Raw genomic sequence first — 56,482 nt, 5'->3', positions numbered from 1 at the left:
AACGGCGGCCGCAACACCTGATCGCTGAACACGCAGAGCCCCAAGGAGATTGATGTACGAGAGGGACCAACTCTTCATCGATGGGGAATGGACGGCACCAGCCTCTGGACACGACACCGTCATCTCGGTGGTTTCGCCGCACAGCGAGGCGGTGATCGGCCATGCGGTCGCCGCGGGACCCGAGGATGTGAACCGCGCCGTCGGCGCGGCGCGCGGGGCATTCGACACCGGGCCGTGGCCCCGCATGCAGCCGGCGGAGCGGATCGATGCGCTCGCCCGCCTGGCCGGCATCTACAAGAAGCGGCGGGCTGACATGGCCGCGCTGATCTCGGCCGAGATCGGCGCGCCCATCACCTTCGCGAAGATGGCGCAGGTCCGTTTACCGCTGACCATGATCTCGGCGTTCTGCGGCATGGCGGCGAATTACCAGTGGCGACAGGATCGTCCGGGCCTGTACGGCAAGGACATTCGCATCGTCAAGCGACCGGTCGGCGTGGTGGCCGCGGTGGTGCCGTGGAACATGCCGCAGTTCCTCACCATGTGCAAGATCGTGCCGGCGCTGTTGGCCGGGTGCTCGGTGGTACTCAAGCCCGCCCCCGAGTCCGTGCTCGACGCGCAGCTGCTCGCCGAACTCGTTGCGGCAGCGGACTTTCCGCCGGGCGTGCTGAACGTGGTACCCGGCGGCCGCGACGTTGGTGAACTGCTGGTGGGCCACGCGGGCGTGGACAAGGTCTCGTTCACCGGGTCCACCGCCGCCGGGCGGCAGGTCGCGCTGGCGTGCGCCCAGCGGCTGACACAGGTGAGCCTGGAATTGGGCGGCAAGTCGGCCGCCGTGGTGCTCGACGACGCCGACCCGGCCGCGACCGCCAACGCGATTCAGATGGCCAGCCTCGCCAACAGCGGTCAGGTGTGCAATGCGCTGAGCCGAATCCTGGTGCCGCAGGCCCGCAAGGACGAGTTCGTCGACGCGCTGGCGGCGGGCATGCAGTCGATGACGGTAGGCGACCCGGCCGACCCCGACACCCAGATCGGGCCGCTGGTGGCGCAGCGCCAGCAGGCGCGGGTCCGTGGCTACATCGAATCGGGTAGAAGCGAGGGCGCGCGCCTGGTCACCGGCGGCAGCGAGATGCCCGACGGCCTCGAAACCGGTTGGTACGTAAGGCCGACGCTGTTCAGCGATGCCACCAATGACATGCGGATCGCCCGCGAGGAGATCTTCGGTCCGGTGCTGACCGTAATCTCCTATGAGCACGAGGACGAGGCGGTTCGGATCGCCAATGACTCCGAATACGGGCTGGCCGGCTCGGTGTTCACCGCCGACGTCGAGCGCGGTTACGGCGTGGCGGCCAGGGTGCGGTCGGGCACCTTCGGCGTCAACGAGGGCTACATCATGGATCCGGCGGCACCGTTCGGCGGGGTCAAGAACAGCGGGTACGGCCGCGAACTCGGCACCGAGGGGATCGACGGTTACACGGTGAGCCAATCCATTTCGGCCGCGACGTCGTGACTGCACGGTTGCCCGCCGCGTTTAAGTTTCTTAACTACCGGGGATAGGGATGGGGCAATCCCTGCACAGGTAAGGAACACGCGTGGCCCCCAGCTTCAAGGACGTTATCCAGTCCAAGTACGTGCTGTTGACGACATTCACCAAGGACGGCCGCCCGAAACCGACACCGATCTGGGGCGTGCCCGACGGCGACGACACGCTGTTGGTGATCACCGACGACGGGTCGTGGAAAACCAAGCGCATCAACAACACTCCCAGGGTGACGATCGCCAAGAGCGGGGCGCTGGGCAAGCCCAAGAGCGAAGAGGTCGAAGCCGTCGCCCGGGTGCTTCCGAAGTCGGAGACGCGACGCGTCTACAACGCCGTCCTCAAGCGGTACTGGTACCACGCGCCGTGGTTCTACGTGCACTCGATCGTCCGCGGCGGCATCGACAAGGTGCACGTCGGCCTGGAGATCAAGCCCGCCGGCTGAGGCACCCCACGGTCAGCCGCCTGCGGCGCGAATGGCCTCGAAGGTGTCCGCCACGGTCTCTTTGGGGTCCCGATAGGTGATGCCGAGGTCTCGTTCGCTCGGAGAATCGTCGGACGCCGGCATCTGCGTGTAGTACTGCATGCCCGCCCAGGTGAACGGCGTCTCGAAGGGCAGGAAACGGTTCGCCCGGTCCAGCACCGCGCCCGCAACCCGCAGTGCGGTGTCCGGGATCGGGACGGCGACCATCGGCGTCCCGGCGACCTCGCCGAGCAGGTTGGCGAGGTCGGCCGCGGGCACCCGATGACCGCCGGCGGTGTAGCGGCGTGGTCCGCGTCCGGGCTCGAGCAACGCCGCGTGCAACGCGGCCAGGTCGCGGACGTCGACGATGAGCCATGCCGCGCTGCGGCCGGGGATCGCGTGCATCTGCACGGCCGCCCGCACCCCCTCGCCGGCCTCACCGAACTGGTCGCCGACCGGCGGGCCGAGCACCATGCCCGGATAGCTGATGTTGACCGGCGCTCCCGCATCCTGCAGGCCCCGGGCATAGATCTCGACCTGCGCCTTGGACGTTCCGTATCCGTCCGCGCCGCCCACCACCGGCAGGTCCGCGGTCAGCGTCTCCAGGTCCGGATGGAACAGCGCGGTGAAGCTGGACACGTGGACGATGGGATCCAGGCCGAGTTCGACGGACTGACCCAGAACGTTCTGGGCGCCCTGCATGTTGGTGGCGAGCATCTCGGGCGTCTGGCGCGGGTCGGTGGCGACCAGCGCGGCGCTGTGCACGACGGCGTCGCATCCCTGCAACGCCTCGCGCACCGTGACCCGGTCGACGATGTCCGCGACGACGAAGTCCGAGACATCGACGCCCAGCTTGGCGACGGTGGTCTGCAGCTTGTCGGGGTTTCGGACCAGGAACCTGACGGAGTGCCCGGCATCGGAAATGGCCTTGGCGGTCCACCCGCCGACAAACCCGGTACCGCCCGTGATCAGAACCCGCATCGGCTCATTCTGCAAGACCGCAAAAACCTACAGGTGGCTGGAGGCGAAGTTGGCGGCTTGGCTTGTCATGCCGTTAACCGGATAAGACGTGTGCGCGGCGAAACCGGAGTCGTCGCCGTTGCCGCAGACCGGGTCGCCCTGCGCGCACAACTCGAGCGTCTTGGGCTGATACAGCGGCCCGATGGTCAGCGGGGGTGCGTTGTACTTCTGCAGGAACTGGCCCGACGGCGTCCCGAACAGCGCCACGGCAGCCACGTGCTTGGCGATGTCCGGCGGCATCGGCGGGGGTACCGCGGATGCGGGGACACCCGGGGGCACGGCGGCCGATGTGGTGTAGCCCGCCACCGCCGCGCCCTGCGAGTAGCCGCCGAGCACCTCTTTGGTGTTGGGGCAATTCGCCGCCATCGACTCGATGTGCGAACTGGCGTCCCGGATTCCGTCGATGACGGTCACGGGGAAGTCGGGGCTCGAAAAGTCGGTGCTGGCAGGGTAATTCACCGGATAGACGGTCAGTGACCTGCCGCCGATCTGTGAGCGCAACGCGTCGATGAACGGCTGACCGATCCCGCCGACGCCGGGCCGTTCGCCGGATCCCCGGGCAAAGACGACCTCGACGTCGGGACACGGCTCGGCCGCCGCGGACGGAACGGGCGCGCTCGCTAGCATCAAACCGCCGCCCACCGCCGCCGCGGACAGCATGCAAACCGACAGCCGGCGCACGGGCGTGGCGGCCGATACCTTGCGAATGCTCATTACTTTTTGAAGGCGTCCTTCACCTTCTCGCCGGCATCCTTCAGGCTGGACTTCGCTTGGTCCGCCCTGCCCTCGTTCTTGGTGTCGTCGTCTCCGGTCGCCTTGCCGGCGGCCTCCTTGGCGCGCCCGCCCAGGTCCTCGATCTTGTTCTTCAGCTTGTCTTCGTTACTCATGCCGCTGTGGCTACCCAGCAATGGGAGATATCAAAACCCCAGCCCTGTCATCATGGACTCGTGAGCACCGCAATCGTGGTGGCAGTAGTGGTGGGGTTGATGCTGCTCGGCATCGGCATCGTGGTCAATCAGCTACTGCGGCTGAGGCGCTATTTGAACGACTCGCCCACCGAACAAGCCCCCGGTGCAAATCCGGAGCCACCCGAGGGCTGATAGCTTCAAGCTCGTGAACGCTCGAGGCGCCGGGACGCGGTGACGCCGTCGACTCTGCTGGTCAGCGACGCTGGCTTGCCGCGCGGTGTGTCCGGTGCCGCCGACCCGCGTTTCGCGAGCGCCATCAGGGTGTTCTCCCAGCTGTTTCCCGGGCGCCGGTTCGGCGGGGGAGCGCTGAGCGTCTACGTCGACGGGGTGGCCGTCGTGGACGTCTGGACCGGGTGGTCGGACCGGGCCGGCACCCAGCGCTGGACCGCGGACACCGGCGCCATGGTGTTCTCGGCGACCAAGGGCGTCGCGTCGACCGTGATTCACCGGCTCGCCGACCGCGGCCTGCTGTCCTACGACGCGCCGGTCGCCGATTACTGGCCGGAGTTCGCCGCCAACGGGAAGGCCGAGATCACGGTCCGCGACGTCCTGCGGCACCGATCCGGGCTGTCACACCTGCGGGGCGTCACCAAGGCGGAGTTGATGGACCACCTGCTGATGGAGGAGCGACTCGCGGCGGCGCCGGTCGATCACCTGCGCGGCGTGCAGGCCTACCACGCGCTCACCTATGGATGGCTGCTCTCCGGTCTGGCCAGGGCGGTGACCGGCAAAGGCATGCGCGAACTGATCCGCCAGGAGGTGGCCCGACCGCTCAACACCGACGGGCTGCATCTGGGCCGCCCACCGGAAGGCTCACCGACCACGCCGGCCCAAATCCTGATACCGCAGGGCAGGCTGCGCGCACCGGTGATCAACTTCATCGCACCGAGGGTGGCCGGTCTGCCGTTTTCCGGTGCGCTGGGCGCGATGTACTTCCCCGGCGTCATCTCCCTGATCAAGGGTGACACCCCGTTTTTGGACGGCGAGGTGCCCGCCGCCAACGGCGTGGTGACCGCGCGGGCGCTGGCCAAGATGTTCGGCGTGCTGGCCAACGACGGCCGCATCGACGGAAAGAAGTTCCTCTCCGAGGACCTGGCGCATGGACTGGCCGGTCACGCGCGGCGCAAGTGGCCCGATGCGAACATGGTGGTGCCCATGCCATTTCACCTCGGCTACCACGAGTCGCCGGTGCCCGGTTTACTGCACGGTTTCGGTCACGTCGGGCTGGGCGGAACGCTCGGCTGGGCCGACCCCGAGACCGGCAGCTCCTTCGGCTTCGTCCACAACCGGCTGCTGACCCCGCTGCTGTTCGACATGGGATCCTTTGCGGGCCTTGCCCGTCCGCTGCGCAATGCCATCGAGGCGGTTCGCGACCAGGGCCCGATCGCGGTTCCGGCGCTGGGCGCCCGCTACGCCAAACCCGTTCGGCGACGGGCGAATGTTCCCGAAACGGCGGTGTCCGGGCAGGGCTGAGTGTCCTGCTACAGCTGCCCAGCGACGAGGGTGGCGGCCTGCGCCGTCATCCCGGACTGGACGTACGAGCCGTGCGCCATCAGGTTGCCGCCGGCGGGGGAGCATACCGGGTCGCCGTCGGCGCACATGTCAATGGTTTTGGCGGCATACGGCGGGCCGATCGACGAAAAGGTGACGCCCGTGAAATTGCCTGCGCGCTCGCTGGTGGGATTGCCGAAGATGGCGATCGCCGCCACATGATCGATGGCCTGGGGCGGCAGGGCCCTGGTCGCCAGATCCATGACGCCGGCGCCCTGGGAGAAGCCGCCGAGCACCAGCCGCGTGCCGGGGCAACGCCCGATCATGTCGTTGACGTGAGCGACCACGTCGTCGGCGCCGGTTTGCGCGCTCGCCGCGAAATCCGCTGTCGCCGGGTAATTCACGGGATAGACGCCCATCGAACGCCCGTTGATCTGCGATCCGAGGGAGTCGACGAAGGCCTGACCCACCTCGCCAACGCCGGCGTCCTGGCCGGTGCCGCGGGCGAACGCCACCTCGACGTCCGGGCACGGATCGGCATGCGCCGCAGGGATGTCGAGGGGCCCGCTCAAGGTCCCCGATGCCGTCGCGGCGGCAACGCTGAGGCTGCGAATGATGCGGCGCGCACTCACCGATCAATGCTGACATACGCGTTGCCGCGTGGCAGTGTCAGCGGAAGGTCGGCGTAGGTGGCGATTCCCGGTGCCGCGGCGACCACGGCGGCGATCCCGTTGATGGCGGGCACCGCCGTCATGATGTGACCGAGGTCCATGAATTCCTCGAGCGTCGTGGCCTCGAAGTACGGCGGCGGCAGGAAGCCGACCTTGGTGGTGACCGTCGGCTGCCCGTCGACCTGGATGACCCAGCCGTCCTGCTCGATCTGCCAATCGGGTTCGAGCGTCTGGCCCTTTTTCCACCGGACGTTGAGGTCGATCAGGACTTTGCCGTTGACGATGCCCTGCCAGCTGATGTAGGTGCCTGCGACGTGCCCTGCGGGGATGGTCCAGGAGGCCATGACGAGATCTTCGGTGGTCTGGGCGAACTCGGCGACGCACTTCACCTCGTCGAGCTCGACCCCCAACGCGTCGCCCACCAGCCGGACGGCCTCGCCGAAAATGGCGGTGCCCTTCGCGGCCATCGCCGGCAGGTCGGGGTGGTCGATCGGCTGGCCGAAGCCGACCGGCTTCTCGGTCTCCGGGGAATCGTAGAACGTGGTATCGGCGGCCTCGTTGACGGTGACCTTGTCGATCCGGTTGCACACCATGGCCGACACGATGGCCAGCAGTTCGGCGAAGCCCGGGCTGACGCCGGACCCGAAGATCGTGGAGCCGCCCTTCTCGCAGGCCTCCAGGATCCGGTCGCGGCCCTCGCCCAGGTTGTGTCCGGTGATGAACGACGCGGTGGTCACCACGTTGACGCCCGCGGACAGGATGCGGACCAGTTCGTCGACGTTGATCCACATCGGGTTGTAGACCACGCAGTCCGGCTTCAGCGCCAGCAGCTCGTCGATGTCGTTGGTGGCCGCGATACCGAGCGGCGGGAGCCCCACGAGTTCGCCGGCGTCGCGCCCGGCCTTCTCCGGCGACCAGGCGTAGCAGCCCACCAACTCGAGGGTGGGGTTGGTGACGATCGATTTCAGTGAGCTCTTGCCGACGTTTCCGGTGTTCCACTGAACGACGCGATAGGTGTTTGGCACTCGCTCAGCATAGGGAATGACCGGGGTTCTTAGTAGGCCTAATAGGCAGATTCTGAGGCCAATATTTCGGCGAGGAAGGCGTCCCGCGGCGGCAGGTCCAGCCGCGCCCGCGCCCACGCTCGCACGCGTTCCCGGGTCTCGGCGGATTCGGGCGTATCGGTGCCCACGACCACCGACGTCACCGACCAGTCGTGGTCCCACGCCGCCGACTCGGTGAGGGCGCGTCCCTGGCCGTCCTGCAGCGCAAGGGTCGCGCGTCCGGCCGCGTCCAGGGTGCCGGTGCCGTGGATGGCCGCGGAACGCAGTCGCACCGCGATGCCGGTAGCCGGGTCCGGGCCGGTGACGGCCGCCTGCACCACCGCGACGACCGTCGCCCCGCCGGTCTCGATGCGCCACTCGACGGTGTTCTCGCCGGCATCGAAGATCGCGGGCGGAACCCCGCCCCAGGCGATGGACGCGACGCCCCGGGCTATCGCGCCCGCACCGCGCGGCCCCGCGTCCGCGCCGGCGGCCAGCGCGTAGTCATCGCGCCGATCGCTCGGCAACGTCGGGATCAGGCTCGAATCATCCACGGCCGCAATCAGTTCGGACCAGTCGTCGCCGCGCGTGCCGATCTCGTCGGCGAGTCCGGCGCCCGCCCGCACCAGGTCGACCACCCGCGAATCATCGCTGCGGACATGGCTTATCAGCGCGGCGGCGTGTGGCTCCAGCAGCTGCGTCACGTCGGAATCCAGCGTGTCGTCGGGGAAGAAGCTCTGCGCCCCGGCGGTCAGCAACGCGACCTCGACGTCGAGCAGCGCACGGTCCAGGCCGGCGATACCGTCCTGCCTGCTGGCCGGCCACCACCTGCGCAGCCAGTGCCCGGTGGCCAGCCTGCGCAGCGGGGCGACCGAGCCCGGCACCGGCTCGACGCCGGTGAGCTCTGTGCTGTGCGGCCGGCCCGCCGCGCCGCCTACGGCGGACACCACCGCGACATGTCCGGCCTCGCCGAGGACCCGCCACAACCAGTCCGCGCGCGACACATCGGTGAACGTGATGTGCGGCGCCGCATCGTCGGGATCGTCGAGCGTCCAGGACAGCACCGCACCGCTGACTTCCAGCAGTGCGACCAGCGGCGTCGCGACCGCCGTGTCGACGGGGCCGGTGCTCCAAAGTCCGGAATCGGCAACCAGTCTCACCCGGCCACCTGCAATTCCAGCATCGCCTTGATCCGTTGCCGGTGGTCGAGGCTCACCGACCGCGCCACACCGTCGAGCAGCGCGCGGACATCGTCGACGTCGGCACAGGGTTCCTGCCAGACGTCGCGCCCATGCAGCCGGGCCCACAGCCGGCTCAGGTAGGGCTGCGCGTAGGCGGCGAGGTCGTCGACCACCTGCCGTTGACGAGGATGAATCGGGCCGTTCTCGGCCAGGTAGCGCCGGGCGTGCAACACATAGGCTTCCTTGCGAAGCCGCGCCTGGATCTGGGTGGCCAAGTCGTAGCGGCAGGAGGCGGACGGATCCAGCGGGGCCAGCTGGACCGCGACCTCGATGCCGGCCACCAGCGTGGCCTGTTTGTCTTCGGCCAACAGCCCCCACGGCGCGCAGGCCCGGTCGACTTCTTCCTCACAGAGCAAAGGGATTTCGGGCAACGCGTCGCGATCCAAGGCGCGTCGCAGGGTGGCGCGCACCCGGTCCACCACGCTGCGATCCAGCGGGCGGTCGCCGTCCACGCTCTGTGAGATCGCCGGGGGGCGTTGCGGCGCAATCGAACTCAAACCCAACCCGACGAGCGACCATGGCAGGTGGGCGGTGTCGGTGCGGGCCAGCGCACCCAAGTTGTACGGGGTGGGGCCGGTGATCATCGCAGTCCAGACCCGTTGACGGGCCGCCGCCGCGCCGTGGCTGCCGGCCGTGCCCAAGACGGTGCCAAGCTCGGCCCGGAACGGATCGATGGCGGCCTCGCCCGCCCGCACGTCGCGCCAACTGCGCTCCAGCTGCTCGGCCAGCGTGGCAACGACATCGGGGTCCGCGACGTATCGATGCAGGACCTCGATCGCGGTGCGATCGCGATCCCGGTGGATCTCGCCGAGCACCGCCGCCGCCGTCTCGTAATCCTGCGGCGTGGGTGGACCTTTCGTGACGGCGAGCTCGAAGCACACCGGAAAGTACAGTTCCTGCGCGTTCCCGGTGCGAATCCGCTGCCGGCGTCGCTCCAGTTTGAGGGCCTCGAACCAGGCTGCGGCCGAGCGCAATTCGGAACCACTGCCAACGATGAGGTCATGCATCTTCGCGGCCGTCTCGGGCGTCACGACCGGCGCCGAATGCGCGGGGTTGGACCGGAGGCGCAGCACCAACGGGTCGATGATGCGTTTGACGGTGCGGCTCAGCGGGCCGCCATCGTCACCGCTGAGCACCTCCACGCCCGGACCGATGGCCCGCCACGCCGCCTCGATGACCAGACGCCGCGGATGTCCCGACGCCTCGCCTTCCGCGGCGGTCGCTACCTGCGGGTCGGCGCTCATCTGCACAGAATAGGGCCATTGCAAAGTTTGCGGCAGCCAAAAGTTGGGTTCGGTAGCCGGTGCGCAGCCGGACGCTGATCGGATGAACAAGCTGTTGCTGCTGGCCGATTGGTTGAGGTCCCGCCGCCGCCGGGATGCCGGGAACCGCACCGTCGGGGTCGGCACCGTGCGCAAGGTCAGGCGTCAGGTCTTCATCGAGGTGGTGGCCGTCTCGGGGGAGACGTTTATCGGCAAGCTGGCGCGATACGACGGTGGTCTGGACCTGTCCGTGCTGCGGCCGGGCCTGGTCGTGCTGGTGGCCTTCGATCCGACCGCCCGCGAGGAGCTTTCGCTGCCCGACGATGTGCTGGCCGTGCACGCGGCCTGGGTGGCGTCGCTGTGAGCGCTATCGTTCGCCGTCCACGGCGAACGTGACCAGGGCGGCCCAATACAGCGGACTGGCGCTGACATCCCCGTCGCGCCAGCGCCGCATCTGTTCGCGCTGCCAACGATTCACCGCGCATCCGGCCTCCCGCGCGGCGTCGTGCGCGCCGTCCACGGCGGCCACCAGCTCGGCCATCGGATCGGCCGGTTCCGGGCCCGGCGCTCCGGACAACCCGGCGAATTGCCGGTACGCCGCCGTCGTCGGCAGCGACCACAAGGTGGCGGTCACCAACTGCGCGCCGTTCAGGATCATCGCCGCCACCAAGCCGGTTGCCTCGTCGAATTGATAGTCGCCACCCGAGCCGCACGCCAGCAGCGCCACGCGTGGCGGCATCGGCAACCGGAGGGCCATCAGGTCCGAGGCGGTCAATGGGCGGTGATCGCCGATCGCGTTGGCATCGCCGGGGATATCCGCCGTGTCGGCCAGGTGCAGGGCCGCCCGGTCCGCCCGAGTTCCCTGGTCGTGTTGGTCGTCCGCCGAACTCGCGTGGCCGACGTAGAGCAGCCGGCACGGGGTTTGCGCCAGCAGCTCGCCCAGCCACGCACGGCCGGCGTCTTGCCGGCGGAACAGGTCGAGCACGGTGCCGGCGCGCGGCAGCACGGGTCGCCGTTCGATGAGTGCGGCGAAATGCCGTGCCAGGGGCGTGTGCGGCGAGGGCCTGCCCAGCACCGATCCGAGCGTGGAATCCGGTCGCTGTCCCGGCACACGAGGATCGAGAACCAGCAGCGGCGGAGCCTCTCGCCGGGCGTCCCAGCCGGCGGGCGTTCGCGGCGAGTGCACGATGTTGGGTGGCACCGCCATCAGCACGTCGACCAGCCCCATCAGGCGATGGCCGTCGGTGAGATCGTCGATATTGGCCAGCTGCCAAGGGATTTGGGCCGCGGCGCGGCCGCTGGCGGTAATCGCGTCCTGGCGCGAACGCACCAGTTCCTCTTTGCTGGGGCCCGATTTCGGGATCGCCAGCAGCCCCCAGGGCACCCGGGCCAACCGTGCGCTCGGCGAGACGAACAGCACCGCCCGCGGCGAGGCCACGCATTCGGCCAACAGCCGCCACCCGGGCATACCGATCAGCAGCACTCCGAGGATATAGGCGACCGTGAGTTCGGTGCCCGGCTTGGCGAATGGTCCCGTCGCCAGGGCACGCTCGATGGCGTCGCGCCGCGTTTCGTCGCCGTGCGGTTCGGGCAGGGCGGCGGTGAGCTCCCGCAGCGCGGCCAGCAGCAGCGGCTCTTCCAGCACCCAGGTGACGGTTCTTGACGGCTGCCCGACGATTTGCAGGCTGGCGTAGGTCGCGATCCCGAGGTCGGCGTACCGCAGCACCAGGGTCAGCCGGTCGGGCCCACTCATGGCCACGTCGACCAGGCAGGCTCGGCCGCGGTGACATCGCGCCCGTAGCGCTGCAAAGCCAGCGCACGATAGTGACTCAGGATCGGCCCCGCCCCGGGTTGCATCTGCAAGGGCGGCAACGGCCCCAGCCTGGTCAGCGACGCGCCGCCCGCGACCGGCGGGCCCGCGGCGGCCAGGGCGGCGGGCTCCGCGTCGGCGTCGATGGGCACCGACGCGATGGCCGTCGACGCCCATTCGCCGAGCCGCGGTCGCTGCAAGCCCTCGAAAGTCCCTCGCGCGCTGTGGTATTCGACGAGCTCACTGATCAGCGCGGCGTTCTCCCACTCCCAGGCCACAGCGAAGGCGCCGGCCAGGATGGGCGCCGCAATGCCGGTGGCCCAGCGGGCCCTGGCGTCGGCGTCGGCGATCGAATATCGCACCGAGTCGACCGCAAGGGCGGCCGGCACCTTGAGCTCGGCGGCCTGTTCGAGCTTGCTCATTCCGCGCCAGTACTCCGGCGTGCCGACCGCGCCGCGCAGAATGCCGAGCCCCTCCGCCTGGCGCGCCTCGGTTTCCTCCAGCGTCTCGTCGGGATCGCCCGAGCTGTCGAACCCGAGGTCCGCCAAGGCGTCCGCGCGCCAGACGGTTCCGAGATGATTGTCGAGCTGGGCGTACTGCAGCCAGCTGCTGCGCGGCGAGGAGTCCAGCAGTTCCCGGGCCTGCGCGATCAGCTCGACCGCGTCGGAGAAGTGGCTCCAGAAGATGGCGATCCAGCTGCGCTGCAACAGGATACGGTGCAAATGCAGTGGCTTTCCCAATTCCCGCCAGTGCCGTTCGGCGTGCCCCCAGCATTCGTCGGCGGCCTCCAGGGCGCCGGCCCCCAGCCGGGTGAGTCCCATGTACAGCCAGCACCGGGCGACGTCGTGGGCCCGGTGGTGGCGGGCGATGACGGGATAGGCCTGCCCGATCAGTTCCTCGGTGCCGGCGTGGTCGTTGGCTGCCCACCGCGCCGCGGCCCGCTCCAATTGTGCTCTGGCTGCGGCCAGTTCCCACCCGTTGGCTTGGGCCCGCGCTTCGGCGCGGCGCAGCCACGGCTCGGCTTCCGGCAACCGCCCGGTCTCCACGCAGAACCTGCCGTACCCGGTCGCAGCGGTGACCCAAAGGTGGTCGGCACGCTCACCGCTGTCGCCGGCATGCCCGATGCTCTCAAGAACCTTCTCCCACAACGGGACCGATCGCACGTGCAGATCGTCGTCGCACAGCGCGGTGGCGCACAGGACGCGGGCGTGGGCGCACAGGTACCGGTGCTCGTCGGCGAGATCGCCGGGACCGGAGTCGTTGTCGCACAACGACGTCAGCTCCGCCGCCGCGCCTTCGTGATCACCCAGCGCCGCTGCCAATCCCGTCTGCAGGAACTGGGCGCGCCGCGAGTATCGGCAGATCATGTGTGCGATCTCGTTGTCGGACAGCCGCACCCGTTCGGCGGCCGCGCCGGCGGAGATGTCGGCGTAGACCGCCACGCAGTCCTGGATGCGCCGGATGGATTCACGGATCCCGTCGTAGGCCCCGCGTGCGAGGTAGATCTCGCCAAGCTGCCCAAGGGCTTCCAGCATGAGGTCGTCTCGGTCGTCGCGCTCGATCCGCGGAATCAACGAGAGCAGCAGATCGCGTGCCCCGGCCTCATCGGCGGCGAGCGCCATACGACGCGCCTTCTCCAGTTCGTCCGGGATCGACACGGCTGCATCATAAGTCCGTGGGCGGTGTCTGGTTGGCCAAACCGCGAGCAGCGGACGCGTGAGTGAGGCACGTCCGCCGCTCGAGGGCCGCAACCGATCAGCCGCAGGACACCTTGATGGTGAAGTCCTTGGTGATCATTCCCGCCATCGGGTTCTTCATGTCGGCGCCTTGCGCCTGACCGGTGATGGTGTAGGTCTTGCCATCGACCGCGACGCTGGCCGAACCCACCTTCGCGCCCATGTTGTCGCTGACCGCCAGGGCGTTGCCGTCGACAACGAGGGCCACCGACTGGACCTTCGGGTTGGCTTCGTCGGTCATCACGACGGCCAGCGCCTGCTGGGCGCCGCCCGTGGAGCCGCTGCCGATGTCGATCTTGCCGCCGGTCCGCACACAGGTCACGGAGGCGGGGTTCACGCCGGACAGATCCGTACCGCCGACCTTGACCTGCGCGTTGGTGCCCGTGGAGGCGCTGGGCGTGGTGCTCGACGCCGGTGCGGCCGTGTGGCCGCCGCCCGAGCATCCCACCAGGGCTACTGAGGCCGCGGCGCAGCCCAGTGTCCCAATCGCAGCTGCGAGAAGACGTTTCACTTGTGGTTCCTTCCTTCGTGCGCCGCCCCGATGGCGTCGTCCTGGCGCAAGTACAGACCGCCCCGGTTGCTACCGATCCCAATTTTCGCGGGGCCGAGCCGGTAGGCTGCGTCGATGTCGGAGCCGGCACAGGGAGGAACACGATGCTCAGCGTGAAATGGCTGGAAAAGCCTGAGGCCCATGACTTTCCGGCGGCGGCGGACTATCTCACCATGCTCGCGGACGGACAGACGGTGAAGAAGGTGGTCAAGAAGCTGAAGTCCGGCACCGTGACGCACAAAAAGGCCAAAGACATCCTGCGGGCGGCGCGGCTGGGCCTGCTGCCGGTGGACAACCCGCACGTCGCGGCGGACCTGACCAAGATCGAGAAGGGCCTGCCCCTGTCGCCCATCCTGCTGGTGCGCGGCGACTTCATGACCGGGGTTTCGTTGCAGATCGCCGACGGCTACCACCGGGTCTGCGCGAGCTATCACACCGACGAGAACACGGACATCCCAGTCGTCCTCGCGGCCGTCAGCCGCTGATCGGAGGAATGATCATGATCGACATCAGTCCCGTGGGGACCGTGCGGGTGCTGACCCTGTCGTCGGGTGCAGTCAACGCGCAGGATGTCGAGCTGCTCGAAGAACTGGCTTCGGCCGTGCGCGACCTGGCACGTTCGGACGCCGGCGCGTTGGTTGTCACCGGTGCCGGTCGCGCCTTCAGCGCCGGCGTCGACCTCAACCGCGTGGTGCAGGGCGGCACCGGCTACACCGATCGACTGGTCCCCGCGCTGTCCGCGGCGTTCGAGGCGATGTTCAGTTATCCCGGGCCGACCGTCGCCGCGATCAACGGCGCCGCCATCGCGGGCGGCTGCGTGCTCGCGTGCTCCTGCGACCGCCGCTTGATCAGCCCCGAGGCGCAGATCGGCGCGGCCGAGGTGCGCGTCGGGGTACCGTTCCCGGTCGCCGCGCTGGAGATCATGCGCTACGCCTGCGGGATGCACGCCGATGAGGTGCTGCTGGGCGGCGGCAACTATCGCGGCGCGGAGGCCGTGGCCCGAGGACTGGCCCACCGCGTCGTCGCCGACGAGCTCATGGAGGTGGCCGTGACCGAGGCGTCGGACCTGGGCAGCATCCCGGCCGACGCCTACCGGCAGACCAAAGCCCAGTTGCACGGCCCGACGATGGCGCGCATCCACGAGGCTCGCAGCGTCGATGACGAGGTTCGCCGGATGTGGGGCACCGACGAGACGCTGCGACGCATCGCGGTCTACGTGGAGCGGCTGCGGCGCCGCTGACTAGTCCTCGTCGGCGTTTTCGTCCAGGGCCACGCCGGCCCGAGTGCGCCTGCGCCGCATCCGGTGCGATCCCTTGCCGGTCGGGCGCCGGTTGCGCAGCTTGGCCTTCGACTCGTCGCCCTCGTCGCCGGCTTCCGCGGTGTCGTCGGCGGGCACCGCCTCGGTCGTCGGCTCCGGTTTGGGCTCAGCTTCGGCGGTTTCGGCGGTTTCGGCGGTGACTTCGCCGGGGGTCACCGTCGGCTCGGCTTCCTCAGCAGGCTCGGTTTCTGCGGCTTCTGCCTCGGCGGTCTCCGCCTCGTCTTCGTCAGCTTCGGCTTCTTCGGCTTCTTCGGCTTCTTCCGTTTCTTCGGCTTCGGCCTCGGCGCCCTTCTTGCGCCGCACGCGACGCTCCTTGGGCTTCTTCGCCTTGATCGGCTTGGGCGGCGGCGGGGGCAGCTCGGCGACGAAGGAGAGGTAGAAGGCGAAAATGCCGAGCAACGCGATCGCGGCGGCGGCGCCGTAGATCCCGAACAACCATCGTCCGGCGGCGTCCAGGCTCAACCAGATCTCGCTGACCGCCGTCCCGATGATCAGCACCCCGGCCAGCACGTGGGCCACGATCGACCAGATCCTGAGGGACAGGGCGAGCTGCGGCGTCCCCAACTCGGGCTTGCGGGTACGCAGCAGGGTGAACACCACGGGCAGCGCCGCGAGAGCGACGAGCGCACCCGTCACGATCCGCAGCGTCGTCCCCAACGTGTGCGCGGTGTCGCCCATCAGCTCGGGCCAGCGGGGCAGCACGAAGAAGAAGTAGAGGAAGCCGGCAGCGATCGAAAATGACGCGTGCCACGGGATGGCGACCTTGCGCCCCATACCCCTCCTCGTCCTGGTGATTTCACGCCAGCCTAAAGGCGGCCGACCCGAATCCATATCAATTCGTACGTGTCCGCTTGGCGGACCAATGGCGGAGGATGCGGGATTTGAACCCGCGAGGGCTGTTAACCCAACCCGCGTTCCAGGCGAGCGCCATAGGCCACTAGGCGAATCCTCCGTGGCCATGGTAACCGAGGCCCCGATGGCCCCAGCCAGTTGCTCGTCGTCGACTCCGGGGCAGGTACTAGACTCGTCGCTGGACCCCGCGCGGCGTCTATCCTGTGAACTCCCCCAGGGCCGGAAGGCAGCAAGGGTCAATGGGCTCTGTCGGGTGCGCGGGGTCCCCTATATCCACATGAGTGTCGACCCGCTTCGCCCGGCTCCGCCGCGCTTGCGATCGCCACCGGTTTCCCGCCTTCGACAGCGAAAGGTCCATGGTGTCGCTGGAGTCCCTCAGCCCGGAAGAACTTGCCGGTGCACACGCTCGTCACCAGCAGGATTACGCCGATCTGCAGGCCAAGAAGCTCGCGCTCGACCTGACCCGCGGCAAACCCGCTCCCGCCCAGCTGGACCTTTCCAACCAGCTGCTGAGCCTGCCCGGCGACGACTACCGCGACAGCGAGGGCACCGACACCCGCAACTACGGCGGCCTGCACGGCCTGCCCGAGCTGCGGGCCATCTTCGGGGAGCTGCTCGGCATCCCGGTGCAGAACCTGATCGCGGGTAACAACTCCAGCCTGGAACTGATGCACGACCTGGTCGCCTTCTCGATGTTGTACGGCGGCGTGGACTCGCAGCGGCCCTGGAAGGACGAACCGAGCGTCAAGTTCCTGTGCCCGGCCCCCGGCTACGACCGCCACTTCGCCATCACCGAGACGATGGGCATCGAGATGATCCCCGTCCCGATGCTGTCCGACGGGCCGGACGTCGACCTGATCGAAGAGCTGGTCGCCGCCGACCCGGCCATCAAGGGCATGTGGACGGTGCCGGTCTTCGGCAACCCCACCGGGGTCACCTACTCCTGGGACAATGTCCTGCGGCTCGTTCAGATGCGGACCGCGGCGCCCGACTTCCGGCTGTTCTGGGACAACGCGTACGCGGTGCACACGCTGACGCATGACTTCATCCGGCAGGTCGACGTGCTCGGCCTGGCCTCCGCGGCCGGCAATCCACATCGGCCCTACGTGTTCGCGTCCACCTCGAAGATCACCTTCGCCGGCGCCGGCGTGAGCTTCCTGGGCGGATCGCTGGGCAACATCGCCTGGTACCTGCAGTACGCGGGGAAGAAATCGATCGGACCCGACAAGATCAACCAGCTGCGGCACCTGCGCTTCTTCCGCGACGCCGACGGGGTGCGGCTGCACATGCTGAAGCACCAACAGATCCTGGCGCCCAAGTTCGCGCTGGCCGCCGAGATCCTCGATCAGCGGCTCAGCGAGTCCAAGATCGCGTCGTGGACCGACCCCAAGGGCGGTTACTTCATCAGCCTCGACGTGCTGCCCGGCACGGCGAAGCGGACGGTCGCGCTGGCAAAGGACGCCGGTATCGCGGTGACCGAGGCGGGTGCGTCGTTCCCGTACCGGAAGGATCCGAGGGACACCAACATCCGGATCGCGCCGACGTTCCCATCGCTGCCGGACCTGCGCGACGCCGTCGACGGGCTGGCCACCTGCGCGCTGCTGGCGGCGTCCGAATCGCTGCTCGCGTCGTCCGCGTCGAGTGTGAGCTGACGACCCTGCCGGGTCCGCATCGTCAGCGCGCGCCGGTAGCCTGCTGACCGTGGCCCTCTACCGCAAGTACCGTCCGGCAACCTTCGCCGAAGTGGTGGGGCAGGAGCATGTCACCGAACCACTCTCGATCGCCCTGGAAGCCGGACGGATCAACCACGCGTATTTGTTCTCGGGTCCGCGCGGCTGCGGGAAGACCTCCTCGGCGCGCATCCTGGCCCGCTCGCTGAACTGCGCTCAGGGCCCGACGGCCACCCCGTGCGGGGTCTGCGACTCGTGCCAGGCGCTGGCGCCCAACGCGCCCGGCAGCATCGACGTGGTCGAGCTCGACGCCGCCAGCCACGGCGGGGTGGACGACACCCGCGAGCTGCGCGACCGCGCGTTCTACGCGCCCGCCCAGTCGCGCTACCGCGTGTTCATCGTCGACGAGGCGCACATGGTGACGACGGCGGGGTTCAACGCGCTGCTCAAGATAGTCGAGGAGCCCCCCGAACACCTCATCTTCATCTTCGCGACCACCGAACCGGAGAAGGTGCTGCCGACGATCCGGTCGCGCACGCACCACTACCCGTTCCGGTTGTTGCCGCCGAAGACCATGCGGTCGTTGATCGGGCGGATCTGCGAGCAGGAGGGCGTCGCCGTCGACGACGCCGTCTACCCGCTGGTGATCCGCGCCGGCGGCGGCTCCCCCCGCGACACCCTGTCGGTGCTGGATCAGCTGGTGGCCGGGGCCGAGGGCGCGCATGTGACCTATCAGCGGGCGCTGGGCCTGCTGGGGGCCACCGACATGGCGCTGATCGACGACGCCGTGGACGCCCTCGCCGCCGCCGATGCCGCGGCGCTGTTCGGTGCGGTGGAGTCGGTGATCGATGCCGGGCATGACCCGCGGCGCTTCGCCACCGATCTGCTGGAGCGGTTCCGCGACCTGATCCTGCTGCAGGCCGTTCCGGACGCGGCCAGCCGCGGTGTGGTGGACGCGCCGGAGGACGTGCTGGAGCGGATGCGAGATCAAGCGACCCGGATCGGACCGGCGTCCCTGACCCGCTACGCCGAGGTGGTGCAGGCCGGGCTGGGGGAGATGCGCGGTGCGACGGCGCCGCGCCTGCTGCTCGAGGTCGTGTGTGCGCGACTGCTGCTGCCCTCGGCCAGCGACAGCGAATCGGCGCTGCTGCAACGCGTCGAGCGGATCGAGACCCGGCTGGACATGTCCATCCCCGGCTCCGAGGCCCCCGCCGGGGCGCCGCGCAGCGCGCCCGCGTCGGCCGAACCCGAGCCGCCCGTGCGGTTCACCCGGCCCTCCGCGGCGGCGGCCGCCAAGCCCGAATCGAAACCCGAGCCGAAACCCGAATCGAAGCCCGAGCCGGCCCCCGTGCCCGAACCTCCTCCGGCCGCGCAGGCCGCACCCGAACCCGCCGCGGCGCCGGCGGTCGAAACAGCCTCTGCGCCAGGTGAACTCAACACCGCCGCGGTGCGCAGCATGTGGCCGACGGTGCGTGAAAAGGTCCGTCAGCGCAGCCGCACCACCGAGGTGATGCTGGCCGGGGCGACCGTGCGGGCGATCGAGGGCAACACGTTGGTGCTGAGCCATGAATCGGCGCCGCTGGCCAAGCGGCTCTGCGAACAGCGCAACGCCGACGTCATCGCCGAAGCGCTCAAAGACGCGCTGGGCGTCAACTGGCGGGTGCGGTGTGAGGCCGGTGCACCGGCGTCGGCCGCGCCACCCCCTCCCGCCGGTGGGGGAGCCGGCCCGGCGGCGACGAACGTGACCGAGCCCGCGCCCGACGTGGATTCGGCGCGCCGCGACGAAGAGGAACACATGCTCGCCGAGGCCGTCCGCGACGAGCCGTCGGCGCCGCGCCGCGACCCCGAAGAGGTCGCGCTCGAATTGCTGCAGAGTGAGCTGGGCGCCCGCCCCATCGACAACGGCTAGCGGGTCAGGCCGTCCACCACGGCCGCAGCGGCAGGTCGTCGTCGCCTCGCACGTCGGTGTTGGCCGCCAGCACGTGATGGAGCTGAAGGTTGTTCTGCTCGAAGGCGACCCGCGACGCCGCCATGTACAGGCCCCACACCTTGGCGGTTGGCAGGCCGACCTCGGCGACCGCCACGTCCCAATGCTCGACCAGGTTGTGGCACCAGTCGCGCAGCGTCATCGCGTAGTGATGGCGGAAGTTCTCCGCGTGCAGCACCTCGAAGCCCGCATCCTGGATCGCGCAGGTGATGCGGCCCGAGCCGGTCAGCTCGCCGTCCGGGAAGACGTAGCGGTCGGTGAACCCCCCGGCGAACGACGTCGAGGTGTTGTCATGACGGGTGATGCAGTGGTTGAGCAGCAGGCCGCCGGTGCGCAGCTTCGACTTCAAGAACCCGAAGTAGGCCGGGTAGTTCTTGACGCCGATGTGCTCGGTCAGCCCGATCGAGGAGACGGCGTCGAACTGCGCCTCGCCCACGTCGCGGTAGTCGGAGTGCCGCACCTCGGCCAGCTCCGCCAGCCCCTCCTCGGCGATCGCCCGCTGCGCCCACTTCGCCTGTTCGGCCGACAGCGTGGCGCCGATGGCCCGGACACCGCGGTGCGCGGCGTAGCGCACCATGCCGCCCCAGCCGCAGCCGACGTCGAGCAGCCGGTCGCCCGGCTGTAGCCGCAACTTCTCGAAGATCAGCCGGTACTTGTTCTGCTGGGCGTCTTCCAGCGTCGCGTCGGCGTCGGGGTACACCGCGCACGTGTAGGTCATCGAGGGGCCCAACACCAGCTCGTAGAAGGTGTTGGAGACGTCGTAATGGTGATGGATGGCCTCAGCGTCGCGGGCCTTGGTGTGCATCAGCCCCTCGGTGACCCGGCGCCACCGCGGCGGCGTCTCCTGCGGCGGCGGTGCGACCGGCAACAACCGTTCGAAACCCATCGAACGGACGATGTTGGCCAGTACCCGGGCCGGCGGCCGCTTGAATTCCACCCGGTCGGTCAGCGTCTTGAGCAGTTCGTACGGATCACCGGGATGGACGCCATAGGCCTGCAGGTCACCGGCCACGTAGGCGCGGGCCAGGCCGAGCTCGCCGGGCGCGGTGGCCAGGTACGTGGCGCCGCGGGGGCTGCGAAGATCCAGACCCAGTTCGGCGTCCTCGCTTCCGGCGGTGCTGCCGTCATAGGCGGTGAACTTCAGCGGATGTCGCCCGGTCGCGGCGAAGATCTCCAGGATCTCGGCCATGCTGAGTTTGCCGGTCCGCGAGCGGTGGGGTTCTTTTGTCGTCGTCATCGCCGTTGCACCGCCTTCGCGTAGAGGTCGAGTAAACGAGAGTCGGGGTCGTAGGTCTTCTTGACGGTGTTGTAGGCCTCGCCGCCGTACAGCTCGTCGAAGTCCTCGCGGGAGTAGAAGGAGTCCGAATACAGCGACTTGTGGCCGTCGAGCTCGTCCACCTTGGCCTCGATCATCCGGTTGGTGGCGCCCTCGGTGGCGCCGGCCGGCACCGACGACCAGAAGCCGATGTTGACGTAGGTGTGATCCGGGCGAATCGGGTACAGCGGCCAGCCGTGGTGGTCGCGTAGCCGCAACGGGCACAACCAGATTGGCGTGATGGGCACGCTGTCCAGGAACCACTCCAGGAAGTCGCAGGTCCGTTCGACCGGCACCTCGACGTCCTGCACCACCCGCTCGCGCGCCGGCCGGCCCTTGCGCGTCTCGATCCGGTCGGACAGTCCGAAGCGGCGGTCCATGGAGATCAGCTTCGAATAGACGCTGCTGCGCCGGTAGCGGCGCGGCCACCAGCGCCGCAGCCGCGGGTTCTGCACGCCGAATGCGCGTGAGCACCAGAACCAGTCGGTGTCCCAGCGCCAGAAATAGTCGTTCATGGTCAGCCGGTCATCCTTGGTGGCTTCCAGGCCCGGGCCGTCGTGCCGGATGGACTGGTAGTAGATGTTGCGGCCGGTGTAGTCGCTGACCGGGCCGGGCGTGGTGGTCCGCCGGCCCACGCACAGGTAGCTTTCGTCGGCGCTGAAGACCACCCCGTCGAGATAGTCGACCGGTGTCCCGCCCTGCCCGCCGGTGTCGATGATGCGTTCCATGGCCGCGATCAGATCGGGCAGCGAGCGGAATCGGACGTGCCGCAGCGCCACGAACGGCGCGACGGATTCCAGCTCGATCCGGATCCGGGTCGAATACCCAAGCGTCCCATAGGAATTCGGGAAGGCGCGGAACAGGTCGGGATGCTGGGTGCGAGAGGCGGTGAGCAAATCGCCAGCGCCGGTGAGGATGTCCATCTCCAGCACCGACTCATGCGGCAGGCCGTTGCGGAACGACGCCGACTCGATGCCCAGTCCGCTGACCGCGCCGCCCAGGGTGATGGTCTTCAGCTGCGGGACGACCAGCGGCGAAAGACCGTACGGCAGCGTCGCGGCGACCAGGTCCGCATAGGTGCACATGCCCGCCACGTCGGCGGTGCGGGTTTCGGGATCCACGCTCAGGACGCCGGTCAGCCCGGACGTGTCCAGACCGGGGGCATCGCGTTTGGTGCGGGCGCGGAACAGATTTGACGTCGGCTTGGCCAGCCGGACGGCGGACGTCGCGGGAATGGATCGATAACTTGCCAGCATCCGGTCAACGCCGGACTTGTGGGCTGAGAGTGCAGATCCAAGGACTGGCACCAGATATACCCTAGTCTTCGACAACAGCCCGTGCACCCGTCGCAAGGGCCGGCACCGGGGAAAATCTTATGAGGAGGGGTCGCCTTGGGACAGGTGAACGCAGAGAGCACCATCTTGATCAACGCGGAGCCTGCGGCAACCCTTGCCGCCGTCGCGGACTATCAGACCGTCCGCCCGAAAATTCTCTCCCCGCAGTACAGCGAGTACGAGGTGCTGCAGGGTGGGCAGGGGCCGGGCACGGTCGCCAAGTGGAAGCTGCAGGCCACCAAATCACGCGTGCGCGACGTGCAGGTCAACGTCGACCTCGCCGGGCACACCGTCATCGAGAAGGACGCGAACTCGTCCATGGTGATCAACTGGACGGTGGCTCCCGCCGGACCCGGCTCCAGCGTCACCGTCAAGACCACCTGGACCGGCGCCGGCGGTGTGAAGGGCTTCTTCGAGAAGACCTTTGCGCCCTTGGGGCTCAAGAGGATTCAGGGCGAGGTGCTGGCCAACCTGAAGAAGGAACTGGAGAGCTGAGCTAGCGCGCCTGGCCCTGCGAGGCGAGGAAGCCCGCGACCCCCCGGACCAGTGCGTCGGCGTATTTCTGCCGGCCCTCGGCCGACTCCATCAGCGCCGAATCGGCGGGGTTCTTCATGTTCCCGCACTCGACCAGGATCGACGGGTACTGCGCCAGGTTCAGGCCGGTCAGGTCCGAGCGGCCGTACAGGCCGTTCTGGCCGATGTAGTTGGCCGGCGGGATTCCCGAGCCCTGCATCTGGTCGCGCATGATCCGCGCGTACTGCACCGACGGACCCGCCTGCACCTGGTTGAGGGGCGGGGCCGAATAGTTGACGTGGAATCCCCGGCCGGACGGCGGCCCGCCGTCGGCGTGGATGGACAGGACCGCGTTGGGGTGCAGCGCGTTGGCCGCGTTCGCGCGTTCGTCGACACACGGGCCCAGGGCGCTGTCGTTGGCGCGGGACAGCGCGGTCCGCACTCCCAGGGCGCTCAACTCGGCGCGCACCCGCAGCGCGGTGTCCCAGGTGAAGGTGTGTTCCATGTAGCCGGTGTTGGTCGCCGTGCCGCTGGTCTGGCAGTCCTTGGTGCCGCCGCGGCCGGTGGGCACCTGACGGTTGATGGAGCCGTCATTGGAGCCGTTGTGGCCCGGATCGATGAAAACCACCATGCCGGCGATGTTGGATGGGGCTGCCATGGCGTTAGGGATGATGATGGCCGACGCAGCAACAATCATGCAGATGATCGTCCGGAAGCCGACACGCCTGCTCAGTCGTAGGTCCACGGCGCAAAGCTAACGCCGCGCGGTCTACGCTGGGGGTTTCGAATCGCCGGAGACTCACGAGCGAAACCAACTCGAGACCAAGATGCGAGGGGATTGTCATGCAACCCGGAGGCGATATGTCGGCGCTGCTGGCCCAGGCGCAGCAGATGCAGCAGAAGCTCATGGAGGCCCAGCAACAACTGGCGAACGCCGAGGTGCATGGTCAGGCCGGTGGGGGCTTGGTCAGCGTTGTCGTGAAGGGCAGCGGCGAGGTGGTCGGCGTGAAGATCGATCCCTCCGTCGTCAACCCGTCGGACGTCGAGACCTTGCAGGACCTGATCGTCGGCGCCATGGGTGACGCGTCCAAGCAGGTCACCCGGATGGCTCAGGAGCGGCTGGGGTCGCTGGCCGGCGGCTTCGGCCCGCCGCCGGGGCAACCACCCGCGCCGGCGCAGGGGCTTTAGGCTCCGCGACCAACATGTTCGAAGGACCCGTCCAAGATCTGATCGACGAGCTCGGCAAGCTGCCGGGCATCGGGCCCAAAAGCGCCCAGCGCATCGCCTTCCACCTGTTGTCGGTGGAACCGTCGGATATCGACCGGCTGACCGCGGTGCTGGCGAAGGTCCGCGACGGGGTGCGGTTCTGTGCGGTGTGCGGCAACGTCTCCGACAACGAGCGGTGCCGGATCTGCGCGGATCCCCGCCGGGACGGCTCGCAGGTGTGCGTCGTCGAGGAGCCCAAGGACGTCCAGGCCGTCGAGCGCACCCGCGAGTTCCGCGGCCGCTACCACGTGCTGGGCGGTGCGCTCGATCCGTTGTCCGGGGTGGGGCCCGATCAGCTGCGGATCCGCGAGCTGCTGAGCCGGATCGGGGAGCGGGTCGACGACGTCGACATCACCGAGGTGATCATCGCCACCGACCCGAACACCGAGGGCGAGGCGACGGCCACCTACCTGGTGCGGATGCTGCGCGACATCCCCGGCCTGACCGTGACGCGGATCGCGTCGGGTCTGCCGATGGGTGGTGACCTGGAGTTCGCCGACGAACTGACGCTCGGTCGCGCTCTCGCCGGCCGCCGGGCCATGGTCTGAGCCGCCGGTCGCGAGCTTTCACGCTCCGGTCAGTTCGCCGGCCTCGCTGTCGACCGAAGGCCCAGATCCCGGCAGCGGCTTGCCGGCGACTTCCGGCATGAATCGAAGGGCGACCGTCCCCACCAAGCCCGCGAAGATCAGCATGTATGCCGGCACCATGGCGCTGCCGGTGCCGGAGATCAGCGCTTGAGCGATCACCGGAGTGGTTCCGCCGACGGTCGATAGCGCGATGTTGTACGAGATGGCCAGCGCTCCGTTGCGCACCCTGGTCGGGAACAGCGCCGGCAGGGCTTGGGGGGTGGTGCTGTCGAAACACAGTTCCATCAGTCCGACCAGCAGCACACCGATGAAGACCAACGCCAGGATGCCGCCGAAGCGCATCAGCAGGAATGCGGGGACCGACGCCAGGACGAGCAATCCGCAGCCCGTCCACATGATCGGTTTGACGCCGACACGGTCGGACAGCATGGCGACGAACACCACCGCGGCCATCAGGATCGCCAACGTCGCCACGATGATCACCAGCCCGGCCGTGTTACCCACGCGCACAACCACTTTGAGGTATGTCGGCAAGTATCCGGTGAGCATGAAGTCGGGGACCTGTGAGGTCACCACGATGGCCGCGCAGAGCACCATCGGCTTCCACTGCTCCACCACCGTGCGCCGAAATTGCTGCCAGCCGCGATCAGCCGGCGTATCCGGGTTGCTGCTCACCTGTTTGTAGGCGGGTGACTCCTCGATCCGCAGCCGCAAATAGAGGGCGATGACGCCGAACGGCGCTCCCAGCAACAGCGGAATCCGCCAGCCCCACGCCAGCATGTCGCGGCTTGGTAGCCAGGCCTGTAATGCGGTCACCAGCAACCCGGCGAGCACGAACCCGACCAGGTTGCCCAGCGGCAGGAACCCGACCATCTTGCCGCGTTTGCGGTCCGGGGCCCGCTCAACGAGATACGTCATCGCGCCGACAAACTCGCCGCCGGTCGACAAGCCTTGAAAGACCCGGGCGACCAGAAGCAGGATGGGCGCCCAGATGCCGATGGTGGCGTAGCCGGGCAGTAAGCCGGTCATGGTGGTCCCGACTGCCATCAGCATTATCGTGATCAACAAAACCCGTTTGCGCCCGACGCGGTCACCGAGCGGGCCGAGGACGAACCCGCCGAGCGGCCGCACCACGTAGGCCGCCGCCAGCGTGCTGAAAGTGGCGATGAGATGGACCGCGCTGACGCTGTTACCCGGATAGAACACCTGCGCGATGATGGTCGCGATGTAGCCGTAGACGCCGAAGTCGTACCACTCCATGAAGTTGCCGATGGCCGTAGCAAGAGTGTCCCGGCGCATCGCCGAATCGGTGTCGTGGGTGTCGTTGCCTGTACTGCGCTGCCGGTGCCGTCGGATGCTCATTGATATCACGTCACGTACCCAAAACTTTGCTGCGTGGAACTACTAGCGTGCCGCCAGCCGCTCGCGGCGCAGCAGGTCCACCTCCGGCATCGGCAGCGGCGCCAGCTCACCGACCACCGTGCCCAGCAGCAGGTCGGCCAGTTGCGGATTGCGGGCCAGGCACGGCCCGTGCATGTAGGTCGCGATCACGCTGCCCTGCACCACGCCGTCGAAGCCGTCGCCGGACCGGTTGCCCGCGCCCTTGACCACCGCGCCCAGCGGCGACGCCGCCGCTCCCAGCACGGTGCCGCCGCGGTGGTTCTCGAAACCGGTGAGACGCTCGGTCAGGCCGGCCAGCAGCGGCTTGGTCGCCAGCTCGCCGATGGTGCGCGCCTGTTGCGGCGACGTCGTCGCGTCCAGCATGCCCACGCCGTCGACGCGTTCCCCGGCCGACGTCTCGTACCAGTGCCCGAGCACCTGCACGGCCGCGCAGATCGCCAGTACCGGGGCGCCCCGTTCCGCGGCGCGCTGCAAGCCCGGGTGCTTGATCAGGTGCCGGGTGGCCAGCCGCTGCGCGTAGTCCTCGGCCCCGCCCAGCGTGTACAGGTCCAACGACTCGGGCACCGGCTCGGCCAGCGTGATCTCGACGATCTCGGCGGCGATGCCGCGCAACCGGAGTCGCTGCCGCAGCACCAGGGCGTTGCCGCCGTCGCCGTAGGTCCCCATCACGTCGGGCAGCACCAGCCCGATCCGCACCACAGAGTCAGCCATGCCGCGCCAACGCTCGTTGCAGCTGGAGGAACGCGGTGTAGTTGGCGACGACCTCCACCCGGCCGGGCGGGCATGACGCGATCGCGGCGACGGTGTCGTGCACCAGGGTGTGCCCGACGCCCGCATAGCCCAGCCGCACCGCCAGGTCGGTCCCGCGCTCCCCGGCGGCCACCACTTCGGTCTCCTCGAAGTGCTCGAACCGCACATCCCACAGCCACGACAGGTCCTCCCCGTCGGGCACCTGGCCGTTGACCGAGATGACCACCCCGGCGGCGTGCTTGTCGACCATCGACAGCGCCTCCTGCCAGCCGGCGGGGTTCTTGGCCAGCAGGATGCGCACCTCGTGCGCGCCGACGCGGACGGTCCGATAACGCCCCGCGACCTCGTCGACCGTCGAGACGGCCGCGACCGCCGACGCCGGATCCGCGCCCAGCGCGACCGCGGCCGCGACGGCCTGGGCGGCGTTGCCCCGGTTGACCGCGCCGGGCAGCGCCAGCCGCATCGGCAGGGCCAGGCCGTCGGGCCCGTAGAGGGCGTCGTCATCGAACCACCATTGCGGGCTGGGCCGTTTGAAGTCCGCGCCCGTGGAATACCAGTGCCCCCGGTCGCGGACGATGATCTCGCCGCTGCGCGGGCAGCTGACCGAGTCGTTCGACCACGAACCGCCCGCGGCCACCCACACCACGTTCGGGCTGTCGTAGGCCGCCGACGTCATCAGGACGTCGTCGCAGTTGGCCACGACGACCGCCTTCGGGTGCCGGGCCAGGCCGGCGCGCAGGGTCCGTTCGATGACGTTGATCTCGCCGACCCGGTCCAGCTGGTCGCGCGACAGGTTGAGCAGCACGACGACGCCGGGTTCGACGGCGTCGGAAACGTGCGGGACATGCATTTCGTCGACTTCCAGGGCTGCCAGCGGCGCATCGCGGCTGCCGGCAAGCGCGGCGACCAGGCCGGCGTCCATGTTGGCGCCCTCGGCGTTGGTGGCCACCGCGCCCAGCGTCGCCAGCGCGGCCGACGTCATCCGGGTGGTGGTGGATTTGCCGTTGGTGCCGGTGACGATGACGGTGCGCCGGCCGGCCGCGAGTTGCCGGAGGACCGAGCGGTCCAGCGTCATCGCGATCAGGCCGCCGATCATCGCCCCGGCCCCGCGTCCGGTCACCCGCGACGCCCAGCGCGCGCTCGCTCCTGCGGCGAGGGCCAGACGGGCGCGGGTGGTGACCACCCGGGAAGTTTAAATGTGCGCCGCGGCCGCATCGAATTCCCGGGCGATCGCAAGCGCGGCGCTTGTCGCCGGGCGCGGCGGGGCGCCCGCATCAAATTCCGCCCGACACGGCGCGTAGCGGCCAGGTGATGTCGGCCGGCCGTGCCATATTCAGTGCATGAGCGGGGTGTCCTGGGGTCGGCCGGCCAGCGAGCCGGACGCCGGCTGGGCCGTCGTCGATGTCGAGACCTCGGGTTTTCGCCCGGGTCAGGCGCGCATCATCAGCGTTGCGGCGCTCGGCCTGGACGCCGACGGCAACGTCGAACACTCCGTGGTGAGCCTGCTCAACCCGGGCGTGGACCCCGGTCCCACGCACGTGCACGGCCTGACCGCCGCCATGCTGGAAGACCAGCCCCAGTTCGCCGAGATCGTGGGCGAGGTGGCCGAGGTGCTGCGCGGCCGCACATTGGTGGCCCACAACGTGGCGTTCGACTACGCGTTTCTGGCCGCCGAGGCCGAGCTGGCCGAGACCGAACTGCCCGTCGACAGCGTCATGTGTACCGTCGAGCTGGCCCGGCGGCTGGACCTCGGCGTCGAGAACCTGCGGTTGGAGACGCTCGCCGCGCACTGGGGCGTCACCCAGGAGCGGCCGCACGACGCCTTCGACGACGCGATGGTGCTGACCGGTGTGCTGGCGTCGGCGCTCAAGCTGGCCCGCGCGGGCGACATCTGGCTGCCGATCCATCCGGTGACCCGACGCCGCTGGCCCAACGGCAGGGTCACCCACGACGAACTGCGACCGCTCAAGGTGCTGGCGTCCCGGATGCCCTGCCCGTATCTCAACCCGGGCCCCTACGTCGGCGGCCGGCCGCTGGTGCAGGGCATGCGGGTGGCGCTGGCCGCCGAGGTCGGCCGCACCCACGAGGAACTCGTGGAGCGCATCCTGCACGCCGGCCTGGCCTACACCGACGCCGTCGACCGGGAGACCTCGCTGGTGGTCTGCAACGACCCCGCCCCCGAGCAGGGCAAGGGCTACCTCGCCCGGCAACTGGGGGTGCCGGTGATCTCCGATGCGCAGTTCCTGGACTGCGTCGGCGCCGTCATCGGCGGCACCAGCATGGATGAATTCACCGACGCCGGCACGCTGGACCAGCAGCTGGCGCTGTTCTGATCAGCCGCGGGCGGCGCGGTTGACCGCCGACACGACCGCGCGCAGCGACGCGGTGGTGATCGACGGCGCGATGCCGACGCCCCACACCGTGCGGCCGCCCACCGGGCCCGACGGGTGCCGACCCGCTTCGCCCGGCTGCGCCGCGCTCGCGATCGACACCGACGCCTCCACGTAGGCCGCGGCCTGCGCGTCGTCGCCGGCGCTCATGGCGTGCTCGGAGTAGTCCAGGACGGCCACGTCGAAACCGATATCGCCCAGCGCGTGGACGAACGCGGCCAGGGGGCCGTTGCCCTGCCCGCTGACCTCGGTCTCCGCCCCGTTGAGCTTGACCGTCGCGGTGATGCGGGTGACGCCGCTGTCTTCCTCGGAGGCGTCGACGCGCTGCTTGATCCGCTCCAGCGGCGATACCGGGGCCAGGTACTCCTCGGAGAAGGCGTCCCACATCTCCTTGGGACTGACCTCGCCGCCTTCCCCTTCACTGATCTTCTGCACCACCTGGGAGAACTCGATCTGCAGCCGTCGCGGCAGGGCCAGCCCGTGGTCGGCCTTCATGATGTAGGCCACCCCGCCCTTGCCGGACTGCGAGTTGACCCGGATCACCGCCTCGTAGGTGCGCCCGACGTCCTTGGGGTCGATCGGCAGATACGGCACCTGCCAGAGCATGTCGTCCACATCCGCGTCGGCCTCATCTGCGGCAACCTTCATCGCGTCCAGGCCCTTGTTGATGGCGTCCTGGTGGCTGCCGGAGAACGCGGTGTAGACCAGGTCCCCGCCGTAGGGGTGACGCTCGTGCACCGGCAGCTGATTGCAGTACTCGACCGTGCGGCGGATCTCGTCGATGTTGGAGAAGTCGATCTGCGGGTCCACCCCGCGCGAGAACAGGTTCAGCCCCAGCGTCACCAGGCAGACGTTGCCGGTGCGCTCGCCGTTGCCGAACAGGCATCCCTCGATGCGGTCGGCGCCGGCCTGATAGCCCAATTCCGCTGCGGCGACGGCGGTTCCGCGGTCGTTGTGCGGATGCAGGCTCAGGATGACAGACTCCCGGTTGGCCAGGTTGCGGCTCATCCACTCGATCGAGTCGGCGTAGACGTTGGGAGTGGCCATCTCGACCGTGGCGGGCAGGTTGAAGATGATCGGGTTGTCCGGCGTCGGCGCGATGATCTCGCCCACGGCGTCGCACACCTGTTTGGCGTACTCCAGCTCCGTGCCGGTGTAGGACTCCGGCGAATACTCGAACCGCCACCGGGTGCCGGGGTGCTTGGCGGCCTCCTCGACGCACTTGCGCGCGCCTTCGGTCGCGATGGCTTGCACCGCGGCCCGGTCCGCGCGAAACACCACGCGGCGCTGCAGGATTGACGTCGAGTTGTAGAAGTGCACGATGGCCTGCGGCGCGCCGTGGCACGCATCGAAGGTGCGTTCGATCAGTTCGGGCCGGCACTGGGTCAGCACCTGGATGGTGACATCGTCGGGGATGGCGCCGTTGGTGATGATCTCGCGGACGAAGTCGTAGTCGGTTTGGCTGGCCGACGGGAATCCGACCTCGATTTCCTTGTAGCCCATGCGAACCAGCAGGTCGAACATGCGGCGCTTGCGTGCCGGGCTCATGGGGTCGATCAGCGCCTGGTTGCCGTCGCGCAGATCGACCGCACACCACAGCGGCGCGCTGTCGATGATGCGGTCGGGCCAGGTGCGGTCGGGCAGCCGGATGGGCTCGACCTCTTCGGCGAAGGGCCGGTACCGGTTGACCGGCATCGACGAGGCCCGCTGCGGGTTCCACGCGGGCTGTCCGGGGCCCGGTGGGCCGGCCGGCTGGACGATGGTTCGTGTCGAGCTGAATGCGTCGGGATTGCTAGTCACGGTGATTGCTCCGGAATCTCAGAAGGGGGGACTTCAGACCGGCGCATCGCGAACACCCGCGACGGGAAGCCGGTCTGGATCAGACCCCGTCGCGGCGTCCGAGGAGGAGCACCCGCTGCACGTCCTGCACTTTACCGCTTTTAGCGCCTTGGTAAAAATGCCGCTGAGACCGGTGCGAATGCGCAGGGCGGGGAACCAGCTATCGCGACGTTAAATCACCATGCGGGGGCACGTATTCTGTTGTGGACTTATACCCGGAATTGAAGTGCGCAGGGCCGGAGAGGCAGGAAAAACGTGGCGCTCGTCGTGCAGAAGTACGGCGGATCCTCAGTGGCGAACGCCGACCGGATCCGGCGGGTGGCCGAGCGCATCGTCGCTACCAAGAAGCAGGGCAACGACGTGGTAGTCGTGGTCTCCGCGATGGGCGACACCACCGACGACCTGATGGATCTGGCCCAGCAGGTGTGCCCGGCCCCGCCCCCGCGCGAACTCGACATGCTGCTCACCGCCGGTGAGCGCATCTCGAACGCGTTGGTCGCGATGGCGATCGAATCGCTGGGTGCGCAGGCGCGCTCGTTCACCGGATCCCAGGCCGGGGTGATCACCACCGGCACGCACGGCAACGCCAAGATCATCGACGTCACACCGGGGCGGCTGCAGACCGCGCTCGACGAGGGGCGCATCGTTCTGGTGGCCGGATTCCAGGGCGTCAGCCAGGACACCCGGGACGTGACCACGCTGGGCCGCGGCGGTTCGGACACCACGGCGGTGGCCCTGGCCGCGGCGCTGCGCGCCGACGTCTGCGAGATCTACACCGACGTCGACGGCATCTTCAGCGCCGACCCGAGGATCGTGCACAACGCCCGCAAGCTGGACACGGTCACCTTCGAAGAGATGCTCGAGATGGCGGCTTGCGGCGCCAAGGTTTTGATGCTGCGCTGCGTGGAATATGCACGCCGCTATGGCATTCCGGTGCACGTCCGATCCTCGTATTCGGAGAACCCAGGCACCGTCGTCGTCGGATCGATCAAGGACATAGCCATGGAAGACCCCATCCTGACCGGAGTCGCGCACGACCGCAGCGAGGCCAAGGTGACCGTCGTCGCCATTCCCGACATTCCCGGTTACGCCGCCCGCGTCTTCCGGGCGCTCGCGGACGCCGACGTGAACATCGACATGGTGCTGCAGAACGTCTCCAAGGTCGAGGACGGCAAGACCGACATCACGTTCACCTGCTCGCGCGACAGCGGACCCACCGCGGTGGCCAAGCTGGATGCGCTCAAGGACGAGATCGGGTTCAGCCAGCTGCTCTACGACGACCACATCGGCAAGGTGTCGCTGATCGGGGCGGGCATGCGCAGCCACCCCGGGGTCACCGCGACCTTCTGTGAGGCGCTGGCCGAGGTGGGCGTCAACATCGAGCTGATCTCCACCTCCGAGATCCGCATCTCGGTGCTGTGCCGCGACACCGAACTAGATAAGGCCGTGGTGGCGTTGCACGAGGCGTTCGGGCTCGGCGGCGCGGAGTCGGCGACGGTGTATGCGGGGACGGGTAGATAAATGGTTGCCATCGGAGTGGTGGGCGCCACCGGCCAGGTCGGCCAGGTGATGCGCAGGTTGCTCGACGAGCGGGACTTCCCCGCTCGGGATGGCGGGGGGTCGGTGCGGTTCTTCGCGTCGTCGCGCTCGCAGGGCCGCAAGCTGGAATTCCGCGGTCAGGAGATCGAGGTCGAAGACGCCGCGACGGCCGACCCGAGCGGCCTGGACATCGCGTTGTTCTCCGCCGGCAAGACGATGTCGCTGGTGCAGGCGCCGCGGTTCGCCGCGGCCGGGGTGACGGTGATCGACAACTCGTCGGCCTGGCGCAAGGACCCCGACGTGCCGTTGGTGGTGTCCGAGGTGAACTTCGCCCGCGATGCCGCCAACCGGCCGAAGGGCATCATCGCCAACCCGAACTGCACCACGATGGCAGCGATGCCGGTGCTCCAGGTGCTGCACCAGGAAGCCGGGCTGCAACGCCTGGTGGTGTCCAGCTATCAGGCGGTGTCCGGCAGCGGGATCGCCGGGGTCGAGGAGCTGGCCACGCAGGCGCGCGCGGTCATCGACGGCGCCGAGCAGCTGGTGCAGGACGGCAGCGCGGTGCCGTTCCCGGCGCCCAAGACCTATGTGGCGCCGATCGCCTTCAACGTGGTGCCGCTGGCCGGCTCCTTGGTGGACGATGACTCGGGTGAGACCGACGAGGACCAGAAGCTGCGCCACGAGAGCCGCAAGATCCTCGGCATCCCCGACCTGGCCGTCAGCGGCACCTGCGTGCGGGTGCCGGTGTTCACCGGGCACTCGCTGTCGATCAACGCCGAATTCGCCCGGCCGCTGTCGCCCGAGCGGGCCCGCGAGCTGCTCGACGGGGCGCCCGGCGTCAAGGTGGTCGATGTGCCGACCCCGTTGGCGGCCGCCGGCGTCGACGAATCCCTCGTCGGCCGGATCCGGCACGATCCCGGGGTGCCCGACGGCCGCGGGCTGGCCCTGTTCATCTCGGGTGACAACCTGCGCAAGGGGGCTGCGCTGAACACCATCCAGATCGCCGAGCTGCTGGCCGCCCAGCTGTGACACTCGGGTGAGCACCACCCACACTCGCCTGATCGCGCGGTGCTCACTGTTCGCCGCGGTGTGTTTGGTTGTGCCGCAATGGTTTTCCAGCGTCGCGCACGCCGATCCGGCCGCGCCGGCCCCTGAGCCGGTGGTCCAGCCGCTGGCGCCCGGTCAGGTGTTGCGGCTCGGTCCCACCGCGGGAACCGGCACACCGACCGGGGAGTACGGCATCGGCGCGACCGACCTGTGTGAGTTCATCGAATTCCCCGCCGAGTTACTCCAGGTGTGCGGCGACAGCTTCGCCGGTCAGGGCGTCGGCTTCGGCGGTTGGTACGCACCGGTCGCGTTGCGCGTCGACACCTCGTCCGTCGACGACCCCGGCGGGGTGCGCTACACCGGGGTCACCGGCATCAGCCATCCGTTGCTGGCCGACCCCGCCCCACCGGGAGCCTCGCAGCTGCCCGCCGGGGTGGTGCAGATCAACCGGCGCAACTACCTGATGGTGACGACGACCAAGAACCTCGAGCCGCAGACCTCCCGCCTGGTGAGCGCCGAGGCGGCACGCGCGGGCTGGCAGACGATCCCGGGATCCAAGCGGCCCGCGTCGTATCAGGGCGGCTCGCAGACGCAGATCAGCGGCTATTACGACCCGATCCCCACCCCGGATTCGCCCAGCGGGTGGGTGTACATCGTCGCCGACAGTTTCACCCGCAGGGACCCGATGCTGCTGTACCGGGCCACCCCGCAGACGTTCACCGACCGGTCACGGTGGCAGGGCTGGGCGGCGGGCCCGGGCGGGGGCTGGGGCAAGCCGCCGACGCCGCTGTGGCCGGACGCGGTGGGCGAGATGTGCATCCGGCAGATCGACGGCAAGGCGGTGCTGTCCTATTTCAACGCCGTCACGGGCAACATGGAGGTCCGGGTGGCCAACGACCCGACGGGCCTGGGCGACGCACCGGTCACCACGGTGGTGCAGCACGACGAGTGGCCGGATCCGGCGGAGAGCCTCCCGCCGCCCTACGACAATCGGCTCGCGCAACCGTACGGCGGCTACATCTCGCCCGGTTCCACCCTCGACGAGCTGCGAATCTTCGTCAGCCAGTGGGACACCCGCGCGCGGGTGGCCGCGCCGTACCGCGTCATCCAGTTCGCGGTCAACCCGTTCCGACCCGAGTAGGCCCCAGCGCTCAGAGGCGCGTTCAGGCGCTCCTGAGAGTGGGTGTGCCACGGCGCCTTCGGAGCGGCCTTTTTACCCGCTGAGCGGGGGCTTTAGTTCACAGCTGCTACATAAGTAGCGCATAGCCGCCACTACTGTTAACGGCTTCATCATTTGTCTCATGAGTGAAACATCTGAAACCCCCACTGTGCGGCACTCCACCGCAACTGCACCGGTCGCCGCCGAAGCGGCGGCGGCCTACCGGGCCCCGCGGGTCTTCCAACTCGCCGCGTGGGTCGCCATCGTCGCCGGGATCGTGTTCATCATCGCGGTCATCTTCTTCACCGGCTTCATCCTCGGCCACCGCGGCGGCCATCACGGCCACCACCACAAGCACCACCACGCGATGGTTCACCACCGCGGTCCTGGCGGCCCCGGCAACTTCGGCGGTCCGGGCGCACCCGGCGGCCAGGGCGGTCAGGGTGGACAGACGGGTCCGGGAGCCACCACCAGTGCTCCGGCTCCGTCGGGCGTGCGTCCCAGCGGCATGGCCCCGGGGCAGCTCCCGCCGTCGGTCTTCCACTCCGCGGCCACGACGGGCCAGGTCCCCAGCATCATCGTGCTGACCAACTGAAAAACCCTTGTCAACCAGTGGCCTGGCGCTCCTCGCGAGCGCCGGGCCACCTGTCTTTTGCGATCACCGACGTCTAACCGCCGCGTCTCGATTCACAACAATTTTGTCGCCGAGACCTGTTAGGACCAGGACGCGCGGGGCAGTATGGCAAGGCATGAGTGAGACACCCGAACCACACACCGAGTCGACCCCAGCCGCACCCGTCACCGCGCCGCCGTCGGCACCGCCGCACCGGGTGAAGCCGCCGCGGCTCTACACGGCGGCCGCCTGGGTGGTGATCGTCGCGGGCATCGTGTTCATCCTCTCGTCGGTCTTCTTCGTCGGCGCCTTCATCTGGAAGCACCAGCACCCCTGCCAGCATCACCACGGCATGTTCCACCCGGCCGGCCCCGGCGGTCCCGGGCCCGGCAATGGACCGTGGGGCGGCCCCGGGCCGGGTAACGGACCCGGGCAGTACGGCGCCCCCGGCGGCTACGGGCCGTGGTACGGCGGGCCCGGCGGCCCGGGTGGACCCGACAACGGGCCATGGGGATATGGGCCCGGTGGTCCTGGGTTGATCGTTCCGATGCCCCCCGGCGGACCGGGTGGTCCCGGCGGACCGGTTGCCGGCCCGGGCGTCAGCGGCCCCGGCCAGCCGCCCGCAGTCAGCCCGGGTCCCAGCGCGCCCGCGCCGCGTCCCTGACAGCGCGCGCTCAAGTCACGCCTTAACTCGTGCCCGGAATGGGTACTAACCCGTAGTGGGCGGCCGATCGGAAGTCGCCCCGCATTTTCTTGACCAGGTCAAGATGAGGGGAATACTCGATTGCAGGCCGCAAGATCCGGGGCGCTCACTGCGGTACTGAAAATGCTTGATGCTCGAGCGGTTCGGTTCCGTGGTGTGCGATCTCGGGTACCGCGGCCTGCAGCCCGGTGACGAGGAGAGAGCGAAATGATGGAGCGTTTCACGACCAATGATGCCGGCATCGCCGCGCCGAGCGACGACCAGTCGCTGACGATCGGCCCGGACGGCCCGATTCTGTTGCAGGACCACTACCTGATCGAACAGATGGCGATGTTCAATCGGGAGCGCATCCCGGAGCGCCAGCCGCACGCCAAAGGTGGTGGCGCATATGGTCATTTCGAAGTGACCAATGACGTCAGCAAGTACACCAGGGCCGCGGTGTTCCAGCCTGGGACCAAGACCGAGATGCTGGTCAGGTTTTCCACCGTCGCCGGCGAGCGGGGCAGCCCAGACACCTGGCGCGACCCGCGTGGCTTCGCGCTGAAGTTCTACACGAGCGAAGGCAATTTCGACCTGGTCGGCAACAACACCCCGGTCTTCTTCATGCGCGACCCGCTGAAGTTCCAGCACTTCATCCGGTCCCAGAAGCGCTTGCAGGCAAGCAATGTGCGTGACCACAACATGCAGTGGGACTTCTGGAGCCTGTCCCCGGAATCGGCGCACCAGGTGACCTGGTTGATGGGCGACCGGGGAATCCCCAAGACCTGGCGGAACATGAACGGCTACAGCAGCCACACCTACAGCTGGATCAACGCCGCCGGCGAGATCTTCTGGGTGAAGTACCACTTCATCACCGATCAGGGCATCGAGTTCCTGACCCAGGAGGACGCCGACCGGTTGGCCGGCGAGGACGGCGACTACCACCAGCGCGACCTGTTCGAGTCGATCGAACGCGGGGATCACCCGAGCTGGACGCTGAAGATGCAGATCATGCCGTACGAGGAAGCCAAGAATTACCGGTTCAACCCGTTCGACCTGACCAAGGTGTGGCCGCACGGCGACTACCCACTGATCGACGTCGGCAAGATGACGCTGAACCGCAACGTCACCGACTACCACGCCGAGATCGAGCAGGCGGCCTTCGAACCGAACAACACCGTGCCCGGCACCGGCCTGAGCCCGGACAAGATGCTGCAGGCGCGCGGCTTCTCGTACTCCGACGCCCATCGCGCCCGGCTGGGGACCAACTACCGGCAGATCCCCGTCAACACCCCCAAAGTCGAGGTGAACAGCTACTCCAAAGACGGCGCCATGCGGATCAACAACGTCTCCGACCCCGTGTATGCGCCCAATTCCTACGGTGGGCCGCACGCCGACCCGGCCCGCGCCGCCGAGATCCGCTGGCACGCCGACGGGGACATGGTCCGCTCGGCCTACACGCTGCATGCCGAGGACGACGACTGGGGGCAGGCAGGCACCATGGTCCGCGAGGTCCTCGACGATGCGGCCAGGGAACGCCTGGCGCACAACATCATTGGCCACGTCTCCCAAGGTGTTGAGGAGCCGGTGCTGTCGCGGGTGTTCGAGTACTGGCGCAACGTGGACCCCGACCTCGGCAAAAAGGTCGAGGAAGGCGTCCGGGGCAACGGGAGCTGACCCCTCGTCAGTGCGCCTGGCATGATCGCTGCATGACCATGCGGGTTACGCAGGTTGCCCAGCTGCACCGGGCCGCGATGGCCATCGGCCTGGTTCTGGCGGGAGCGGCCGCATCGCCGATCGCGGCCGCGCACCCGTCGGAGCCCGGGGTGGTGAACTACGCCGTCCTGGGCAGGGGATCGGTCGGCAACATCGTCGGTGGGCCCATGGGGTGGGAGTCGGTGTTCACCCAGCCCGGGCAAGGTGACTGGGTGGACTTGCCGGACTGCAACAACTGGGCCGACATCGGTTTGCCCGAGGTGTACAACGATCCCGACCTGGCGTCGTTCAACGGAGCCCTCACCCAGACGTCGGCAACCGACCAGACCCATCTGGTCAAACAGGCCGTCGGGGTGTTCGCCACCAACGACGCCGCGGGTCGGGCTTTTCACCGGGTGGTGGATCGAACGGTGGGCTGTTCGGGACAGACGACCGCGCTCCACCTGGACAACGGCAGCACGCAGGTGTGGTCGTTCGATGGCGGGCCGGCCGGCCCGGCCGACCAGAACTGGACGAAGCAGGAGGCGGGCACCGATCGCCGGTGCTTCAATCAAACCAGGCTGCGCGAAAACGTGTTGCTGCAGGCGAAAGTGTGCCAATCCGGCAACGCCGGACCCGCGGTGAACGTGCTAGCTGGGGCGATGCAGAACGCGTTGGGTCAATAATCGCGCGATTGGGTAACCGCCTGACCCGGGCACCTCAAAGTGCGGAGAAGGGAATATGTCGGGGGCATCTGATAGATGAAGCACTAGACGAAATGGTGCCGATTAACGTTCGATTAGCTGCGCAGGGAAGCGGTCCGCAGGCTCATGTCCAGGCATGCCCGGGCCCGAAGGGATCGTGATATGACGTTCGCGCCGATCACTGCCGCGGCTACGCAGTCGGAGTCGCGGGTGGCCGGTGGCGACCAGGCCCCCGAGCTCAACATCGCCGAGCTGGCCGACTCCGCGGCCGTCGCGCAATACATCGCCGAGGGATGTCTGGTCGACGCGCCGCTGGGCCGTGTCGGCCTGGAGTTGGAGGCCCATTGCCACGACCCGGCCGACCCGCACCGCAGACCGAGCTGGAGCGAGATCGCCGACGTGCTCGACGCGCTCCCCGCGCTGCCGGGGGGCAGCAGGATCACGGTGGAACCGGGCGGCGCCGTCGAACTGTCCGGGCCACCGGCCGACGGGGTGGTGCCCGCCATCGAGGCCATGCGCCGCGATCAGGCCGTGCTCCAGCCGGCGTTTGCTGCGGCCGGGTTGGGCCTGGTCTTCCTCGGCGCCGACCCGCTGCGCCCGCCCAAGCGCATCAACCCCGGCGCCCGGTACCGCGCCATGGAACGGTTCTTTGCGACCAGCGACTCCGGGGAGGCCGGCGCGGCGATGATGACGTCGACCGCATCGATTCAGGTCAACCTGGACGCCGGGCCGCGCGACGGCTGGGCGGCGCGGGTGCGCCTCGCACATGCGTTGGGGCCCACCATGATCGCGATCACCGCCAACTCGCCGATGCTGGACGGTGACTTCACCGGCTGGGTGTCGAGCCGGCAGCGGGTGTGGGGCCGGATGGACTCGGCGCGCTGCGGACCCATCCTGGGCGCCAGCGGCGACGACCCGGGCACCGACTGGGCGCGGTACGCGCTCAAGGCCCCGGTGATGCTGGTGCACAACCCCGACGCCGAGGCCGTCACTCACTGGGTGCCCTTTGCCGACTGGGTCGACGGCTGCGTGTTGCTCGGGGATCGTCGTCCCAGCGTTGCCGATCTGGAGTACCACCTGACCACGCTGTTCCCGCCGGTGCGGCCCAGGCAGTGGCTGGAGATCCGTTATCTGGACAGCGTGCCCGACGCGTTGTGGCCCGCCGTCGCGTTCACCCTGGCGGTCCTGCTCGACGACCCGGCCGCCGCCGACACCGCGGCCGAGGCCGTCGAGCCGGTGGCCACCGCCTGGGACACCGCGGCTCGGGTGGGGCTGCGCGACCGGCGGCTGTACGCGGCGGCCAACGCCTGCATGGCCATCGCCGCCGCGAAGGCGCCCGCCGAACTCGGCGATTCGATGCAGCGGCTGGTCCGCATGGTCGACCAGGGCCGCTGCCCCGGCGACGATTTCTCCGACCAGGTGGTCGAGCACGGCCTCGCGGCCGCGGTGGCGCGACTGGCGCAAGGGAAGCCGTGACGTCACGGGAGGGCATCGCCGACGACCTGGCGCGGACGCGGACGCGGACGCTACGTCTGGTCGAGTTCGACGACGCCGAACTCTGCCGGCAGTACGACCCGTTGATGAGCCCGCTGGTGTGGGATTTGGCGCACATCGGTCAGCAGGAGGAGCTTTGGCTGTTGCGCGGTGGCGACCCCGCGCGCCCAGGGATGCTGCCGCCGGCGGTCGAGGGGCTCTACGACGCCTTCGTGCATCCCCGCGCCAGCCGGGTCGATCTGCCGCTGCTGTCGCCGGACCAGGCGCGGGCCTACTGCCGGACCGTGCGGTCGGCCGTGCTCGACGCGCTGGACGCGTTGCCCGACGATCCCGCCGGCGACGAGGCCGCGTTCGTGTACGCGATGGTGGTCAGCCACGAGAACCAGCACGACGAAACCATGCTGCAGGCACTGAATTTGCGCAGCGGCGCACCGCTTTTGCGGGACGCCGCCGTGCTGCCGCCCGGTCGAGCGGGGTTGGCCGGCACGTCGGTGCTGGTGCCCGGCGGCGAATTCGTGCTCGGCGTGGACGCCGCCGGCGAACCGTATTCGTTGGACAACGAGCGCCCGGCCCACGTCGTCGATCTGCCCGCGTTCCGGATCGGCCGGGTCCCGGTCACCAACGGCGAATGGCGCCGGTTCGTCGACGACGGCGGCTACCACCAGCCGCGCTGGTGGTCGGAGCGCGGCTGGCAGCACCGCCAGGCCGCGGGCCTGACCGCGCCGCAGTTCTGGGGCTCCGACGGCGCGACCCGCACCCGGTTCGGTCACGTCGAGGACATCCCGCCCGACGAACCCGTCCAGCACGTCAGCTATTTCGAGGCCGAGGCCTACGCGGCCTGGGCCGGTGCCCGGCTGCCCACCGAGATGGAATGGGAGAAGGCCTGCACCTGGGATCCGTCCACCAACACGCGGCGCCGGTATCCCTGGGGCGAGCGCAAACCGGACGAGGCGCTGGCCAACCTCGGCGGCGCCGCGTTGCGGCCGGCGCCCGTCGGCGCCTACCCGGGAGGCGCTTCGGCGTACGGGGCCGAGCAGATGCTCGGCGAGGTCTGGGAGTGGACCACCTCCCCGCTGCGGCCCTGGCCGGGGTTCGTGCCGATGCTCTACGAGCGGTATTCGCAGCCCTTCTTCGACGGCGATTACCGGGTGCTGCGCGGCGGCTCGTGGGCCGTGGAGCCGGGCATCATGCGGCCGAGTTTCCGCAACTGGGATCACCCGTACCGGCGCCAGATCTTCTCCGGCGTCCGGCTGGCGTGGGACGTCCCCGACGCCGGGGATCGCGCCTGATGTGCCGGCACCTGGGCTGGCTGGGGACTGACGTCACGGTTTCCTCGCTGGTGCTCGACCCGCCGTTCGGCCTGCGGGTGCAGTCCTATGCGCCGCGCCGGCAAAAGCATTGCCTGCTCAACGCCGACGGTTGGGGCGTCGGGTTTTTCGACACGTCCTCGTCAGGCTCTCTGAAGGGCGGGGCGCCACGCCGCTGGCGCAGCCAGGCGCCGCTGTGGGGCGACGTGTCGTTCGATTCGATCGCGCCCGCGCTGCGCAGCCACTGTGTGGTGGCCGCGGTGCGCTCGGCCACCGTCGGCATGCCGATCGAGGCCAGCGCGTGCGCGCCGTTCACCGATGGCCAGTGGTTGTTGTCGCACAACGGAATCGTCGACCGGGCAGTGTTGCCGACGACGGCGCGCGCCGAATCGGTCTGTGACAGCGCCATACTGGCGGCCACGATCTTCGAGCGCGGGCTCGACGCGCTGGGAGAGACCCTCGAAGAGGTCGCCGCGGCCGATCCAAACGCCCGGCTGAACATATTGGCCGCCAACGGCTCTCGCATGCTGGCGACGGCCTGGGGTGACACGCTGTCCATCCTGCGGCGCCCAGACGGTGTGGTCCTGGCCAGCGAACCCTACGACAACGACTCCGACTGGGAGGACGTGCCGGACCGCCACCTTGTCGAAGTCACTGCGAACGGTGTCACGATGACGCCGCTGGATCAGTCGAGAGGATCTTGATGACGTTGTCGCTGTCGAACCATCTGGCCGCCGACTCGGCGTACCACGCGTTGCGCCGCGACGTCCTGGACGGCCTGCAGAAGACACCAAAAACATTGCCACCCAAATGGTTCTACGATTCCGTCGGCAGTGATTTGTTCGACCAGATCACCCGGCTGCCCGAGTACTACCCGACACGCGCCGAGGCCGAGATCTTGCGGGCGCGGGCGGCCGAAGTCGCGTCGGCCAGCGAGGCCGACACCCTGGTGGAACTGGGCAGCGGGACATCGGAGAAGACGCGGGTGTTGCTCGACGCCCTGCGCGCACGGGGTTCGCTGCGCAGGTTCGTCCCCTTCGACGTCGACGCCAGCATCCTGTCGACCGCCGCCGCGGCCATCCAGCGGGAATATCAGGGCATCGAAATCAAGGCCGTCTGCGGCGATTTCGAAGAGCACCTGAGCGAGATCCCGGAAGGCGGGCGGCGGCTGTTCGTTTTCCTGGGGTCCACGATCGGCAACCTCACGCCCGGCCCGCGCGCGGAATTCCTCGCCGCACTGTCCGCGCAGATGCGGCCCGGCGACAGCCTGCTGCTGGGCACGGACCTGGTCAAGGACACCGAGCGGCTGGTGCGCGCCTATGACGACGCCGCCGGGGTGACGGCGGCCTTCAACCGCAATGTGCTCGCGGTGGTGAACCGGGAGCTCGACGCCGACTTCGACGTCGATGCCTACCGGCATGTGGCCCGGTGGAACGCGGCGGAAGAACGCATCGAGATGTGGCTGCGGTCCGACCGGCGCCAGCGGGTGCGGGTCGGTGCGCTCGAGCTGACCGTCGACTTCGAGGCCGGCGAGGAAATGCTCACCGAGGTGTCGTGTAAGTTCCACTCCGGCAAGGTGACTGGCGAATTGGCCGCCGCGGGGCTGCGCCGCACCCGGTGGTGGACCGACGAGGCGGGCGACTTCGGGTTGTCGTTGGCCCTGAAGTGACCGGCGCCAACGCGCTGGCCGATCAATGGCGGTCAGCCCGCCCGCCGATGGCCGGCCTGCACCTGGACAACGCGGCCTGTTCGCGGCAGAGCCTGGCGGTGATCGAGGCCGGCGCGCAGCACGCCCGCAACGAGTCCGAGCTCGGCGGCTATGTCGCGGCGGAGGCGGCCACACCGGTGCTCGACGCCGGACGCGTCGCGTTCGCCGCGTTGACCGGAATGGCCGATGCCGAGGTGGTTTTCACCACCGGCTCGCTGAACGCCCTGGATCTGCTGCTGGGCGGCTGGCCGGCGGAGCGCCGAACGGTGGCTTGCCTGCCCGGCGAATACGGGCCCAACCTGGCGATGCTGGCCGCCCACGGATTCGACCGGCAGCTGCTTCCGACCCTGGAAGACGGAAGGGTCGCGCTGGACGACGCGGCGCTGGCCCTGCAGACCGATCCGCCGGACCTGGTGCACCTGACCTCGGTGGCCAGCCATTGCGGTGTGGTGCAACCGGTTTCGATGGTCGCCCAACTCTGCCGGGAGTTGGGCCTGCCGCTGGTCGTCGACGCGGCCCAGGCGCTGGGCCAGGTCGACTGCGCGGTGGGTGCCGACGTGACCTATTCCTCGTCGCGCAAGTGGATCGCCGGTCCGCGCGGTGCCGGGATGCTCGGGGTGCGCCGCGAGCTGATGGAAAGCCTGCGCCCGCGGCTGGCCGCGCCGGACTGGGCCCGCAAAGACGGCTCGCCGACGGTGGCCGAACAGCTGGAATTCGGCGAGGCCAATGTCGCTGCGCGCGTGGGATTTTCGCTGGCGCTGGGCGAGCATCTGGCGTACGGACCGCGGGCGGTGTGTGCGCGGCTTGCCCAGGTGGGCAGCCTGAGCCGCACGGTGCTGGCCGATGTGAGCGGGTGGACGGTGGTCGAAGAGGTCGAAGAACCGAGTGCCATCACCACTTTGGCGCCGAATGACGGCGCCGACCCGCAAGCGGTGCGCGACTGGCTGCTCGCCGAGCGGCGGATCCTGACCACGTTCGCCGGGGTGCAGCGGGCGCCGCTGGAGCTGACGGAACCCGTGCTGCGGATCTCGCCGCACGTGGACACCACGGCCGACGACCTGGAGACGTTCGCCGAGGCGCTCATCGCCGCCACCGCGGCGACCGCGACCGGCTAGCCGGCTTTGTGCGCGGTCAGTAGGTAGGCCGGCATCTTCATCCGGCCCTTCTCGTCACGATCGTGCTGCGGACCGTCGGGCATCGGCGGGATATTGGCGTGGATGAAGGCCGGCCGGATCTCGTCGATCTCCCAGTACTTGCTCACCGCGTCGCGGAGCTCGTCCTCGTCGACCTCGTTGGGCTTGGTTTCCCATTCGACCGGGAAGGCGCCCTTGGCGAAGACCAACACGAAGTAGCCGGCCCCCGGGGCCGCCGCGCGGTGTACCGAGCTCAGGTAGCCGTCGCGGCCCTCGATCGGCAACGAGTGGAACAGCGTGCTGTCGGCCACGGTGGAGAACCGTCCGTCGTAACCGGTGAACGACGTGATGTCCGCCTGCACGAAGGTCGCCGTGGTCAGACCGCGGTCGGCCGCGGCCTTGGTGGCCGCCGCGATGGCGGTGGGGGTGAGGTCGATGCCCACCACGGTGTAGCCCTGGGCGGCCAGCGCCAAGGACAGCTCGGCGACTCCACAGCCGGCATCCAGCACGTCGCTGCGAAACTTGCCGGCCGCGATCAGGGCGGCCAGTTCCGGCTGCGGCTCGCCGATGTTCCACGGCGGCGGACCCTCGAAGTCGGCCTGTTCGCGGTATGCGCTGTCCCAGTCCATAACGTGATCAGACGTCATCGTGTTCAACGTACCCGCGGTCAGGACTCCCAGGTGTGCACCGGCTCGTTGGCGTGCATGTGGTCGCAATACCGGCGCAGCATCTCCGCCAGTGCCGCGGGCCTGCTCATGCCGGCGTCCTGCAGGGCCCGCACGGTGGAAACCTGCCAGCTGGCGCCGTTGCGACCGGTCCGCGCCCGGCCCTCGATGACCCCGAGGAACCGGTCGCGGACCTCGGCGTCGACACCCCAGCGCTGCAACCCCTCGTCGGCGATCGGCAGCAGCGTGTCGAGCACCAGTTCGCGCGCCGTCACCTCGCCCAGCCCGGGCCAGCGCAGCCGGGCGTCGATGCCGTCCAGCGCGGCCGCCATGAAATTGGCTTCTGCCACACCGAAATCCATGGCGGTCCACAGCGGGTTGTCGGCCTCGGACAGGCTGCGCAGCATGCCGTAGAAGAAGGCCGCATTCGCCAGCATGTCGACGACGGTCGGCCCGGCCGGCAATACCCGGTTCTCCAGCCGTAGATGGGGGCGGCCGTCGACCACGTCGTACACCGGACGGTTCCACCGATAGACGGTGCCGTTGTGCAGCCGCAGCTCGGCCAGGTGTGGGATGCGCCCGGCGGCCAGCTCGGCGACCGGGTCTTCGTCGGACACCTCGGGCAACAGGAATTCGAAGTAGCGGAGGTTCTCTTGGTACAGGTCGAGGACCGAGCTGATCCACTGTTCGCCGAACCACACCCGCGGCCGCACGCCTTGGGATTTCAGCTCATCGGATCTGGTGTCGGTGGACTGCGCGAACAGCTCGATACGGGTTTCGGCCCACAGCCGGTGCCCGAAGAAGAACGGCGAGTTGGCGCCCAGCGCCAACTGCGGGCCGGCCACGATCTGCGCCGCATTCCAGTTGGCGGCGAACGTCTCCGGATCCAGCTGCAGATGCAATTGCATGCTGGTGCAAGCGGATTCGGGTGCGATCGTCGCGGTGTGCCAGCTCAGCGGCTCGGGTCCGGAAATGCTGATGGGGATGTCTTCGCCGCGGGAGGTGAAGATCGATTCGTTGAGGGCGGCGTAGCGCTTCGATTCGCTCATCCAGCCGTGGTCCAGGTGTTGGGACATCAGTGTGGGCAGGATGCCGATCATGACGATGTGGGCGCCGCCTGCGGCGCCGGCCTTGTTCTCGGCCTCGTTCAGGCTGGCCCGCACCTCGGCCTCGAGATCCAGGCCGGTGTGCCCGGGCAGCGCGTGCGGCGGAACGTTGAATTCAATGTTGTAGGCGCCCAATTCGACCTGATACGCCGGATCGCCGATGGCGTCCAGCACGTGGCGATTGGACATTGCCGGCTGGTAGTCGGCGTCGACCAGGTTGCACTCGATCTCCATGCCGGTGAGCGGCTGCTCGGAATCGAAGCTTGACTGGGCGAGCATCGTCTCGAAGGCGTCCAGGCACAGCTGCACCTTGCGCCGGTATTCCCGTCGCTGTGCGCTGTCGTACGTGGTGCGCCTGACCTCTTCGCCCACACCGCAGATGCAACAGGGTTACCGCCCGTAACGCAAGCTCTCACGCGTCGCAGTTGTGGCCTAGCTCGCCCGGCGGGTAGACCATGATGGACTTTTGCCGCAAAAGTGTCAGACCTCACGGGTGGAGGAGAGCAGTTGGCCGAGTTCGCCGAATTCGTCGCCGCCATCGACCAGGGGACCACCAGCACTCGCTGCATGATCTTCGATCACGAGGGTGCCGAAGTGGCCCGCCATCAACTCGAGCACGAACAGATTCTGCCCCGGGCCGGCTGGGTGGAGCACGACCCGGTCGAGATCTGGGAGCGCACCTCCTCGGTGCTGACGTCGGTGTTGAACCGGGCCAATCTGAGTACGAAAAACATTGCCGCGCTGGGGATCACGAATCAGCGCGAGACGACTCTGGTGTGGAACCGCAAGACGGGGCGGCCCTATTACAACGCGATCGTCTGGCAGGACACCCGCACCGACCGGATCGCGTCGGCGCTGGAACGCGACGGTCACGGCGACGTGATCCGGCGCAAGGCCGGCCTGCCCCCGGCCACCTATTTTTCCGGCGCCAAGCTGCAGTGGATCCTGGAGAACGTCGACGGGGTGCGCGCGGCCGCCGAAAGCGGTGACGCCCTGTTCGGCACCGCCGACACCTGGGTGCTGTGGAACCTGACCGGGGGGCCGCGCGGCGGCGTGCACGCCACCGACGTGACCAATGCCAGCCGGACCATGTTGATGAACCTGGAGACCCTGGACTGGGACGACGAGCTGTTGTCGATCTTCTCCATCCCCCGTGCGATGTTGCCGAAGATCGGGCCGTCGTCGTCGCCGCAGCCCTACGGCGTGACGTCGGAGGCCGGGCCGGCCGGCGGCGAGGTACCGATCACCGGGATGCTCGGCGATCAGCACGCGGCGATGGTGGGTCAGGTGTGTCTGTCCGAGGGGGAAGCCAAGAACACCTACGGCACCGGAAACTTCCTGCTGCTCAACACCGGTGAGACGATCGTGCGGTCAGACAACGGGTTGCTGAGCACCGTCTGCTATCAGTTTGGGAACGCCAAACCCGTGTACGCGCTTGAGGGTTCGATCGCGGTGACCGGCGCGGCCGTGCAGTGGCTGCGCGATCAGCTGGGCATCATCAGCGGTGCCGCACAAAGCGAATGGCTGGCACGCCAGGTCGACGACAACGGCGGAGTCTATTTCGTTCCGGCGTTTTCCGGGCTGTTCGCGCCCTACTGGCGATCCGATGCACGCGGCGCGATCGTCGGCCTGTCCCGGTTCAACACCAACGCGCATCTGGCGCGCGCAACGCTGGAGGCAATCTGCTATCAGAGTCGCGACGTGGTGGACGCCATGGCGGCGGATTCCGGTGTGCACCTTGAGGTTTTGAAGGTTGACGGCGGTATCACCGGGAACGACCTGTGCATGCAGATCCAGGCCGACGTGCTGGGCGTCGACGTGGTGCGCCCGGTGGTCGCCGAGACGACCGCGCTGGGCGCCGCCTACGCGGCCGGTCTGGCGGTGGGGTTCTGGGCCGATCCGGCCGACCTGCGTGCCAATTGGCAAGAGGGCAGGCGGTGGGCGCCGGCCTGGAACGACGAGCAGCGCGCCGCGGGTTACGCGGGCTGGCGCAAAGCCGTGCAGCGGACCCTGGATTGGGTCTCCGTAACCTGATGGGTCACGTGACGCCGCCCGATCCAGGGCCCGCCGCAGGCACTCAGTCTTCGCCGAGAATGCCGTAGATCTCACGCCGCGCATTGTTGAGGATGTCGACGATGCGCTGCTGCTGCTCGGCCGAAGCGGTGTGGGCGGACTGCCCGACCGCGCCGAACAACTGGCCAACGGCCGCCCGCAGATTCATCTGACCCGGGTCGGCGCCTTCGGTGATCTCGTCCCATGGCGGGGTTTCGATCTTCTCGGCCGCCGCGCGGCCCTGTTCGGTCAGCTCGAAACGCTTCTTGCTGCCTTCGGTTTCGCTCGCGGTGATCAGGCCTTCGTCGTCGAGCAGCTGCAGTGTCGGGTACACCGAACCGGGGCTCGGCTTCCACAGTCCGTTGCTGCGCTCGGCGATCTGGTGGATCATTTCGTAGCCGTGCATCGGCCGCTCGGCCAGCAGCGTCAAGATGGCCGCTCGCACGTCTCCGCGCTTGCCGCGGCCCGGGCCGCCACGGCGCCATCCGCCGCGCCGGCCACCGGGGCCGAAGCCGAAGCCGGGGCCAAAGCCGGGACCGAAGTTCGGGCCGAAACCGGGGCCGAAGCCGAGCGGGCCGTCGTGGACACCGGCGTGATCGCGCAGATGCTCGCGGAAGTCCCGTCGGGCCTGGCGCCGTGCCTCGTGCAGGGCGCGCCGGTCAACCGGGCCGGGGCCGAAGCCGAATCCGAGACCGGGCCGGCCGGCGAATGGTCCTTCGGGGGGAGTGAATGGGTTGCTCATTTTTCTGTCCTTGCGTTTGTGGGTCGCGCACCGATCGTGCGCTTCGAAGTATCACGATATATCGGAAACTAACGCGATGCAACGAGATATGTTGCAAAATTTCGCTGAATTGCCGATGAGCTGCGGAATCGGGCGAAGTCCGCCCGTGGCTGTGCGGTTTGCATGCACCAAACGACGGGTAGGAGTTAGTGAGATGAACGCTGACAACAACCTGAGGGTCGATAGCGGTAGCGCAGGCGCGGCCGCATTCGGGCGACCCGACGGTGCCCGGCGGCGCAACAGCCGGACCTGGATCAACTGGGGGCTGGCGCTGGCGACGGTGCCCGCCGCCGCGCTCGTGATGCTCTTCGCGCTCGGTGCCGTGATGAGTACCGCCGGCTGCAGCGACCGCACCTGTCCCAACCTGGGTCACGGCGGGATCAACTTCGGCGTCGCGTTCTACGGTGCGCCCGCGGTCGCCGTGCTCGTCATCATCATCTCGTTCTTCACCGCCAAACGACGCGGCGGCATCGCGGTCCCGCTATGCGGATGGGCGCTGCTGATCATCGACGTCGCGCTCATGGCGGCGAGTGTGGCCGGCTAGTGCGGCAGTGAGAAACCGTCCGGCGTACCGGGGTCTGCTGGGCCGGGACGACCCGATCGCGGGTCAGGCCATCCAACGGATTGTTGCGGCGGTGGCGGCACCGCCCCAGGCGGCGGGCTGGGCCAGCCCGGGGGGCCCTGGTACGCGCCGCCCGGCGGTGGCCACGGCGTCGGGCCCATCGTTCCCGGCGCCGGCATGACCGGGCGCAGCCGGGCCAATTCGCGGCGGTGCCGCTCGGCGAGGACGGCGGCCAGCACGAGTTCCGGCGGGGCGCCGGGCGGTGGTGGCGGCGCGATGCGGGCGACCACGTCACCGGCGATCCGGTATCCCATCTGCAGGCGCAGCTGACGGTCGAGCTGGGTTGCCCTGGAAAGGAATTGGCGTGCCACCTCGGCCTGACCGGCGGACAGGCCGGACAGCTGCAACGAGGACGCCCACCATGCCAAGGCGGGCGGCATCATGGGCGGGGGCCCGAGCCGCGGTCCGCGTTCGTTGACCACCACCGTGCCGGCGAAGATGTCGCCGATCCGTTTGGCCTTCGGAGACAAGATGCTGCAGATGACGGCCGGGCTCCCGAACAGCATCCAGATCTCCACCAGCGCCGCAAGGGCACGAAACAGCGCCTGGCGGAAGCGTTCTGGGCCGCCGTCGTCGGACACCACACGCAGGCCCATCGCGATCTTGCCGACCGAGCGTCCCCGCGTTGCCGTTTCGAGGACCAAGGGATAGCCGACAATTACCAGCACCGTAAATATCAGCAGGATCGCGTTGGTCAGTGCGGTATCGAATTGAGTCAGGGTGGCTGCCCACAACATCAGGCCGAGCAGGTAGCCGATGACCATGACCCCGATATCGATCAGCGCGCTCAGCGTCCGCACCGGCAGCTGGGCGATCTGTACGTCGAGCACTACGGCGTCCCCGGTCACCACCTCCGACATAACTTCGAACGGTACAGGCTGGGTGGGTGTGGCCGGCCGCACTTTGTCATGCGGGCGGTGCGATTAGGCTGCCGAGGGTGGATGTCGATGCATTCGTGCTGGCCCATCGCCCGACCTGGGACCGCCTCGACCGATTGATCGGGCGGCGCCGGTCGCTGTCCGGCGCGGAAATCGACGAACTCGTCGAGCTTTACCAGCGGGTCTCCACCCACCTGTCGATGCTGCGCTCGGCGTCGTCGGATTCCGTGCTGATCGGCCGGCTTTCCAGCCTGGTCGCGCGGGCCCGTTCGGCGGTGACCGGTGCCCACGCGCCATTGAGCAGTGCGTTCACCCGGTTCTGGACGGTGTCGTTCCCGGTCGTGGCCTACCGCACCTGGCGGTGGTGGGTGGCCACCGCGGCGGCCTTCTTCGCCGTGGTCGTGATCGTCGCGCTGTGGGTCGCCGGCAGCCCCGATGTACAGTCCTCGCTCGGAACACCCAGCGACATCCAGCAATTGGTCAACCACGACGTGGAGTCGTACTACAGCGAGCACCCCGCCGCGGCGTTCGCACTGCAAATCTGGGTGAACAATTCCTGGGTTTCCGCGCAATGCATCGCAATGTCCGTGGTGCTGGGCGTGCCGATTCCCTTTGTGCTGTTTCAGAATGCCGCCAACCTGGGAGTCATCGCCGGCCTGATGTTCCCAGCCGGCAAGGGTGCCCTGCTGCTGGGTTTGCTTGTCCCGCATGGGCTGCTGGAGCTCACGGCGGTATTCCTTTCGGGCGCAACGGGAATGCGGCTGGGTTGGTCGGTGATCTCGCCCGGAGACCGGCCCCGGGGCCAGGTGCTCGCCGAACAGGGCCGCGCCGTCGTCTCGGTCGCCGTGGGTCTGGTTGCGGTGCTGCTGGTCTCGGGTCTGATCGAAGCGCTGGTGACACCCTCGCCGTTGCCGACGTTCGTGCGGGTGGGTATCGGCGTCATCGCCGAGGTGGCGTTCTTGTCCTACATCGTCTACTTCGGCCGGCGCGGGGTGAAGGCCGGGGAAAGCGGCGACATGGCGGAGGCGCCCGACTTCGTTCCGACTCGCTGAGCGCCGGTCGCTACAGACGCCCGGTCGCCTTCATTGCCAGATAGTGATCGGCAAGGGCGGGAGCCAGTTCGGTGGGCGGGGCGTCGACGACTTCCACCCCGCTGCGGCGCAGCCGGGTGGCGATCGCGCCGCGGTCATTGCGGGATCGTTCGGCGGCCGCCGCGTCGTACACCGCCGCGGCATCCGAACGCCCGGCGGCCATCTGGTCGACGCGCGGATCGGAAACCGCGGCCAGCAGCAGGTGATGTTTTGCCGACAGCTGCGGCAGCACTGGCAGCAGGCCCTCGTCGAGCGCGGCCGCGTTCAGGTCGGTCAGCAGCACCACCAGGGACCGTCGGCGGGCGCGCAGCGCGATGGCGGAAGCCATTGCCCGCCAATCTGATTCGACAAGGGTAGGTTGCAGGGGCGCCATCGCGTCGACAAGCTGGGCGAGCAGCTCGGTGCGCGAGGCGCCGAACACGCCGGCCCGGCTCACCCGGTCGTGGGCGAGGAAGTCGACATGGTCGCCGGCCCGCGACGCCAGGGCCGCCAGCAGCAACGCGGCGTCCATCGACCAATCCAGCCGCGGCCAGCCCGCGGGATCGGACGCGGTCGGGTCGACACCGACCCGGCCCGCCGCCGTGCGGCCCGTGTCGAGCACGATCACCACCCGCCGGTCGCGTTCGGGCCGCCAGGTGCGCACCACCACGTCGGCGCGACGCGCGGTGGCGCGCCAGTCGATCGAGCGCACGTCGTCGCCGACGACATACTCTCGCAGCGAGTCGAATTCGGTGCCCTGCCCGCGTACCAGCGTGGGTAGCAGGCCGTCGATCTCGCGGAGCTTGGCGAGCCGCGACGGCAGGTGCTTGCGGGCCAGGAACGGGGGCAGCACCCGCAGCTGCCCGGGCACCGGTCGCGAACGCTGCCGGCCCGCCAGCCCGAGCGGGCCGATCGATCGGGCGGTCACCACCGTCGCCCGCTGGTCGCCGCGGCGAACCGGTTGTAGCTGGGTTCCGACGTGCTGGTCTTGCCCGGCGGGGATGTCGATGGGGTGGATGCGCGGCTGCGCCTGGGCGCTGGGCGGCCAGGCGTCGCGGATCTGGCCGCGGAACCGGCGCGCGCCGTCGTTGTGGATCGACAGCCCGCACTCCACCTGCTGCCCGAGCCGCGCCGAGCGATCCGGGGAACGCACGTAGCGCAGCTTGGTCGTGCTGGCCGCCAGGGCGACGTCGAAGACCACCGCGATTGCCAGCGCTATCAGCAGGGCCGCGAAAGTGGTTGCCGGCCAAGGAGACAGCGCAATTGGCAGGACGCAGATCAGTGCGACCAGCCCGGCGCGTCCGGTCAGGACCACTAGCGCGGCACCGGAACCGACGCCAAGATCCCGTCGAGCACGCCGTCGGGCGTAGCCCCCTCGAGTTCGGCCTCGGGCCGCAGCATCACCCGGTGCCGCAGCGTCGGGCGGGCCATGGCCTTCACATCGTCGGGCGTGACGTAGTTGCGTCCGGACAGCCACGACCAGGAGCGCGCCGTGGCCAGCAGGGCGGTCGCCCCGCGGGGCGACACGCCCAGTTGCAGCGCGGGGGAGGAACGGGTGGCCCCGACGATGTCGACGATGTAGCCCAGCACCTCGTCGGCAACCAGCACACTCTGCACGGCGTCGCGGCCTGCCGCCAGGTCGGAGGGTCCGGCCACCGGCTTGATCGCCGACAGATTGCGCGGGTCGAAGCCGTGCGCGTGCCGGTGCAGGATGGCGATCTCGGCGTCCCGCGGCGGCAGCGTCACATTCAGTTTGAGCAAGAAGCGATCCAGCTGGGCCTCGGGCAACTGGTAGGTGCCCTCGTATTCGACCGGGTTCTGGGTGGCGGCCACGATGAACGGGTCGGGCAGCGGCTGCGGTTCGCCGTCGACGCTGACCTGACGCTCTTCCATCGCCTCGAGCAGTGCGGCCTGGGTCTTGGGCGGCGTCCGGTTGATCTCGTCCGCCAGCAGCAGGTTGGTGAACACCGGCCCGGGCCGGAACACGAACGCGGCGGTGCGCGCGTCGTACACCAGTGAACCCGTCACGTCGCCGGGCATCAGGTCCGGGGTGAACTGCACCCGCTTGAATTCCAGCTGCAGCGCCGCGGACAGCGCCCGGACCAGCAGCGTCTTCGCCACTCCCGGAACACCTTCCAGCAGCACGTGGCCGCGGCACAGCAGCGCGATCACCAAGCCGCTGACCACGCCCTCCTGTCCGACGACGGCCTTGGCGAGCTCGCCGCGCAACGCCAGCAGCGCCTCGCGCGCCGATTCAGCGGTGGGGGACTGAGCGGTAGTGGGTTGTGTCACGGGTGTGCGACCTGCCTTTCGATTTCGTCGAGCGCACGGGCAAGTTGTAACAGGTCGTTGTCGGTCGCCGGGGGCGGACCGAACAGATGGTAGGAGACGAACGCCGGATCGGATCCGGTGCGCTGGGCCGCGGTGGTCACCACGGCCGCGGGCGACGCGCCCGCAGCCAGGCCGAGGCGCGGCAGCAGCCGCGCCACCGTGGCGGCCCGCAAGGCCGCGGCCGCGCGATCGCGTGCCCGTCGGGAGCGGTACAGCCGCCCGCGGCCCTCGACGGTCTCCGACGCGCGCACCACCACCGGCAACTCCTCGGCCACCAGCGGCCCCGGCCGACGGCCCTTCCACATGGCGACCAGCAGCACCACCAGCGCCAGTTGCCCGACGATCCAGATCACGTTGGGCGGAATCAGCTGGAAAAGCGTTGCGTTGGGCGAGGATTCACCCTCGACGTGGTGGGGTGCGTACCAGATGAGCCGGGGCCGGTCGCCCGCGAGGTTCATCGCCAGCGCGGCGTTGCCCGCCTGCAGCAGGCTGCCGTTGGTCATGAAGTCGGTGCTGCCGACGGCGGTGATGGTGCGTCCGTCGTTGCGGAAGCGGATCAGCGCCCCGTCGTAACAGCGGGACATCGCGCGGCCGTCTTCGGACTTGTAGGTCTTGGTGGCCCCGAACCGAACCGGCCCGGCGCGAACAGCCTCGCGCAGCGTGCAATTCGGGTCGAGGTCAAAGCCGTTGGCGCCGGAGACCCGCACGCCGGGCAGCAGCGCCTCGCGGGTCCGGGTGGTGGGTTCCACCAGCAGCAGGTCCGAATGCACGTTGCCCAGCCGGTCCAGCAGGGTGTCGGTGAGGTATTGGCTCTGGGCCACCAGGATCAGCGCGTCCGGGCGCGCCGCGTGTTCGACGTCGGCGATGTTGTTGGCCACGACGACGTCGACGTCGGCGCCGCGCAGCAGCTCCACCAACGCGTGGGCACCGTCGGAGCCGGTCGACACCGGGTCCATGCGGGCCCCGGGTCGCGGTGCGCTCAGGTACGCGTCGACGCCGGCGATGACGGCGAGCACCAGCAGGGTGACGAGCACCCAGCGCCAGGAGCGCCCGCGCCGCGGCGTGGTCTCGGGACCGGCCCCGGTGATCGTCGCCATCACCGCACCTGCGCCCATGACTCGGGAGCGGCGGGCCGGCCGGGCTCGAGCGGACCGCCCTGCCAGCGAGACCGCAGGTGGTCGTCCAGGTCGGTGATCATCTGGTAGGCGTCCTGGGTCCCGGGCTGTTCGCCGTACGTGACGTCGTTGAAAGCCGTTGCTGCTTGGGTTAATTCGACATCCAGGTGGGGCAACGCGGCACCCGCGTCGCGGGCGAGCTCGTTGGCCGTGCGGCCCGGGGCCGGCGTCAGCACCCCTGCCTCTTCGAGCTGGCGGGCGACGGCGCGCAGCCGGTGACGAATCGCCGCGGCCCAATCACCTTCGGCCGCATAGTTTTCCGCGGTCGCACGATGCTGGGCGGCGGTAAGTTGGGCGGCTTCGAACAGTGAGTAGTCGCCGCCGCGGCGGGTGCGCATGGTGCGCCGCAGAATGTAGATGACGACGATCACCGCGATGGCGAGCAGGATGAAAAGCAGCGTGGCGGTGAGCCATCCGCCCGGAACCGAGGAAGTCTTCTGCAGCAGCCGGTAGATCAGGTCGTTGACCCAGTCGACGAAATGTTCCCGCGCGGAGCCCTTGGAATAGATCGGCTTGTTGAGCTCGTCCTGCGCGGCGCGATGTGCGGCATCGCGGTCGATGTCGATGGAAGGCATCCTTGAGCTAGTCCTCGCCCGGCCCTTACAGGGGCCGCGTCAGCCAGAGGTTGTCGGTGGACGCGGCCGCATACGGCCCCTGGGCGGCCCCGCTCTGCAGCACCAGGTCGAATGCCTCGGCGCGCATCCGGCGGTCGGTGTACAGCAGCACGATGACTCCCGCGTTGAAGGGTGCGGTGATGATCTCGCCGATGGCGGCCCCGACCGAGAGAACCGCCGTGCTGACCAGGAACGCCGTGCTGGACGAGGTGATCTGGAAAAACTGGCCGACGATGCTGAACGGCACCGCGACGGCGTTGGCGACGACGGACGTCACCAGGAACGCGAGCACCCGGATACCCAGCACCCGCCAGAATCCGTTGCGCACCAGCTTGAACGACCGGGCGATGGCGTCCATGACCGGCAGCCGCTCCAGCACGATCAGCACCGGGGCGAACAACACCACCGTGTAGAGGAACACCAGCAGCGCGAGGACGACCAGCACCAGCGGAAGGCCCAGTACCACGGCCGCCGCGGCACTACCGATCGCCGCCAACACCCCGATGATCACCGCGACCAGCCCGGCGAGGGCGGCCACCACGACGGCTTCCAGCAGGGCCAGGCCGAGCAGGGCCAGCAGTCGCCCGCGGATCTTGTTCCAGGTTTCGCCGATGGTGATGGGCGAACCGAACACGGCCCGCCCGACGATGACGGTGAGCATCCCGGACAGCATCATGCCGCCCAGCCAGCCGACCAGGATGCCGCCGCCCACCGACACGGACCAGGCCCCCAGGACCCCCGAGCTCAGTTGGCCGGGCTGATCGCTGGCGAGCCTGTCGGCCGCGGCCAGCGGCCCGAAGAAGGCGACCTTGGTGACTAATTGCATGATCACCACGACGATGGCGGTCAGGCCCAACGTGGCTTTCGGGTTGGCCCGGACGTAGCCGACCGCGCCGTTGAAGATGTCGCCGAGGGTCAGCGGCCGCAGCGGGATGATCCCGGGTTTGACGGCTCCGTAGCTCGGCGGCGTGCCGAAGGGTGGCGGCGATCCGTAGCCCGGCGCGGGCCCATATCCGGATGGCGGCCCATAGCCCGGTGGGGGTCCTGTCTCTTATACACATCTCCGAGCCCACGAGACTGCAGCTAATCTCGTATG

At 68.9% G+C, this 56,482-nt stretch carries 55 protein-coding genes, 1 tRNA gene, 1 other RNA gene and 1 pseudogene (1 of these 58 cut by a window edge); 30 read left to right on the top strand and 28 right to left on the bottom strand.

Annotation, left to right across the window (positions count from 1 at the left end):
* The 3 genes from A5760_RS09700 to A5760_RS09690 all read left to right on the top strand — a co-directional run.
* Positions 1-21, top strand: partial view of an SDR family NAD(P)-dependent oxidoreductase gene (locus A5760_RS09700; protein ID WP_064880068.1) — the 3' end only. Its footprint begins 684 nt before the window's first position; 21 of the gene's 705 nt are visible here — the last part of the coding sequence; the start codon falls outside the window, past its left edge; the stop codon is at positions 19-21.
* Between the two features lie 31 nt (positions 22-52).
* On the top strand, positions 53-1,507 hold the full coding sequence (locus tag A5760_RS09695) for an aldehyde dehydrogenase (RefSeq protein ID WP_064880066.1): 1,455 nt from the start codon (positions 53-55) through the stop codon (positions 1,505-1,507).
* Between the two features lie 82 nt (positions 1,508-1,589).
* Positions 1,590-1,979 carry a PPOX class F420-dependent oxidoreductase gene (locus A5760_RS09690; protein WP_064880064.1) on the top strand — a complete coding sequence of 130 codons (390 nt, stop codon included), beginning with the start codon at positions 1,590-1,592 and terminating at the stop codon, positions 1,977-1,979.
* 12 nt (positions 1,980-1,991) lie between these two features.
* Here the strand turns inward: A5760_RS09690 and A5760_RS09685 are convergent, their stop codons facing one another.
* The 3 genes from A5760_RS09685 to A5760_RS09675 are packed head-to-tail and all read right to left on the bottom strand — an operon-like array spanning position 1,992 to position 3,904.
* Entirely contained in the window at positions 1,992-2,978 is a 987-nt protein-coding gene (locus tag A5760_RS09685) for an NAD-dependent epimerase/dehydratase family protein (RefSeq protein WP_064880313.1), read from the bottom strand.
* Between the two features lie 27 nt (positions 2,979-3,005).
* Positions 3,006-3,731 (bottom strand): cutinase family protein, encoded by a 726-nt coding sequence (locus A5760_RS09680; protein ID WP_064880062.1) that lies wholly within the window; start codon positions 3,729-3,731, stop codon positions 3,006-3,008.
* Complete coding sequence (locus A5760_RS09675; protein ID WP_064880060.1) at positions 3,731-3,904, bottom strand: CsbD family protein; 174 nt, start codon at positions 3,902-3,904, stop codon at positions 3,731-3,733. Before A5760_RS09675 ends, A5760_RS09680 begins: the two co-directional genes overlap by 1 nt.
* A 60-nt stretch (positions 3,905-3,964) precedes the next feature.
* Between A5760_RS09675 and A5760_RS26640 the strand changes: the two genes are divergently transcribed.
* Together A5760_RS26640 and A5760_RS09670 are read left to right on the top strand one after the other, a co-directional pair.
* Complete coding sequence (locus tag A5760_RS26640; protein WP_155764277.1) at positions 3,965-4,117, top strand: hypothetical protein; 153 nt, start codon at positions 3,965-3,967, stop codon at positions 4,115-4,117.
* 39 nt (positions 4,118-4,156) lie between these two features.
* Positions 4,157-5,458 carry a serine hydrolase domain-containing protein gene (locus tag A5760_RS09670; protein ID WP_064880058.1) on the top strand — a complete coding sequence of 434 codons (1,302 nt, stop codon included), beginning with the start codon at positions 4,157-4,159 and terminating at the stop codon, positions 5,456-5,458.
* Between the two features lie 8 nt (positions 5,459-5,466).
* Here A5760_RS09670 and A5760_RS09665 read toward each other — a convergent pair whose 3' ends face one another.
* The 4 genes from A5760_RS09665 to A5760_RS09650 are packed head-to-tail and all read right to left on the bottom strand — an operon-like array spanning position 5,467 to position 9,675.
* A complete protein-coding gene (locus A5760_RS09665; RefSeq protein ID WP_064880056.1) occupies positions 5,467-6,108 on the bottom strand; it encodes a cutinase family protein in 642 nt (213 codons plus the stop codon).
* Positions 6,105-7,172 (bottom strand): hypothetical protein, encoded by a 1,068-nt coding sequence (locus A5760_RS09660; RefSeq protein ID WP_064880054.1) that lies wholly within the window; start codon positions 7,170-7,172, stop codon positions 6,105-6,107. The genes A5760_RS09665 and A5760_RS09660 overlap by 4 nt, the downstream gene beginning before the upstream one ends.
* Before the next feature lie 38 nt (positions 7,173-7,210).
* Entirely contained in the window at positions 7,211-8,350 is a 1,140-nt protein-coding gene (locus A5760_RS09655; protein WP_064880052.1) for a hypothetical protein, read from the bottom strand.
* Positions 8,347-9,675, bottom strand: a complete 1,329-nt coding sequence (locus tag A5760_RS09650) for a hypothetical protein (protein WP_064880050.1) — start codon at positions 9,673-9,675, stop codon at positions 8,347-8,349. The genes A5760_RS09655 and A5760_RS09650 overlap by 4 nt, the downstream gene beginning before the upstream one ends.
* Before the next feature lie 82 nt (positions 9,676-9,757).
* Here A5760_RS09650 and A5760_RS09645 point away from each other — a divergent pair, with 82 nt between their 5' ends.
* Entirely contained in the window at positions 9,758-10,057 is a 300-nt protein-coding gene (locus A5760_RS09645) for a hypothetical protein (protein WP_155764276.1), read from the top strand.
* 3 nt (positions 10,058-10,060) lie between these two features.
* Here A5760_RS09645 and A5760_RS09640 read toward each other — a convergent pair whose 3' ends face one another.
* The 3 genes from A5760_RS09640 to A5760_RS09630 all read right to left on the bottom strand — a co-directional run bounded on the left by A5760_RS09640 (position 10,061) and on the right by A5760_RS09630 (position 13,717).
* Entirely contained in the window at positions 10,061-11,446 is a 1,386-nt protein-coding gene (locus A5760_RS09640) for a CHAT domain-containing protein (RefSeq protein WP_064880312.1), read from the bottom strand.
* Positions 11,443-13,161 carry a hypothetical protein gene (locus tag A5760_RS09635; RefSeq protein ID WP_064880046.1) on the bottom strand — a complete coding sequence of 573 codons (1,719 nt, stop codon included), beginning with the start codon at positions 13,159-13,161 and terminating at the stop codon, positions 11,443-11,445. The genes A5760_RS09640 and A5760_RS09635 overlap by 4 nt, the downstream gene beginning before the upstream one ends.
* A gap of 97 nt (positions 13,162-13,258) precedes the next feature.
* Positions 13,259-13,717, bottom strand: a complete 459-nt coding sequence (locus A5760_RS09630; RefSeq protein ID WP_196772051.1) for a lipoprotein LpqH — start codon at positions 13,715-13,717, stop codon at positions 13,259-13,261.
* A gap of 176 nt (positions 13,718-13,893) precedes the next feature.
* Between A5760_RS09630 and A5760_RS09625 the strand changes: the two genes are divergently transcribed.
* Together A5760_RS09625 and A5760_RS09620 are read left to right on the top strand one after the other, a co-directional pair.
* Positions 13,894-14,274: a hypothetical protein gene (locus A5760_RS09625; protein WP_064880042.1), complete on the top strand. Its 381-nt coding sequence runs from the start codon at positions 13,894-13,896 to the stop codon at positions 14,272-14,274.
* A 14-nt stretch (positions 14,275-14,288) separates the two neighbouring features.
* Positions 14,289-15,029, top strand: a complete 741-nt coding sequence (locus A5760_RS09620) for an enoyl-CoA hydratase/isomerase family protein (RefSeq protein ID WP_231122593.1) — start codon at positions 14,289-14,291, stop codon at positions 15,027-15,029.
* On the opposite strand, the gene A5760_RS09615 is transcribed toward A5760_RS09620, so the two are convergent.
* Together A5760_RS09615 and A5760_RS09610 are read right to left on the bottom strand one after the other, a co-directional pair.
* A complete protein-coding gene (locus tag A5760_RS09615; protein ID WP_064880038.1) occupies positions 15,030-15,881 on the bottom strand; it encodes a hypothetical protein in 852 nt (283 codons plus the stop codon).
* An 89-nt stretch (positions 15,882-15,970) separates the two neighbouring features.
* Positions 15,971-16,059: transfer RNA gene (locus A5760_RS09610), tRNA-Ser, on the bottom strand.
* A gap of 76 nt (positions 16,060-16,135) precedes the next feature.
* Between A5760_RS09610 and ffs the strand changes: the two genes are divergently transcribed.
* From ffs to A5760_RS09595, 3 genes are all read left to right on the top strand, one after another.
* Positions 16,136-16,232, top strand: an RNA gene (ffs, locus tag A5760_RS09605) — signal recognition particle sRNA small type.
* 86 nt (positions 16,233-16,318) lie between these two features.
* Positions 16,319-17,611: an aminotransferase class I/II-fold pyridoxal phosphate-dependent enzyme gene (locus A5760_RS09600; protein WP_155764275.1), complete on the top strand. Its 1,293-nt coding sequence runs from the start codon at positions 16,319-16,321 to the stop codon at positions 17,609-17,611.
* A 49-nt stretch (positions 17,612-17,660) separates the two neighbouring features.
* Positions 17,661-19,538, top strand: a complete 1,878-nt coding sequence (locus A5760_RS09595) for a DNA polymerase III subunits gamma/tau (RefSeq protein ID WP_064880034.1) — start codon at positions 17,661-17,663, stop codon at positions 19,536-19,538.
* Positions 19,539-19,542: 4 nt separating this feature from the next.
* On the opposite strand, the gene A5760_RS09590 is transcribed toward A5760_RS09595, so the two are convergent.
* Both A5760_RS09590 and A5760_RS09585 read right to left on the bottom strand, forming a co-directional pair.
* On the bottom strand, positions 19,543-20,853 hold the full coding sequence (locus tag A5760_RS09590; RefSeq protein ID WP_196772044.1) for a class I SAM-dependent methyltransferase: 1,311 nt from the start codon (positions 20,851-20,853) through the stop codon (positions 19,543-19,545).
* On the bottom strand, positions 20,850-22,241 hold the full coding sequence (locus tag A5760_RS09585; RefSeq protein WP_064880308.1) for an FAD-binding oxidoreductase: 1,392 nt from the start codon (positions 22,239-22,241) through the stop codon (positions 20,850-20,852). The genes A5760_RS09590 and A5760_RS09585 overlap by 4 nt, the downstream gene beginning before the upstream one ends.
* An 81-nt stretch (positions 22,242-22,322) precedes the next feature.
* Here A5760_RS09585 and A5760_RS09580 point away from each other — a divergent pair, with 81 nt between their 5' ends.
* Positions 22,323-22,760 (top strand): SRPBCC family protein, encoded by a 438-nt coding sequence (locus A5760_RS09580; RefSeq protein WP_064880032.1) that lies wholly within the window; start codon positions 22,323-22,325, stop codon positions 22,758-22,760.
* Position 22,761: 1 nt separating this feature from the next.
* Here A5760_RS09580 and A5760_RS09575 read toward each other — a convergent pair whose 3' ends face one another.
* Complete coding sequence (locus A5760_RS09575; RefSeq protein WP_082279407.1) at positions 22,762-23,523, bottom strand: Rv3717 family N-acetylmuramoyl-L-alanine amidase; 762 nt, start codon at positions 23,521-23,523, stop codon at positions 22,762-22,764.
* Between the two features lie 98 nt (positions 23,524-23,621).
* On the opposite strand from A5760_RS09575, the gene A5760_RS09570 reads away from it, so the two are divergent.
* Together A5760_RS09570 and recR are read left to right on the top strand one after the other, a co-directional pair.
* A complete protein-coding gene (locus tag A5760_RS09570; protein ID WP_082279406.1) occupies positions 23,622-23,966 on the top strand; it encodes a YbaB/EbfC family nucleoid-associated protein in 345 nt (114 codons plus the stop codon).
* A gap of 14 nt (positions 23,967-23,980) precedes the next feature.
* Complete coding sequence (recR, locus tag A5760_RS09565; RefSeq protein WP_064880026.1) at positions 23,981-24,592, top strand: recombination mediator RecR; 612 nt, start codon at positions 23,981-23,983, stop codon at positions 24,590-24,592.
* 18 nt (positions 24,593-24,610) lie between these two features.
* On the opposite strand, the gene A5760_RS09560 is transcribed toward recR, so the two are convergent.
* From A5760_RS09560 to A5760_RS09550, 3 genes are all read right to left on the bottom strand, one after another.
* Complete coding sequence (locus A5760_RS09560) at positions 24,611-25,930, bottom strand: MFS transporter (protein ID WP_064880306.1); 1,320 nt, start codon at positions 25,928-25,930, stop codon at positions 24,611-24,613.
* Positions 25,931-26,035: 105 nt separating this feature from the next.
* A complete protein-coding gene (locus A5760_RS09555; protein ID WP_155764283.1) occupies positions 26,036-26,731 on the bottom strand; it encodes a type 1 glutamine amidotransferase in 696 nt (231 codons plus the stop codon).
* A gap of 4 nt (positions 26,732-26,735) precedes the next feature.
* On the bottom strand, positions 26,736-27,965 hold the full coding sequence (locus A5760_RS09550; RefSeq protein ID WP_064880022.1) for a Mur ligase family protein: 1,230 nt from the start codon (positions 27,963-27,965) through the stop codon (positions 26,736-26,738).
* A 157-nt stretch (positions 27,966-28,122) separates the two neighbouring features.
* Here A5760_RS09550 and A5760_RS09545 point away from each other — a divergent pair, with 157 nt between their 5' ends.
* Positions 28,123-29,115, top strand: coding sequence for a DEDDh family exonuclease (locus A5760_RS09545; RefSeq protein ID WP_064880020.1), 993 nt, complete (start codon positions 28,123-28,125; stop codon positions 29,113-29,115).
* Here A5760_RS09545 and leuA read toward each other — a convergent pair whose 3' ends face one another.
* Positions 29,116-30,972 carry a 2-isopropylmalate synthase gene (gene leuA, locus A5760_RS09540; RefSeq protein WP_082279405.1) on the bottom strand — a complete coding sequence of 619 codons (1,857 nt, stop codon included), beginning with the start codon at positions 30,970-30,972 and terminating at the stop codon, positions 29,116-29,118. It lies immediately after the preceding gene.
* A 294-nt stretch (positions 30,973-31,266) separates the two neighbouring features.
* On the opposite strand from leuA, the gene A5760_RS09535 reads away from it, so the two are divergent.
* The 12 genes from A5760_RS09535 to egtE all read left to right on the top strand — a co-directional run bounded on the left by A5760_RS09535 (position 31,267) and on the right by egtE (position 44,074).
* Positions 31,267-32,532 carry an aspartate kinase gene (locus tag A5760_RS09535; protein WP_064880016.1) on the top strand — a complete coding sequence of 422 codons (1,266 nt, stop codon included), beginning with the start codon at positions 31,267-31,269 and terminating at the stop codon, positions 32,530-32,532.
* A complete protein-coding gene (locus A5760_RS09530; RefSeq protein ID WP_064880014.1) occupies positions 32,533-33,579 on the top strand; it encodes an aspartate-semialdehyde dehydrogenase in 1,047 nt (348 codons plus the stop codon).
* Between the two features lie 7 nt (positions 33,580-33,586).
* Complete coding sequence (locus A5760_RS09525; RefSeq protein ID WP_064880012.1) at positions 33,587-34,738, top strand: DUF4185 domain-containing protein; 1,152 nt, start codon at positions 33,587-33,589, stop codon at positions 34,736-34,738.
* A 160-nt stretch (positions 34,739-34,898) separates the two neighbouring features.
* The gene (locus A5760_RS09520; RefSeq protein WP_064880010.1) at positions 34,899-35,351 is read left to right on the top strand and encodes a hypothetical protein; all 453 of its coding nucleotides are present in this window, start codon (positions 34,899-34,901) and stop codon (positions 35,349-35,351) included.
* A 154-nt stretch (positions 35,352-35,505) separates the two neighbouring features.
* On the top strand, positions 35,506-36,033 hold the full coding sequence (locus A5760_RS09515; protein ID WP_064880008.1) for a hypothetical protein: 528 nt from the start codon (positions 35,506-35,508) through the stop codon (positions 36,031-36,033).
* 246 nt (positions 36,034-36,279) lie between these two features.
* The gene (locus A5760_RS09510; RefSeq protein ID WP_064880006.1) at positions 36,280-37,728 is read left to right on the top strand and encodes a catalase; all 1,449 of its coding nucleotides are present in this window, start codon (positions 36,280-36,282) and stop codon (positions 37,726-37,728) included.
* A 32-nt stretch (positions 37,729-37,760) separates the two neighbouring features.
* Positions 37,761-38,432, top strand: coding sequence for a sensor domain-containing protein (locus A5760_RS09505; RefSeq protein WP_064880004.1), 672 nt, complete (start codon positions 37,761-37,763; stop codon positions 38,430-38,432).
* A 180-nt stretch (positions 38,433-38,612) separates the two neighbouring features.
* On the top strand, positions 38,613-39,926 hold the full coding sequence (egtA, locus tag A5760_RS09500) for an ergothioneine biosynthesis glutamate--cysteine ligase EgtA (protein ID WP_064880002.1): 1,314 nt from the start codon (positions 38,613-38,615) through the stop codon (positions 39,924-39,926).
* Positions 39,923-41,233: an ergothioneine biosynthesis protein EgtB gene (egtB, locus tag A5760_RS09495; RefSeq protein WP_064880000.1), complete on the top strand. Its 1,311-nt coding sequence runs from the start codon at positions 39,923-39,925 to the stop codon at positions 41,231-41,233. The genes egtA and egtB overlap by 4 nt, the downstream gene beginning before the upstream one ends.
* Positions 41,233-41,955 carry an ergothioneine biosynthesis protein EgtC gene (gene egtC, locus A5760_RS09490; protein ID WP_064879998.1) on the top strand — a complete coding sequence of 241 codons (723 nt, stop codon included), beginning with the start codon at positions 41,233-41,235 and terminating at the stop codon, positions 41,953-41,955. Before egtB ends, egtC begins: the two co-directional genes overlap by 1 nt.
* The gene (gene egtD / locus A5760_RS09485) at positions 41,955-42,920 is read left to right on the top strand and encodes an L-histidine N(alpha)-methyltransferase (RefSeq protein WP_064879996.1); all 966 of its coding nucleotides are present in this window, start codon (positions 41,955-41,957) and stop codon (positions 42,918-42,920) included. The genes egtC and egtD overlap by 1 nt, the downstream gene beginning before the upstream one ends.
* 47 nt (positions 42,921-42,967) lie before the next feature.
* Positions 42,968-44,074: an ergothioneine biosynthesis PLP-dependent enzyme EgtE gene (egtE, locus tag A5760_RS09480; protein WP_231122595.1), complete on the top strand. Its 1,107-nt coding sequence runs from the start codon at positions 42,968-42,970 to the stop codon at positions 44,072-44,074.
* Here the strand turns inward: egtE and A5760_RS09475 are convergent.
* Positions 44,071-44,739 carry a class I SAM-dependent methyltransferase gene (locus tag A5760_RS09475; RefSeq protein WP_064879992.1) on the bottom strand — a complete coding sequence of 223 codons (669 nt, stop codon included), beginning with the start codon at positions 44,737-44,739 and terminating at the stop codon, positions 44,071-44,073. The two genes, egtE and A5760_RS09475, sit on opposite strands and share 4 nt — an antisense overlap.
* Before the next feature lie 20 nt (positions 44,740-44,759).
* Entirely contained in the window at positions 44,760-46,235 is a 1,476-nt protein-coding gene (locus tag A5760_RS09470) for a hypothetical protein (RefSeq protein ID WP_064879990.1), read from the bottom strand.
* Between the two features lie 135 nt (positions 46,236-46,370).
* Between A5760_RS09470 and glpK the strand changes: the two genes are divergently transcribed.
* Positions 46,371-47,897, top strand: coding sequence for a glycerol kinase GlpK (gene glpK / locus A5760_RS09465; RefSeq protein ID WP_064879988.1), 1,527 nt, complete (start codon positions 46,371-46,373; stop codon positions 47,895-47,897).
* Positions 47,898-47,940: 43 nt separating this feature from the next.
* Here the strand turns inward: glpK and A5760_RS09460 are convergent, their stop codons facing one another.
* Positions 47,941-48,657, bottom strand: coding sequence for a PadR family transcriptional regulator (locus tag A5760_RS09460; protein WP_064879986.1), 717 nt, complete (start codon positions 48,655-48,657; stop codon positions 47,941-47,943).
* Between the two features lie 193 nt (positions 48,658-48,850).
* Here A5760_RS09460 and A5760_RS09455 point away from each other — a divergent pair, with 193 nt between their 5' ends.
* Positions 48,851-49,240 carry a hypothetical protein gene (locus tag A5760_RS09455; protein ID WP_064879984.1) on the top strand — a complete coding sequence of 130 codons (390 nt, stop codon included), beginning with the start codon at positions 48,851-48,853 and terminating at the stop codon, positions 49,238-49,240.
* Here the strand turns inward: A5760_RS09455 and A5760_RS09450 are convergent.
* Positions 49,237-50,178, bottom strand: coding sequence for an RDD family protein (locus tag A5760_RS09450; protein ID WP_064879982.1), 942 nt, complete (start codon positions 50,176-50,178; stop codon positions 49,237-49,239). The genes A5760_RS09455 and A5760_RS09450 overlap by 4 nt on opposite strands.
* Positions 50,179-50,255: 77 nt before the next feature.
* On the opposite strand from A5760_RS09450, the gene A5760_RS09445 reads away from it, so the two are divergent.
* Complete coding sequence (locus tag A5760_RS09445; RefSeq protein WP_064879980.1) at positions 50,256-51,248, top strand: stage II sporulation protein M; 993 nt, start codon at positions 50,256-50,258, stop codon at positions 51,246-51,248.
* A 10-nt stretch (positions 51,249-51,258) separates the two neighbouring features.
* Here A5760_RS09445 and A5760_RS09440 read toward each other — a convergent pair whose 3' ends face one another.
* From A5760_RS09440 to A5760_RS09420, 5 genes and pseudogenes are all read right to left on the bottom strand, one after another.
* The gene (locus tag A5760_RS09440) at positions 51,259-52,581 is read right to left on the bottom strand and encodes a DUF58 domain-containing protein (protein WP_064879978.1); all 1,323 of its coding nucleotides are present in this window, start codon (positions 52,579-52,581) and stop codon (positions 51,259-51,261) included.
* Positions 52,581-53,558: an AAA family ATPase gene (locus A5760_RS09435; protein WP_064879976.1), complete on the bottom strand. Its 978-nt coding sequence runs from the start codon at positions 53,556-53,558 to the stop codon at positions 52,581-52,583. Before A5760_RS09435 ends, A5760_RS09440 begins: the two co-directional genes overlap by 1 nt.
* The gene (locus tag A5760_RS09430) at positions 53,555-54,694 is read right to left on the bottom strand and encodes a DUF4350 domain-containing protein (RefSeq protein WP_064880304.1); all 1,140 of its coding nucleotides are present in this window, start codon (positions 54,692-54,694) and stop codon (positions 53,555-53,557) included. The genes A5760_RS09435 and A5760_RS09430 overlap by 4 nt, the downstream gene beginning before the upstream one ends.
* Positions 54,694-55,347 (bottom strand): DUF4129 domain-containing protein, encoded by a 654-nt coding sequence (locus A5760_RS09425; protein WP_064879974.1) that lies wholly within the window; start codon positions 55,345-55,347, stop codon positions 54,694-54,696. The genes A5760_RS09430 and A5760_RS09425 overlap by 1 nt, the downstream gene beginning before the upstream one ends.
* A 25-nt stretch (positions 55,348-55,372) precedes the next feature.
* Positions 55,373-56,431: pseudogene (locus tag A5760_RS09420) on the bottom strand (hypothetical protein); the annotation flags it as partial.
* Positions 56,432-56,482: the final 51 nt, after the last annotated feature.

The sequence above is a fragment of the Mycobacterium colombiense genome (genome assembly GCF_001665835.1).
GTDB classification, from domain to species: Bacteria; Actinomycetota; Actinomycetes; order Mycobacteriales; family Mycobacteriaceae; genus Mycobacterium; species Mycobacterium colombiense_A.
The sequence above is the reverse complement of the archived record's forward strand: the minus strand, read 5'-3'. Positions and strand labels throughout refer to the sequence as shown.

Bases quoted from the DNA above. Each gene is read 5' to 3' on its own strand.
- A5760_RS09695 (WP_064880066.1), top strand. From the start codon at position 53: ATGTACGAGAGGGACCAACTCTTCATCGATGGGGAATGGACGGCACCA.
- A5760_RS09685 (WP_064880313.1), bottom strand. From the start codon at position 2,978: ATGCGGGTTCTGATCACGGGCGGTACCGGGTTTGTCGGCGGGTGGACC.
- A5760_RS09680 (WP_064880062.1), bottom strand. From the start codon at position 3,731: ATGAGCATTCGCAAGGTATCGGCCGCCACGCCCGTGCGCCGGCTGTCG.
- A5760_RS09675 (WP_064880060.1), bottom strand. From the start codon at position 3,904: ATGAGTAACGAAGACAAGCTGAAGAACAAGATCGAGGACCTGGGCGGG.
- A5760_RS09650 (WP_064880050.1), bottom strand. From the start codon at position 9,675: ATGAGCGCCGACCCGCAGGTAGCGACCGCCGCGGAAGGCGAGGCGTCG.
- A5760_RS09645 (WP_155764276.1), top strand. From the start codon at position 9,758: ATGAACAAGCTGTTGCTGCTGGCCGATTGGTTGAGGTCCCGCCGCCGC.
- A5760_RS09640 (WP_064880312.1), bottom strand. From the start codon at position 11,446: ATGAGTGGGCCCGACCGGCTGACCCTGGTGCTGCGGTACGCCGACCTC.
- A5760_RS09625 (WP_064880042.1), top strand. From the start codon at position 13,894: ATGCTCAGCGTGAAATGGCTGGAAAAGCCTGAGGCCCATGACTTTCCG.
- A5760_RS09620 (WP_231122593.1), top strand. From the start codon at position 14,289: ATGATCGACATCAGTCCCGTGGGGACCGTGCGGGTGCTGACCCTGTCG.
- A5760_RS09615 (WP_064880038.1), bottom strand. From the start codon at position 15,881: ATGGGGCGCAAGGTCGCCATCCCGTGGCACGCGTCATTTTCGATCGCT.
- A5760_RS09590 (WP_196772044.1), bottom strand. From the start codon at position 20,853: ATGACGACGACAAAAGAACCCCACCGCTCGCGGACCGGCAAACTCAGC.
- A5760_RS09570 (WP_082279406.1), top strand. From the start codon at position 23,622: ATGCAACCCGGAGGCGATATGTCGGCGCTGCTGGCCCAGGCGCAGCAG.
- recR (WP_064880026.1), top strand. From the start codon at position 23,981: ATGTTCGAAGGACCCGTCCAAGATCTGATCGACGAGCTCGGCAAGCTG.
- A5760_RS09560 (WP_064880306.1), bottom strand. From the start codon at position 25,930: ATGCGCCGGGACACTCTTGCTACGGCCATCGGCAACTTCATGGAGTGG.
- A5760_RS09545 (WP_064880020.1), top strand. From the start codon at position 28,123: ATGAGCGGGGTGTCCTGGGGTCGGCCGGCCAGCGAGCCGGACGCCGGC.
- A5760_RS09530 (WP_064880014.1), top strand. From the start codon at position 32,533: ATGGTTGCCATCGGAGTGGTGGGCGCCACCGGCCAGGTCGGCCAGGTG.
- A5760_RS09520 (WP_064880010.1), top strand. From the start codon at position 34,899: ATGAGTGAAACATCTGAAACCCCCACTGTGCGGCACTCCACCGCAACT.
- A5760_RS09515 (WP_064880008.1), top strand. From the start codon at position 35,506: ATGAGTGAGACACCCGAACCACACACCGAGTCGACCCCAGCCGCACCC.
- A5760_RS09510 (WP_064880006.1), top strand. From the start codon at position 36,280: ATGATGGAGCGTTTCACGACCAATGATGCCGGCATCGCCGCGCCGAGC.
- A5760_RS09505 (WP_064880004.1), top strand. From the start codon at position 37,761: ATGACCATGCGGGTTACGCAGGTTGCCCAGCTGCACCGGGCCGCGATG.
- egtA (WP_064880002.1), top strand. From the start codon at position 38,613: ATGACGTTCGCGCCGATCACTGCCGCGGCTACGCAGTCGGAGTCGCGG.
- egtC (WP_064879998.1), top strand. From the start codon at position 41,233: ATGTGCCGGCACCTGGGCTGGCTGGGGACTGACGTCACGGTTTCCTCG.
- egtD (WP_064879996.1), top strand. From the start codon at position 41,955: ATGACGTTGTCGCTGTCGAACCATCTGGCCGCCGACTCGGCGTACCAC.
- egtE (WP_231122595.1), top strand. From the start codon at position 42,968: ATGGCCGGCCTGCACCTGGACAACGCGGCCTGTTCGCGGCAGAGCCTG.
- A5760_RS09475 (WP_064879992.1), bottom strand. From the start codon at position 44,739: ATGACGTCTGATCACGTTATGGACTGGGACAGCGCATACCGCGAACAG.
- A5760_RS09460 (WP_064879986.1), bottom strand. From the start codon at position 48,657: ATGAGCAACCCATTCACTCCCCCCGAAGGACCATTCGCCGGCCGGCCC.
- A5760_RS09455 (WP_064879984.1), top strand. From the start codon at position 48,851: ATGAACGCTGACAACAACCTGAGGGTCGATAGCGGTAGCGCAGGCGCG.
- A5760_RS09450 (WP_064879982.1), bottom strand. From the start codon at position 50,178: ATGTCGGAGGTGGTGACCGGGGACGCCGTAGTGCTCGACGTACAGATC.
- A5760_RS09430 (WP_064880304.1), bottom strand. From the start codon at position 54,694: ATGGCGACGATCACCGGGGCCGGTCCCGAGACCACGCCGCGGCGCGGG.
- A5760_RS09425 (WP_064879974.1), bottom strand. From the start codon at position 55,347: ATGCCTTCCATCGACATCGACCGCGATGCCGCACATCGCGCCGCGCAG.